Genomic DNA, 57,671 nt, shown 5'->3' on the forward strand with positions numbered 1-57,671 from the left:
CTGCGACCCCATCATTATGAGTGATGTGCTCTAACCAACTGAGCTAAGTAGCCATTTCCATATTGTTGCTCATTTCGAAACGTTGCCGCTTCGCTGTGAACGGGGCGCATTATGCGGAGTTGAGTGAAACCCGTCAACTTTTTTTTTGAATAAATCGCGAATAAACATCTGTTCGGTTTCTTTTTAGGCAAAGAGGCGTATTTGTCGACAAAAAACAGGTCTAAAAGGCGATATATATAGGAAGTTAAGTTTCTGGTGAGGGACAATTTAGAAAGGGGAAAAACAAAAAGGCCAGTGAATTCACTGGCCTTTTTTCTAGATGTTTAATCAGAATTATACATTGAAGCGGAAGTGAACAACGTCACCATCTTTAACGATGTATTCTTTACCTTCAAGGCGCCATTTACCTGCGTCTTTCGCACCGCTCTCACCGTTAAATTCGATGAAGTGATCGAATCCAACAACTTCAGCACGGATGAAACCTTTCTCGAAGTCTGTGTGGATCTTACCCGCTGCTTGTGGCGCAGTTGCACCTACAGGGATTGTCCAAGCACGAACTTCTTTAACACCAGCTGTGAAGTAAGTCTGAAGAGTCAGTAGTTCGTAACCAGAGCGGATCACTCGGTTAAGACCTGGTTCTTCGATACCCATATCCGCAAGGAACTCTTCGCGATCTTCGTCATCAAGCTCAGAAAGCTCTGATTCGATTGCTGCACAAACAGCAACAACAACGTTGTTTTCGTTTTCTGCGTATTCACGAACAGCGTCTAGGTATGGGTTATTTTCAAAACCATCTTCTGCAACGTTTGCGATGTACATTGTTGGCTTAAGCGTTAGGAAGTTTAGGTAGCCGATTGCTGCCGCTTCTTCTTTGCCAAGTTCAACAGTACGTGCCATACCACCTTCAGTTAGAACTGGAAGTAGCTTTTCTAGTACAGTGATTTCGAATTTAGCGTCTTTGTCGCCGCCTTTCGCTTTCTTCGCGTTACGTTGAATTGCACGCTCACAGCTGTCTAAGTCAGCCAGCGCAAGTTCTAGGTTGATCACTTCGATATCTTCAATTGGAGATACTTTGCCAGCAACGTGAACAATGTTTTCATTTTCAAAGCAGCGTACAACGTGACCGATAGCGTCAGTTTCACGGATGTTAGCTAGGAATTTGTTACCAAGACCTTCACCTTTAGATGCGCCAGCAACTAGGCCCGCGATATCTACGAATTCCATTGTCGTTGGAAGGATCTTCTGTGGATTAACAATTTTTGCTAATGCATCTAAGCGTAGATCTGGAACCGGAACGATACCTGTGTTTGGTTCGATCGTACAAAATGGAAAGTTTGCTGCTTCGATGCCTGCTTTAGTCAGTGCGTTAAACAGAGTTGACTTACCAACGTTTGGTAGACCAACGATGCCACATTTAAAACCCATGATATAAACCTTATTCTGCTTTGAACGTATGTAAGCGATTTTGTGCTTTTGGTAGGCCATCTTTTAATAAGATGTCTAGGCTGCGAACCGATTCGTCAACGACGGCCTCGATACACTCTTGCTCTTTTTGAGGAGCTTTGCCTAATACATAACCTGCAACTTTATCTTTGTGTCCTGGATGGCCGATGCCTAATCTAAGACGATAGAATTCTTTATTGTTACCCTGCTTGCTGATGATGTCTTTCAGACCATTATGTCCGCCATGACCACCACCTTTTTTAAACTTTCCAATACCAGGAGGCAGATCTAACTCATCGTGAGCGACCATGATCTCTTCTGGTTTAATTTGGTAGAACTTTGCTAAGGCTGCAACTGCTTTGCCTGACAAGTTCATAAAAGTCGTTGGGATCAGCAAACGAAGATCTTCACCGTGAACCATGATACGACCCGTTAGGCCAAAGAACTTTGGTTCGTTCTTTAGTGTCACGTTATGTACACGCGCTAATTCTTCAACTACCCAAGCGCCCGCGTTGTGGCGAGTTTTGGCGTATTCTGGACCTGGATTAGCCAGTCCAACGAGAAGTTTTATTTGTTGGCTCAAGGTATGGATCTCTCTTGGGATTTCAAAAAGCGCCGTATGATATCACAGTTTATGAAAAAGGTGCGAGCTAGCTGATAGCTGCGCGATTATTCCTGTTTGTGATAACTAGCAGTGCAATATTACTCAGACATAAAAAAAGCACTTCATTGACTGAAGTGCTTAATATCTTTCTCTCGCGTGTTTCTAAAACCAAGCTTTTGTAAAAAAAGCTATTGGGCTTTGATTAGTTGAACATCGCTGAGATTGATTCTTCGTTGCTGATACGACGAATCGCTTCAGCAAGCATGCGAGAAAGGCTAAGTGTTGTCACTTTACCCGTCGCAGCCATCTCTGGAGATAGAGAGATAGAATCCGTTACGATAACTTGGTCTAGAACAGAGTTCTTGATGTTGTTCGCAGCAGTACCAGAGAAAACAGCGTGAGTTGCGTAAGCGAATACACGCTTAGCACCGCGCTCTTTAAGCGCTTCAGCTGCTTTACATAGTGTGCCACCCGTATCGATCATGTCATCAACGATAACACAGTCACGACCTTCAACATCACCGATTAGGTTCATTACTTCAGAAACGTTAGCACGTGGACGACGCTTATCAACGATAGCGATGTCAACATCACCTAGCGCTTTAGCCGTTGCACGAGCACGTACAACACCACCAAGGTCTGGAGAAACCACTACTGGGTTTTCTAGGCCACGGTTAGCCATGTCTTCTAGAAGAACTGGAGTGCCGAAGATGTTATCAACAGGTACATCGAAGAAGCCTTGGATTTGCTCTGCGTGTAGGTCGATAGTAAGAACGCGGTCAACGCCAACGTTAGAAAGGAAGTCTGCAACAACTTTTGCAGTAATTGGCACACGAGCAGAACGTACACGACGATCTTGACGGGCATAACCGAAGTAAGGGATTACAGCAGTAATACGGCCAGCAGAAGCACGGCGCATTGCGTCAATCATTACCACCAATTCCATAAGGTTGTCATTGGTTGGTGCACAAGTTGATTGAATCAGGAATACATCGCTACCACGAACGTTTTCATTGATTTGAACAGCGACTTCGCCATCAGAAAAACGGTCTACAGTAGCATCGCCAAGAGAGATGTATAGACGATCAGCAATACGTTGGGCTAGTTCAGGTGTTGCGTTACCAGCAAATAGCTTCATATCAGGCACGGTGGAAACCTCGGGTTGCGTCCAGTTTTAAATAGATTGTGGGTGGGCTGAGTGGTATTCAGCCAAAGTTTCTTTTAAAGGAGAAATGTTTCGTCCTTTCGCTACAAAAGCGGAAACTGTGTCAGGCAGTTGTTCCAACACCAATTCGGCTTCTTTTTTGCTGCTAAATTCAGCAAAAACGCACGAACCAGTGCCAGTCAATCTCGACGGCGCGTATTGTAGCAGCCATGAAAGTTGCTTATCAACCTCTGGGTACAGCATTCGCACAATTTTTTCGCAATCGTTTACGTATTCTTGCTCTAGAAGCGTTGATAGCGCTCGCTTCGGCGTATTTCGAGTTAATTCTGAATGTGTGAATATGTCTACAGTTGCTATGCTCACTTGAGGCTTAACAACAAGATACCATTTTTCATCCGGATTAGCGGGCTGAAGCTGTTCTCCAACCCCTTCCGCAAAGGCTGCATGGCCTCGAACGAACACAGGAACGTCAGCGCCAAGTTTCAATCCGATCTCTGCGAGCTGATCATCAGACAGGTTGAGTTGCCATAGATAGTTAAGTGCGACCAACACGGTTGCGGCATTTGAAGAGCCTCCACCAATGCCACCTCCCATCGGAAGTACTTTCTTAAGCTCAATATCGGCACCGAAAGAAGTCGATGTATATTGTTGAAGAGCGGTCGCGGCTTTCCAAATCAGGTTGTCTTCTGTTGCAACGTCTGGTATTTCCGGTGTGATTGTGATTGTGATTGAGTTCGTTTCTTCATTAACGGCAACCGTTAGTTCATCGCCAAAATCAACAAACTGAAACAAAGTTTGAAGCTCGTGATAGCCGTTGTCACGTCGACCAGTGATATAGAGAAATAAATTCAGTTTAGCCGGAGAAGGCCAATGGGTTGGCGTTGTTATCATCTTTTCAGTGTCCACTTCGAAACTACAATGTTGATTTTGTTATTGTCTTGCTTGAATGACAATCGAGTAGGGAGTGGGATTATCTCTACCTTAGTGTTGTCTTCACCCGATAGTTGCTTATTCGGCATCTCTGTATTGCGATAGTTAGCAAAACTCAGTGTCCATAATTGGTTGCTGACTTGTTTGGTGAGAGATTCAAGCGTGTTGGTCGTGTTCAATTGGTAGCTATCGGCTTGGTCTGGAATGCCAAGGAACCATTGTGGCAGGTGATCAATAGGGATCTGTAAACCTGTCAGCTGCTCAACCAAGACTGAAGCGCTCGCATGAGTAAATACTTGATCGCCATAGGTCACGACTTTTGCACCCGATGGATCTATGGTTAGGTTCAGTGCAGTTTGACCGAGAAAAGTAGTGAGCCTTAATTGACTTTGATTTGGTGAATGTTTCCAAATGAAATTTAGGCTTTGACGTTGCTCTGGGGAAATGTAAGCGAGCTTGCCTGAGGCTTGATAGTTGTCTATCTGTAAAAGCCGATCTTGATGACTTTGCCATTCAACGCTGGTTGGTTGTTCTGGGATAGACGAGCAACCCACCATAGTTATGGCCATAAAAATAAGAGACGCGATTTTGAGAAGCTTGCTCATGTTTGCTCACAACTTGTTCAAATTTATCTAAAAAACGCTTCAACTATAGCATTGAATTCACGAACTCAGGAAAACAAATCCCGCTTGCTCTTTAAATAGAGCCATGCATCAAGTAAAATTCGCCCCTTGTTTCCATTCCCTGATCGAGAACTTCTGATACATGTCTTTGCTTGCCGTAGGTATCAATCACAATACAGCGTCGGTTGAATTGCGAGAAAAAGTCGCTTTTGGTCCAGATAAATTATCTGAGGCACTCAAGCAACTTAACGCAAATGCACACGTGAATGGAAGTGTCATACTTTCTACCTGTAATCGAACTGAAGTGTATTGCGACGTTAAAGGCGTGGCTAAAAACAAACTCATCGATTGGTTGTCGGTTTTCCATCAAGTTAGCCCAGAAGAGCTAAAGCCAAGCCTTTATATCCATGAAGAGCAGGCGGCGATTAAACACTTAATGCGCGTTGCTTGTGGTTTGGACTCTTTAGTCTTGGGTGAACCGCAGATCTTAGGTCAGGTGAAGCAAGCGTATACGGACTCGCGAGAGAACAAATCCGTTGATGCTTCAATGGAAAAACTATTCCAGAAATCATTTTCTGTTGCGAAGCGTGTTCGAACTGAAACTGAAATCGGCGGAAGCGCGGTTTCTGTAGCTTACGCAGCCTGTACCTTAGCCAAGCATATTTTTGAATCCATCGCAGATTCAACCGTGTTACTGGTTGGTGCGGGTGAAACCATTGAGCTGGTGGCTAAGCACCTTTCAGCAAATGGCTGCACCAAGATGATTGTGGCTAACCGAACTCGTGAGCGTGCCTTAGGGCTAGCTCACGAGTTTGGTGCTGAAGTGATCAGCCTTAATGAGATCCCTGATCATCTGCATCGAGCAGATATCGTGATCAGCTCAACCGCAAGTCCGTTACCTATCATTGGTAAAGGCATGGTGGAAACTGCACTGAAAACAAGAAAACATCAACCTATGTTGCTGGTTGATATTGCGGTTCCGCGTGATGTGGAATCGCAGGTTGGTGATCTAAATGATGCCTACCTTTATTCGGTTGATGATTTGCAGTCGATTGTTGATGGCAATATCGAACAACGTAAAGTTGAAGCGATTCAAGCTGAAGCGATCGTCAGTGAAGAAAGTGCCGCGTTCATGAGTTGGATGCGCTCTTTACAAGCGGTAGACAGTATTCGAGATTACCGTAAATCGGCTAACGAAATCCGCGAAGAATTATTAAGTAAAAGTTTACAATCGCTTGCCGCTGGCGGTGACCCTGAAAAAGTTTTACTCGAGCTCAGCAATAAGCTCACAAACAAATTGATCCATGCTCCAACGCGCGCACTTCAAAGTGCAGCTGAGCAAGGAGAACCTGCAAAATTAATGGTCATTAGACAGAGTTTGGGCTTAGAAAACCCTCAATAATATTAGACCTCCAACAAGATAAGACATTATGAAAGCCTCGATTCTAGTAAAGCTTGAAACACTTGTTGAACGCTATGAAGAAGTTCAACATCTACTTGGTGATCCAGATGTAATCGGGAATCAAGACAAATTCCGTGCACTTTCGAAAGAATACTCTCAACTTGAAGAAGTGACAGCTTGCTTCCAGTCATACCAGCAAGCGAAAGAAGATCTAGAAGCTGCTGAAGAGATGGCAAACGAAGACGACGCAGAAATGCGTGAAATGGCTCAAGATGAAATCAAAGATGCGAAAGCAGCAATTGAGCGTCTGACTGATGAGCTACAGATTCTTCTTATTCCAAAAGATCCAAACGATGAGCGTAACTGTTTCCTAGAAATCCGCGCAGGTGCGGGTGGTGATGAAGCAGGTATCTTCGCGGGCAACCTGTTCCGTATGTACTCTAAGTTTGCTGAGAAGAAAGGTTGGCGTGTTGAAATCATGAGCAGCAATGCTTCTGAGCAAGGCGGCTACAAAGAGATGATCGCTAAGGTTAGTGGCGACGCTGTTTACGGCACCATGAAGTTTGAGTCAGGCGGTCACCGTGTACAACGTGTACCTGAAACCGAATCTCAAGGCCGTGTTCACACGTCAGCATGTACGGTTGCGGTTATGCCTGAGATCCCAGAAGCGGATCTTCCAGAAATCAAAGCGGGCGACCTTAAAATTGATACTTTCCGTGCATCAGGCGCGGGTGGTCAGCACGTTAACACCACGGATTCAGCAATCCGTATTACTCACTTACCAACGGGTACAGTAGTAGAGTGTCAGGACGAGCGTTCTCAGCATAAAAACAAAGCGAAAGCGATGGCTGTTCTTGCTGCTCGTATTGTTCAAGCAGAAGAAGAGCGCCGCGCGGCAGCGGTTTCTGATACACGTCGTAACCTACTAGGTTCGGGTGACCGTAGTGACCGTATTCGTACGTACAACTACCCACAAGGCCGTGTTTCGGATCACCGTATCAACCTTACAATTTACCGTCTTAACGAAGTACTTGAAGGTGACATGCAAAGCTTGCTTGATCCTGTACTTCAAGAGCACCAAGCCGATCAGCTTGCTGCACTTGCAGAGAACAACTAACCAGTATGCAGTCAGCATATACGGTTGAAAGTGCTTTAAAAGCAGCAATCGTAAAGCTTCAAGAGGGTGATAACACATCACCCTCTATTGATGCCGCGGTACTGCTTTGTCACGCCTTAGATAAACCAAGATCTTACCTACTGACTTGGCCTGAGAAGCATCTCACCTCTGAGCAAGAGTCTGAATTCAATGCCCTTCTAAAACGTCGCTTAACCGGTGAGCCTGTGGCTTACATTATCGGTGAGCGTGAGTTTTGGTCACTGCCGTTAAAAGTTTCCCCTTCTACATTAATCCCACGCCCAGATACCGAGCGTTTGGTTGAAGTAGCGTTGGATAAAACCTTTGGCAAGCAAGGCGCGATTCTCGATTTAGGGACAGGTACAGGTGCTATCGCGTTAGCATTAGCGTCTGAGATGCCGAATCGACAGGTGACGGGTATTGATCTTCGCCCTGAAGCGCAGCAGCTTGCGACAGAGAATGCACAGCGTCTCAACATCACCAATGCGACTTTTTTGCATGGTAGTTGGTTTGAGCCTTTGAGCTCTGAAGGCGTTGTGAAATTCTCTCTGATTGTTTCTAACCCGCCATACATTGAGAAGAATGATCCTCATTTATCTCAAGGCGATGTGCGTTTTGAGCCGATCACAGCACTGGTTGCTGAAGAGAAAGGGCTTGCAGATATTCGATACATTTCTGAAAACGCACGTGGCTTTTTGGAAAATGAAGGTTGGTTAGCATTTGAACACGGCTATGACCAAGGTTTGGCAGTTCGTGAGATTATGCAGGCGCTCGGTTATCTCGATGTTGTCACAGAGAAAGATTACGGTGGTAATGACCGAGTGACATTGGGTCGTTACTGTTCATAGTTAGTGATTGTTAATCGTCTTGTGAGCAATGGATGATGAACTTGCTAAATTGATACCTTTAACTCGACAATACATTTAACCCGATAATGCATTTAACGCAGAAATACAGAGATTTTATGCAGAACTACAGAGCATTAACGGGTATTGTGAGGCTCGTGTTAACGAAAGCACATATAAAAATATAAAGGAATACCATGTACGAAGGTCTAAAACATTTTCACCTATTAACGATTGCTATAAGTGCGCTACTTCTCTCGATTCGTTTCGCTCTTATGATGGCTAACTCACCTAAGCTTAAGCATCCTTTCTTGCAGCGTTTCCCTCATATCAATGACTCGTTGCTATTGCTATCGGGTATTGGTTTGATTTTCATCACTGGCTTTATTCCATTTACACCAGCAGCACCATGGTTAACCGAAAAACTAACTTGTGTTATGGCTTACATCGCATTAGGTTTCTTTGCGCTTAAGCTAGGTAAAAACAAGCTACTGAGAGTATTCTCTTTCTTTGGTGCGCTTGGCTGGTTAGCGATGGCAGGCAAAATCGCAATGACCAAGACACCAACATTTTTCGGTTAATTATCTCCTTATTTCGGTTAACTATCTATGTACGAATTTTTTGATGAAGACTTTGACCAGCTAGAGTTAGCTGAAGGTGCATTGATCTTAAATAAAGCGATTAACCCAGAAACTCAAGACAGTTGGGCAGAGCAAGAGCTGGTGAGATTGTTAAAAGACGCCGAGTTTGCTTTGGTTAATGAAACCGATGAACAGCAGAAGTTTGAATCTTTTATTCGACTATTCTTTTATGAATGGGGTTTTGCTGGCGATAAAGATGCGTATTTCTCTTCGGAAAACGCGTTCATCGATAAAGTGCTTGAGAGAAAGAAAGGCATTCCAGTGAGTCTGGGGGCGATCTTTCTTTTTCTAGGTCGCAAGCTAGGCTTTCCTGTAGAGGGCGTCTCTTTCCCGACTCAATTCTTACTTAAAGTAAGTTGGTACGGGCAAGCTGCAGCCTATATTAACCCTTATAACGGTGAGTATGTTGGCGAGCAAACGCTGCGAGCATGGTTAATTGGCCATGATGGCCCATTAGCTAAGGTGAAACCTGAGCACTTAGAAGTCGCCGACCACCCAACAATTATTGGTAAGTGGTTAGCCCTGCTCAAGAGTGCACTGCTGCGAGAAGAGCGTTATACACTTGCATTGAAGTGTACTGACCTTGCTTTGACGTTTGTACCTGATGACCCATATGAAATCCGTGACCGCGGTTTTATCTATCAGCAGCTAGACTGTCACCAAGTAGCCGCAACCGATTATCAATACTTTATCGACCAATGCCCAGATGACCCGGCATCTGAGTTACTGAAATCTCAAGTGAACGTCATGAACGAAAAGACAGTGGTCGTTCACTAATTAATAATTATTTAGAGAGAATATGATGGAACAGAAAACAGTTCATATTGGCGATATGCCAATTGCTAACGACAAGCCATTTACGCTATTTGCAGGCATGAACGTTCTTGAATCTCGCGATCTTGCTATGCAGATCTGTGAGCACTATGTAAAAGTAACCGAGAAGCTGGGCATCCCTTACGTATTTAAGGCGTCTTTTGATAAAGCGAACCGCAGCTCAGTTCATTCATACCGTGGTCCAGGAATGGAAGAAGGTCTCAAAATCTTCCAAGAGCTGAAAGATACTTTCGGCGTGAAGATCATTACTGATATCCACACAGAAGCTCAAGCTCAGCCTGTTGCGGATGTGGTTGATGTAATCCAACTACCTGCATTCCTAGCTCGTCAAACTGATCTTGTTGAAGCAATGGCTAAGACTGGCGCAGTAATCAACGTGAAGAAGCCTCAGTTCATGAGCCCGAATCAAGTTGGCAACATCGTTGATAAGTTCGCTGAGTGCGGTAATGACAACATCATCCTTTGTGAGCGTGGCGCTTGCATGGGTTACGATAACCTTGTTGTGGATATGCTTGGCTTTGGCGTAATGAAGAAGTCTTCAAACGGTAGCCCAATCATCTTCGACGTGACGCACTCTCTACAAATGCGTGACCCATCAGGTGCTGCATCTGGCGGTCGTCGTGAGCAAACGGTTGAACTTGCTAAAGCGGGTCTTGCTACGGGTATTGCGGGTCTGTTCATTGAAGCTCACCCAAACCCAGACCAAGCTCGTTGTGATGGCCCATCTGCGCTACCTCTAGACAAACTAGAGCCGTTCTTGAAGCAGATGAAAGCACTTGATGACCTTATCAAAGGCTTTGAGCATATTGATATTAAATAATTGAGATGGATGTGAAGTAACGGAAACGTTATTTAACAAAGTTGATCTAAGAAAGCCCAGTTCTCTGAATTGGGCTTTTTTTAATCTCGTAAAAGCAGCCGAACATAAACCGTTCATTTAAAGAGTTGTTAACGTGGTGGGTTATTACCTAAGAAACTCTTATATGAGTGTGAGGTCAGTCCTGTTTGCAGTAAATTACTGATATTCATCACACTTTGTAAGTAAACGATTGCTTGTGATGCAGGGGAAGTTTGAGTGTAATCTCATAATTTTGTTACACTTAACTGTTGACCTATGCGTGACCAATTCGACATAAATATGAAATCGTTGTGTTACATCTAGAATGTTAATTTAAGATTAGTCATGTTGAAGTCTTATTGTTCGAACTCCAGGAAAGGGGTCGCAATAGATTATAAAAAGCAGTGGATTCCCTAAAAAGTTCAAAGGTATGACAATGAAGCAACGCCTTATTCTAAAGACAGCACTAAGTGCTGCAATTCTAGCTACTCTAGCTGGGTGTGCGTCTCAATCAGCTCATGATTGGAACCAAGACGAAACTTACAAGCTAACGATTCTTCACACAAACGATAACCATGGTCGTTTCTGGCAGAATAAATATGGCGAATACGGCATGTCTGCACGTAAAACGCTAGTTGACCAACTTCGTTCAGAAGTTGAAGCAGAAGGCGGTAGCGTGTTGCTTCTATCTGGTGGTGACATCAACACGGGTGTTCCAGAGTCAGACCTTCAGGACGCAGAACCTGATTTTAAAGGTATGAACAAAATTGGTTACGATGCCATGGCATTGGGTAACCACGAGTTTGATAACTCTTTAGACGTATTACAAAAGCAGATCGACTGGGCTAACTTCCCAATGCTATCTGCAAACATCTACGATAAAGCGACAGGTGAACGTAAGTTCCAAGCTTACGAGATGTTCGAAAAGCAAGGCATCAAGATTGCGGTTATTGGTTTAACAACTGAAGATACCCAAAAGATTGGTAACCCTGAATTTATCGCAGGCATCGACTTCCGTGATCCTAAAGAAGAAGCGAAGAAGCTAATCGCTGAACTTAAAGAAACAGAAAAACCGGATCTAATCTTTGCTGTGACTCATATGGGTCACTACGAAAATGGCCAACGTGGTGTTAATGCTCCGGGTGATGTCGCACTTGCTCGTTACCTAAACGAAGGCGATCTAGACATGATCGTTGGTGGTCACTCTCAAGAGCCTGTATGTATGGAAGGCCCTAACGTTGCGAAGAAAAACTTCAAGCCGGGTGATGAGTGTAAGCCTGACGTACAGAACGGTACTTACATCGTTCAAGCTCACGAGTGGGGCAAGTACGTAGGTCGTGCTGATTACGAATTCCGTAATGGCGAGCTAGAGATGGTGAGCTACGATCTAGTTCCTGTTAACCTTAAGAAGAAAGTTAAGATCGACGGTAAGAAGCAACGTGTTCTTATTCAAGATGAAATCGCACAAGACCCAGAGCTACTTGAATTCCTACGTCCTTTCCAAGAGCAAGGTCAGGCACAGCTAGAAGTTCAAATCGCTGAGACAAATGGCAAGCTTGAAGGCGATCGTAACGTCGTTCGCTTCCAACAAACTAACCTAGGTCGTTTGATTGCAACCTCTCACATGGAGCGCGCAAAAGCAGATTTCGCTGTAATGAACTCTGGTGGTGTTCGTGACTCAATTGAAGCGGGTGAAGTGACTTACAAAGATGTACTAACAGTACAACCTTTTGCAAACATCCTGACTTACACTGATATGACGGGTAAAGAGGTTTTAGATTACCTAAATGTCGTGGCGACGAAACCAATCGATTCTGGTGCTTATGCTCAGTTTGCTGGTATCTCTATGACAGTAGCAAACGGTGAAGTATCGAATGTATTCATCGGTGGCAAACAGCTGCGTTTAGACGAAACATACCGCTTCACAGTACCAAGCTTTAACGCTGCTGGTGGTGACGGTTACCCTAAACTGTCTGACCACCCAGGTTACGTGAATACTGGTTTTGTTGATGCTGAAGTACTGAAAGAGTACCTAGAAGCGAATAGCCCGGTTGACGTGAATAAGTACGCGCCTTCTGGCCAAATGGTTTACAAGTAATTGAATCCAAGCAATTGTATCAATAGGTGCTAAATTAGATTGACTCTAGCACCATGATAAATTTAACTAAAGCGACGCCTCGGCGTCGTTTTTTGTTTATCTACCGTTTGGATTTGTTATGACCCCTGCAATCAATCTCGCCAAGAAAAAGAAAATCGCTCATAGTGTTCATCAGTATCATCATGATGCGAATAATACGAACTATGGATTAGAAGCCGTTGAAGCGCTTGGTCAAGATCCCAAACGTGTATTCAAAACGCTGTTGTTCTGCTTGAATGGTGTGGCGAAAGATTTGGCGGTTGCCGTTATTCCTGTCGACCAGAAGCTCAATCTAAAGCTGGCAGCAAAAGCGGCGGAAGGAAAAAAAGCAGAGATGGCTGATCCAGATATTGCTCAGAAAACCACGGGTTATGTTGTTGGTGGCATCAGCCCGCTTGGTCAGAAAAAAGCGCTGCCGACTTTTGTTCATTCTAGTGCGACAGAATTTGAAACAATATGTGTGAGTGCGGGAAAGCGAGGTTTAGAAATTGAACTTGCCCCTAAAGACTTAGCTCAACTGACTCGAGCTCAGTTTACTGATTTGTGCTTGCAAGTTGATGGTTAGTCGTTAAAAGCCATGACGTACCGAACAATAAACAAAAACGCCCACTCATTAGTGGGCGTTTCTGTATAAGGAGTCATTCTACTTTTTCAGACCTAAAGTGCCACTAACACGTTTCTGTGCTGGTTTATTTGGTCTGTTTGAATCTTGACTACGGTTTGCTGGCTTACCGCTTCTACGATCGTTATTGTCGCGATCTGTACGATTGCGATCCGAACGGTTTCTATCTGAATTAGAACGCTCTGAACGAGAGTTCGATTTCCAGTTCTCGGTGTTGCCGCCGCTTTCACTATTCGACGAATTACGACCACGCTTCGAGTTTGGCGCATGGCGGAATTCATCCGCGTTATTACCACGGTAAGTGCGAGTACGGTTCTCGTTTTGATTACGGCGCGCTGTTGAGGTTTGGTTTTCTTCACGGCTGTCAAAAAGTTTTGCGTCAGTCGCTTTACGAATACGCTGACCTTTGGCGTTCATTTTTGACGCATCTTCTGTACTTACTGAGCCTTCACACATCGCTAATATTTCAGTGATCTCTTCGTCGCTCAGGTAGCGCCATTTTCCGTTAGGAATACCATCTAGTGAGATGTTCATAATACGAACACGGCGCAGTTTAAATACTTCGTAACCCAATGCTTCACACATACGGCGAATTTGGCGGTTAAGGCCTTGCGTTAATGTGATTCGGAACGAGAACTTGGTTTCTTTCTCGACCTTACATGGCAAGGTCACAGTATCGAGAATATGAACGCCAGCGCCCATTTGCTTCAAGAACTCAGTCGTAATCGGCTTGTCGACACGAACCACGTACTCTTTCTCGTGGTTGTTACCCGCACGAAGAATCTTGTTTACGATGTCGCCATCATTGGTCAGGAAGATAAGTCCATCAGAAGGCTTATCTAGACGACCAATTGGGAAAATTCGCTTGTGGTGGCCGATAAAGTCGACGATGTTGCCAGGAATATCACGCTCAGTCGTACAGGTAATGCCGGTCGGTTTATTAAGAGCAATGTAAATAGGCTTCTCTTTTGAGCGAACAGGTTTATTGTCGATCTCAACATCATCACCTGGTAATACTTTCGTTCCCATCTCAGGGATCTTGCCATTAATAGTAACTCGGCCTGCATCGATCAATTTGTCTGCTTCACGACGTGAACAAAAACCAGTTTCACTGATGTATTTATTAAGGCGTTTAGCTTGGGATTCTTGTGACATGATATTCTCTTAGCGTTTCACAACGGAAATATAGATAAACAAAAAGCAACTTTTGGGTAGTTGCTTTGAGTTGGAATTCGTTAACTGAGGCAATTTTAGCACTTGGTGTGAGTCTAGGCACGAAATATCGGTCTTGATGCAAAATCGTTATTCGCCTATTTATCTAGCTCAACCTATCAACTGGTGCGCTTTTGATGGCGCTCTCTGTTCTCTAGTTTTTTCTCATTACTCTTTCTGAGCATGACATAGACTGCGCCAGTACCACCATGAAATTGCTGAGCAGAATGAACGCATTGCACATCGTTGATTTGCGTTAGCCAATTTGCAACGTAGCTTTTCATCATTGCTGGTGGACTCGAACGTTCGCCCTTACCATGAACAATGATGACGGTACGAACATCCATTCTTAAACACTGACGCAAAAATGAAAGCACTTCGTTACGTGCGTCTTTCAGTGTTTTCCTATGAAGGTCTAGCTTGGCTTGAATCGGGTATTTGCCTAGGCGCAGCTTTTTGTATACGCCTTCTTGTACACCGTCTTTTTTATAAGCAATAACATCGTCTGGCCTTATCATTGGTGAGTAGCCTAATGATAAGTAGTCTTTCTCGTCATCAGATAGCCACATAGCAGCTTCACGCTTGGCAAGGTGAGATTCTGTGACTCGGTGTACTTTCTGGTGTTCGGCGGTGTCATGGTCGATACGTTTAACGTCGCCCATCATTTCTTGGAATAGATCTAAGTCGTCATCATGAGACATAGTGTGTATCTCAAGTTGGGGAAGGATTGGGTAAGTATACCTAAGTTGGGACGGGGTTTAAAAATGAAAAAACCGGAGGTGACAAGAGAAATCAGCTCCGGTGCAAAGCGTTTTAATATTTACCCGCAAGTAATGATGCTTGAGGTAAATGATTTAGGCTGAGCGATTCTAGTGAGGAGATTTTTCAGTCATAACTTTGTATATGAAGAAGCCTCCATAAAACATCATGAGACCCAGAGCCCCGAAGATTACTATCATTGAAGATAGTCCCACCGCATTACCAAATAGGAGATCTAGCCAAAAGTCCATGTGTATACCTCAAAGTTATATGACATGGCTTAGTGTATTAACAAGCATTATCAATTCACTGATCTGGATCAATCCTGTTTCATAAGTTAAATACTTGTTGGTAACTGTGTGTTTTTCGTCACATCATGCTCGTTGTTGTATGTCTTTTGTTCGAACGATTCAAAATCGCAATAAATATGAGAAAAAGCCCTTGCGGATAAATTCAGAACCCGTATTATACGCTCCATCGACAGGCAATGAGCCAGTTAGATATCTCGGTGAATAGCGCAGCTTGGTAGCGCATCTGGTTTGGGACCAGAGGGTCGGGGGTTCGAATCCCTCTTCACCGACCACATTAAAGAAAGCCGTAGCAGAGATGCTACGGCTTTTTTGTATTTGGGATTTCTACATTCTAACTGCATTGACTGTTTATGGTTGAGGGCAGAGAGTTAGGTCTATTGGACAAACTCATTTGTCGCAACGTTGTTCTTAACCCAGATCAAAGCTTGTAAGCGATTCTTCACCTTGATCTTTTTGAATGTATTGTGAAGGTGTGCTTTAACTGTATTCTCACTGACATAGAGTGTGTCCGCAATTTGCGTGTTAGATGCGCCATCACCGAGTAGTTTGATGATCTGCTGTTCGCGTTTAGTGAGCTTGAGGTAATAAGGACTGGTTTTCGCGCACTGCCTCTCTCTGTAGAAGCTAATGTACTGGTAAATGAGCTTTCTACTCATCCACATTTCACCCTGTAAGATGCAGTTAAATCCGGTAACTAGCTTCTCAAGTGTATCTGATGCATAAAAAATACCGACCAAAAATTGCCACTTCAGCATCTCTGAATGAGGGAAATCATGTGGGGTATTGAGCAATACTTCATGGACGTCGCTTGCCACGTCATCTCTAAGCTCTTGGTACTTTTCAGTGTATTGCTTAGTCATTGTTGGGTAATCAATAATAATGAGATCCAACTCTTGATTTTTGAGTGCTGTGGTACTCAGTCTTTCAGGCGATATGAGTTTGATACTGATGTTGATTTTTTGTTCGATAGATTCTTTGAGTAGCGTTGATTGTAGGTTGTTTTCCGCAAGTAAAATGGCTTGGTATGCCCCCATCTTAGCCATGTGCCAGCTCCTTATATTCACCCATAACATCCTTATTAGATTTTATAGTTTATATCACATATGCATATTTGGCTAACTTAAAGTCTAATTAATCAATAAGTTTTATGAATGTTACTTTAGAGAACAAGAGAAGGTAAATAAGTTAGCTGTCAGGTGGATTTTTTGTTTATTGTACAGTCTGACTCAATTGTCCAAATATAATTGTCATTTTTAAATTCTATGGTTAAAGGTAGTTGATTTTTATGCATAATTATTTTGGTTTTTCCAAGGTTTGATTTTTGTTGAAATGTAGAATTGTTGTTGGTGTGTACAGTAAATGAGGATGATATTTTGTTACTTAATAAAAGAATGACACTTTTATTACTTAAATTGCATTGAAGTGAACTAGAAGGGGAAGCGTAGCTTGGTTCGCTGGATAAAAATAAAACGGCGATCAACGCCGTTTTATATAGATTATTAATATTCATATTAGTTTTGGTAAATAAGACCGACGTTACCGTTTGCACCATTACCTAAAACAGCAGCATTGTCGTAAGACGTTTGCTCAATCATAATTTGGTTCATGTCACTGTTCGTCAAATCAATGGTTGCGTTTGAATATGAACCAGTTTGTAACGTAAATAGACGGTTATCGTTACTGTTCATTAGATCGATATCTACATCGTTTCTATCACCACCACCTACATCTGTATTGACGATGGTTTCTACATAGTTTCCATCACCCCAGATATCGATAGCAACATCGTTTCTCTCAACGCCACCGTTACTAAACTCTGTGTAAGTAGTATTTGAGTCACCGTTGATGTATACGTCAGCTTCGTTTCGTACTGAGCTACCTTTCGCTTTCACTACGGAAATGTTATAGTCGCCATCTTGAGTAACACGTAGATCGTTGTTTTTACCTGAACCTTTTACTTTCACTCTAGCTTGGTTGCTCAAGCCATCTTGGTCGATAAGCGCGTTGTTTCTTTTATAGCGTAGTTTTACATGCGCCTCGTTGAGATTACCGTCTTGTTTCACTACTACATCTGAGCGCTTACTGTTGTGAGTATCAACAAGTGCGATATGGCCGTCAGTGGTACCTGACGTGTTTTGCTCAATCAATACGTTCGCATGGTCACCATCACCCATTTGCCAAATTGCGGTGTTATCCATCGCTAAGGGCTCAATAGCTGCAACCTTGCCTGCAATGCCTAGATCAGTAGTTCCTTCTTTAACACCAGGTCCTAGTACAGGTGCTGAATCTGGAAGTGGATCAGCATGAGCTGCATTAAAACCAATAACGGCACCGACTATAATTCCAATTTGTGTAAGTTTCATAAGTTGTATCCTTATACATTTCCATGTCGACTATGTATCACTTCAAATGAAGTGACCTTGAATCAAGCTATCCATACTGCGCGCTAATTTGCTTGATTGATGTAGATTCTCATCGAGCTCGACGCATTGACTATCGCGAAGTCGTGCCCATCTTGAGAAATTCCTAAGTTGTCTCCTCCAGACCCAGCCATAAATGCCGTATTATGGTTGCCTTTTTGGTCAATACTTAATTGACTCCCTTGCCCTGAGAAGTTCGCTTGTCCTATTACCGCTAAATTGTGGTTTCCGTCTTGGGAAATCAGCGCTTCGCTATTTCCGCCAAGTTGCCCAATTGCAGCGGTATTGTTCGATCCATCTTGATTGATATACGCAACATTATTTCGTCCCACTTGTGTAATATTTGCTGAATTAGAGTGACCACTTTGTTTAATCTTCGCTCTATTATTCGCTTTAATTCCAGGACTATATTGAATAATCGTTGAGTTTGAATCAGAACTGTTTGTTATATCTATCTCTGAGTAGTTATCTAAGTCCCCAGATGAAATGTTATATAAGTCGCTATAGTCATTAATAATGTCCTGATCGACATTATGTAAAAAATCCCCCTCAATACCAGAGGCTATAGCAACATTAAAACTACCTATTGATAAATATAAGCAAGTTAAGCTGGTAAGTGCTGCTGTCCGACTTATCATTATCTTTATCCTAAAGTGTCTGATGCGTGTTTATTCAACTAAATATATATTCCGTGTTGAACGCCGTGTAACTCACTAGCATGAGAACATCTTAGGTTTCTAGGTGAATATCATCTATAAACTTAAAGGTGAAAATATTTAATTGCATATTAGAAATTTAATTAGTAATTAACTTGTACAGCCCCTCCTTAGTTCATTAATTTCTCCCGGAGATTAAACCTAAAGTTTATATATGCCACTGTGAGCATGGATTAGGCTTTGTATAGATTCAACGAACCACATTCTCATTTTGTAAATGGACTTTGAATGGGAGCCCACATGAAAATCAAGCTGCTTACAATTACTCTATTTTCTTGCGCTGTTAGTGCAGGGGATACGAGTCATGGTCTTGAAAACGGTGCTCCCTTAGAAAATGGAACAAAACTTGAGGATTCGACAAATAACCTGAAGGAAAAGTTTAACGACTTTAGCGAAGTTGACGGGATCATAGTGGATAGAACAATTACGCGCTTAGGCGATGACTTCTACTTCTTCTTCTCGCAATCGCTCAACGAGAGTTATCCCAACCTTAAGGAAAATTTGACGGTAAAAGAGAGGCCAACGGCTTTATCTGGAAGCATCATAGAGGTTCAACACTCTAGAAAACCGATCTTCCGTACGGCGTTGTCCCCTGGTCGTAGACAAGCGAAAGAACGAGCTGCCGATGCCACTCGAGTTGTAGGGAATTACATTATCAGATGGCAAGCAGAGAGACTCTTTCAGGACACTTACGATCTAGACCATGATGAATTTTAAGGAGCCAAGGATGTCGATATTTTTCAGAAAGGCCGCGCTCATTGCGCTGATAGTTTCGCCTTCGGTTTACTCAAGCGAATTAGTTTATACGCCCGTAAATCCAAGTTTTGGCGGAAACGCTTTAAACAGTTCTCACCTTTTTAATCACGCTAATGCTATCAATGATTATGAAGACCCAAGTGCAAGGGATATCTTTGATGAGCAAGAATCAGCCTTAGATCGTTTAGCGTCTAGTTTAGAGTCTCGTTTGATAAGCCAGTTGCTTGCTGATGTAGGTAACGGAAATACAGGGCAGTTAGAAACAGATGACTTTTTCCTCAATATTGTTGACGACTCCGGGACCTTACTCGTTCAAATCGTCGATAAAGCGACAGGGGAATCAACAGAAATCAGTGTTTCGGGACTAAACCCAGACCTCTAATCACAAGGATTGTGTTATGAAATCGATCATTATCGTCCTCTTGACCTTTGTGTTGGGAGGGTGCACTTACTCTATGCAAATTCCAGAGACTTCTGAAACGCCAAAACTGATGCCGAGAGGATCGACTTATACCGATCTTATCTCATTACCTCAGCCTCGCGGGAAAATATTGGTCTCAGTTTATGACTTTAGAGATCAAACAGGCCAATACAAGCCTCAGCCAAACAGTAACTTTTCCACAGCAGTGCCACAGGGTGGGACGTCTTTATTGACGACAGCACTTATCGACTCTCAGTGGTTTGTACCTCTGGAGCGTGAAGGGCTCCAAAACTTATTGACTGAACGTAAGATTATTCGAGCGGCTCAGAAAAAAGATAAGGTCGTAAATAATCATGGGGCAGACTTGTCGTCTTTGAGTTCCGCTAACATCGTCATCGAAGGCGGGATTGTGGCTTATGACTCGAATATCGTGACAGGCGGTGCGGGTGCTAAGTATCTTGGGATCGGTGGTTCTGGACAATATAGAACGGATCAAGTCACTGTGAATTTAAGAGCGGTTGACGTTAGAACCGGGCAAGTTCTATTGAGTGTCACCACCACTAAAACTATCTCTTCACACGAGATTGGGTTCGGCGCATTTCGATTTGTTGATTACAAAGAACTGTTGGAAGTTGAAATGGGCTATAGCCAAAATGAACCGGTCAATATTGCTGTGATGTCTGCTATTGATGCCGCGGTGATTCATTTGATTGTGAAAGGAATGAAGCGTGGAATGTGGTCGCCGGGCGATCCGAATGCATTAGAAAATCCGATTATCGCACGTTATTCCGAAGCGAGTACAGACATACTTTAAGCTACCGAGTAAGCAGCAAAATAGGGCTATGCGGAAAACGGACCTTTCCCTTAGCCCTGTTTTTTTCTTCAAGCAACTCAATGATCAATTCACATCGCACGTAATATCTTTTATCGGTGTTTCCGAGGTAACAAAACAAACATACGCTTCCGCTGGCTTATTCGGGCCTATTCGAATGTAACCTGCCTTTACTTCATCTTCATCAAACGTCACCGAGTGAGAACTTCCCGTTTGGTTGTCGTAAAAGTTTGCTTCAAAATTGTTGTTCATTTGGCTTGCGATACGGTTTCGTGTTGTAGATGTTGTGAACGTAATATTGGCGCAGCGCATCGGTGGTTTCTCTGTAATCAAAAACTGTCCGCTTTCTTTATCTAATACACCGCCTTTGGTATCCGGTTGTATGTCTATCGCCTGAAACTGTTCGATGGTGCATGTTTCTTTGGCTGAGGCTATTGAGGGCATCAGCATCGTGAGGGCTAAAGGGAAAGCAAAAAGTACTGGTTTCATTAGAACAACGCCATAGGTAAAAAGAGCGAAAGATAATAGCACTGCAATGGTGCTATTAAATGTAAAGATTCTGTTATTAAGGAAATGCTTTTATAACGAAAACAAAATGAGGTTGAGCATCGTTAGCTTTTTTAGCTAGTCTCAAATTGACATTGGGCTGATTGGCTTTGTGATTGCTGAATGACACTGAAGCCTTTCTTTTCTAATAACTGTATAAGGTTACCTTCTCCAATTAGGTGCAAGGTACCAACTACTATCATGTAGTTCCCTTTAGTCTTAAGCTTCCAATCATTGGAGGATAGTTTGTTTGCCCAGTCTATGTTGCGATCGGTTAAGAATGCTTTCTCAAGTTCAGGCGACATCTCTGACAGTTCTGAGAAGGCTTCCAGCTTCGCTAAATCACCCGCTTTCCAGCTTTCAATCAGGCAATGAACCACGCGATCAGTTTGGTCAAATTCTTCAAGGCTACTGACTAACCACTCTTTACCGTCGTCCTTTTGTTTTGTCATCAGGTCTATTTGGAATTGCAGAGGCTCCAAACTGATAACCGGAACATCTTGGGTAGTCGCTTTGTTCGCTAGCGTCGCATCAACGCCGCTGGCGGAGCCATAACCAAGGTTTTTTAACTGCTGCATTTGTATGGAGAGAGAAGTTGCCCAAGGCGGTGAGCGAAGCAGTTGTTGCGTCGGCATGCCCAATGATTTTGATATGTCGGTTAATAATTGCAGCTGTTCTGTATTGAGTACATCGGCAGTCGTGAGTTTGTTGCGGGGATATACAACACCATCAGACTTTCTGATATCCGTTTCGATAATTAAGCCATCACTGTTTTTTAGCGCGTCGGTGATCGCCGAAGGAAGGGGGTACATACTCTCGTCTCCAACGTGCACTGAACCTAAGATAGTGAGTGTCAGATCATCCTTTTGTGCTTGCCAATAAAGGGGCTCGGCGACCGCTTGCCTAGCTGAAAAAGCGAGAACGAATAAAACCATGTACCAGAGTGGACGCAAAGGGAGCTCCTTAAGGAAGTATTAAACTCGTTAAAATCGATTTTGACGGTGTTTTTTAACGGTTTTTTTTGAGAACAATGTCACGTTGTTTGTACGAAAAGTATAACAATACGCTGAAACTCTAAATCCTTTCTGACTACCAATGACACGATTTTATGAAATCGGTAAAAAAGATTGTGATTCATTTCTCAAATTTTACGTCAAAATTAAAATGACGGAAGTGCCGTTGCTTGTAACTTGATGATTTTATTTAAATTAAATTTATCAATATTTTTGAGATTTGAAGCCGATCACTTTATTAGCTCGATTTAATTCACGGTAAAAAATAAGCCCATATAGTTTATCTAACTTTCGAAGCGCTCCATTTTGCTTCTTACTCAATTTTTAATTTATGGGTGAATACGATGTTGAAGAGAAACTTACTATCTGTAGCGGTATTGGCTGGCCTAACAGGTTGTGCAGTAACGCAAGCACCAGAACAAAAAGTAGTGAATGCACTGGCTGATAATCTTGATGTTCAGTACGAAATTCTAACTAATCATGGTGCGAATGAAGGCTTGGCTTGTCAGGACCTAGGTGCTGAATGGGCGTCATGTAATAAAGTGAACATGACGCTAACCAATGACGGTGAAGCGATTGACTCTAAAGATTGGAGCATCTACTTCCACAGTATTCGTCTTATTTTAGATGTTGATAATGAGCAATTTAAGATCACTCGCGTTACTGGTGACCTTCACAAGCTAGAACCTACTGAAAAATTTGACGGCTTTGCGGCTGGTGAAGAAGTGGTTCTTCCGTTAACGAGTGAATACTGGCAACTGTTTGAAACTGACTTTATGCCAGGTGCATTCGTGACGGCGCCAAACGCAGAACCTAAGATGATTGCATCATTGAATACAGAAGATGTTGCATCGTTCGTAACTGGTCTAGAGGGTAATAACCTTAAGCGTACGCCTGATGATAATAACGTAATGGCGACAGCGGTGACGCGTTTTGAAAAGAATGCTGATCTAGCAACGCAAGACGTATCAACTACTTTACTACCAACGCCAATGTCGGTAGAAGCCGGTGAAGGTTCAGTTAGCATTGCTGGTGGTATTGCCCTACCTAAAGACGCATTCGACGCTGAGCAATTCGCAGCAATTGAAGAACGTGCAGATGTGGTAAACGTAGATGTGAGTGGCGACCTACCTGTGAGTGTCGCTGTTGTTCCTACTCAGTTTACGGGTGATTTAGCGAAATCTGGCGCTTATGAACTAAGCATCTCGGAAGAGGGGATTGCAATTAAAGCGTTTGATAAAACGGGTGCTTTCTACGCAGTTCAGTCTATTTTTGGCCTAATAGATAGTCAGAACGCTGAATCATTACCACAACTGTCAATTAAAGATGCGCCGCGCTTTGATTATCGTGGTGTGATGGTGGACGTTGCTCGAAACTTCCACTCAAAAGATGCCATCCTAGCAACGCTAGATCAAATGGCGGCATACAAGATGAATAAACTGCACCTTCACCTAACGGATGATGAAGGTTGGCGTTTAGAAATTCCAGGTTTACCAGAGCTAACGGATGTAGGGTCTAATCGTTGTTTTGATTTGGATGAACAAAGCTGCTTACTGCCTCAGCTAGGTTCTGGTCCAACAACAGACAACTTTGGCTCTGGTTTCTTTAGTAAAGCGGATTACGTCGAGATCCTAAGCTACGCTAAAGCGCGCAGCATCGAAGTTATCCCTGAAATTGATATGCCAGCACACGCTCGTTCAGCTGTGGTATCAATGGAAGCGCGTTACACTCGTCTCATGGCGGAAGGCAAAGAAGCAGAAGCGAACGAATACCGCTTGATGGATCCGCAAGATACATCGAATGTAACCACGGTTCAGTTCTACGATAAGCAAAGCTTCATTAACCCATGTATGGAGTCATCAACTCACTTCGTCGATAAAGTAATCTCTGAAGTGGCGGCAATGCACCAAGAAGCGGGCGTACCGCTAACGACTTGGCACTTCGGCGGCGATGAAGCGAAAAACATCAAGTTAGGCGCAGGCTTACAAGATATTAATGCAGAAGATAAAGTGGCTTGGAAAGGCAACATCGATTTGTCTAAGCAAGATAAGCCGTTCCAACAATCACCACAATGTCAGTCATTGATCGCTGATGGTACTGTAAGCGATTTCGGTCATCTACCAAGCCACTTCGCAGAACAGGTTTCTAAGATTGTTGCTGAGAAGGGTATTCCCCACTTCCAAGCATGGCAAGATGGTCTGAAATACAGCGAAGGCGAGGAAGCATTTGCGACCGAAAGTACACGCGTGAACTTCTGGGACGTTCTTTACTGGGGCGGAACTTCATCAGTATACGATTGGTCAGCAAAAGGGTATGACGTGATTGTCTCTAACCCAGACTACGTATACATGGATATGCCATACGAAGTTGATGCAGCTGAGCGTGGTTACTACTGGGCAACACGTGCAACCGATACTCGTAAGATGTTTGGCTTCGCACCAGAAAACATGCCACAAAACGCAGAAACATCATTAGACCGTGATGGCAATGGTTTTACTGGTAAAGGTGAGGTTGAAGCGAAACCTTTCTACGGTCTGTCAGCTCAACTTTGGTCAGAAACAGTACGTACTGACGAGCAATATGAATACATGGTGTTCCCTCGCGTATTGGCAGCAGCAGAGCGCGCATGGCACCGAGCAGATTGGGAAAACGACTACAAGGTTGGTGTTGAATACTCTCAAGAAACTAACTTAGTGAATAAGCAAGCGTTGAACAGCGACTTTAATCGCTTCGCGAATATTCTTGGTCAACGTGAGCTAGCTAAGCTAGAAAAAGCGGGTATTGATTACCGACTACCAGTTCCAGGTGCGAAGGTTGTTGACGGTAAGCTAGCGATGAACGTTCAATTCCCAGGTGTAGAGCTGCAATACTCTGCTGATGGCGAAAACTGGCTAACATACGATGAGCAACAACGTCCATCAGTTTCTGGTGAGACTTACATCCGCTCTATTTCAGAAAGTGGTGAGAAAGTAAGTCGAGTGACCTCAGTTAAATAATCGATAAGCACTATTAGTAGAAGAGCTCCTGACCTTTATCTTATTCAAGATAAAACGGGAGCTCTTTTTGTTTACTGCGAATTAGGTGCATATCCAAAACTGAAACATATAGAAATCGCCTTTGGTCATATCATCAACAATGCACATAAGGTGACTTTAATCCCAAAAGTGACGCGCTTCTCATTATTCTCTTCAAAAAATAAGCCCCCTGTAAAAAACTCTAAATCAGATGTGATTCAACTATCTAGATCTAATTTTTCTTCGTGAAATAACGTGATCCCGATCTGTATATTTTTCCATCTTAAGTTTTTTATCAATTTTTATGTTTTTAAGTTGTTGATTTTAAAGTTTTAAATAACTTGTCTTTTTTTGATAGTGAGAGGGATCACTCTGCTGTCCCTTTTATTTTTAAACGCGAATTAATTCGAGCAACATAGATTTCATGCCAGGGAGGCTACCAACAACTCAAGCGGTGAAGGTGAATGATGTACCGAAGATGTGCCGCTGAAAAAATTAAACTAAGGCAGTTTACTATGAAAAAAATTATCGCTCTAAGTGCTCTTTCTCTTGCTTTCGCTTCTAGTGCTTTTGCTGGTTCTTCTTACGTAACGGGTAACATCCAAATTCATGACGATGGCCGTATCCACGGTTCTGACATGACTTCTACGCTAGAAGCTGGTCACACGTTTGACAACTCTCTAGGCGGCTTCACGGTTTATTCTGAGTTTGATGGTATCCAACTGGGCAAACTTGAATCTGAAAATGGCGGTGCAGGTAATACTACTCCAGGCATCACTGTAGGTGGTGAGCAATCTTTCAACATCACTGACAACCTATGGGTTGCTGCGGGTTACCAACACCTATTCTCTGCAGGCGAAAGCATTCAGTTCCGTCCACTAGTTAAGATCGGTTACAACTTCGACAACGGCATCTCTATTAGTAACCGTACTCGTGCACACATCGATGATACTTCAGCTAATGCTGACACAGACTACCGCATGGATAACCGCATTGCTTACACAGTGAATGCTGACCTAGCGCTTAGCTACAACAACGTATACATGATTGATGCTGAAGCGATGGACCACGAGTTACGTGCAACATGGACTCGTCAAGGTGTTCAACCTTACTTTGAATTCCGTAGCCAAGCTAACGGTGTAGATTTCGCAAACGGCGATTCTAAGCAGAACAACGCATTCGTATTCGGTGCTTCTTACGGCTTCTAAGCTGATTCGCTTGGTTGCTTAGTCTATTAGATTATTAGCCGAGTGAGCTTCTTCGCTAAATAGCTTGCTAGCTAATTAGCGAGGGGAACATAGCGGTACTAACAGCCCGGTTGGTGCCGCGACAAGATTTGCTTTACTGTCCAAAAGCAAAGAGCCTAGCAAGTAAACCACAGTCTTGGGTTTACTGAATGCTAGGCTCTATTTTTATGACTTCTTTTTATTGCTGTGTGTAGGTCTGTTTAGGTTCTATTTTCCGTTGTAGTGACGGTATTCAAACACCTGACCTTTTTCATTAAACGCATACACAGAATACTCGTTCTTCTTATCGCCATACTCCATGCCTGGCGAACCCATTGGCATACCCGGAACCGCTAAACCAATCGCATTACGTGGTGGGTTTTCTAGAAAGGCTTTAATGTCATCTGCTGGAATGTGTCCTTCAAATACGTAACCGTCGCTCTCTGCAGTGTGGCAAGAGGCTAACTCCTGTGTTACCCCTAGCTTCTGCTTGATTGGGTTCATATCATCGTGGAGCTTCTCAGTAACATCGAACCCAGCATCTCGCATATGTTCTGTCCATTCTGTGCAGCAGCCGCAGTATGGAGATTTGTGGTTTAGAACATCAGTAGCTAAAGCTTGTCCTGAGATTGCAGCGAGTGCAGTAAGAGTCATAATTTTACGAATCATGGTTAACCTCATGAATATGGTTTTTGTTGATATTAGAATGAGTGGGTTTGAACAGTCTTAATCTGTTGGCATTGCTGACTACGGTGATTGATGACATCGCCATCGCAGCGCCTGCAACGACAGGGCTAAGTAAAAATCCAAAGAATGGGTAGAGCACACCAGCCGCAATTGGAATACCAAGTGAATTATAGATAAAGGCACCAAACAGGTTTTGCTTCATGTTTCTCACGGTCGCTTGGGAAAGCTCAATCGCGTTACTGACAGATAATGGCGACGAGTTGAGTAGTGTCATTTGCGCACTTTCAATCGCCACATCGCTGCCGCTACCCATTGCTATGCCTATATCTGCTTGAGCAAGTGCAGGCGCGTCGTTAATACCGTCTCCGACCATGGCAACACTCTTATATTGCTGTTGCAGCTGAACAATGTGTTGAGCTTTCTGCTCTGGAAGCACTTCTGAAATCACTTCGTCGATACCGACGTTTTTACCTATCGCTTGAGCTACAGAGTCGTTGTCGCCCGTTAATAGCACAGTGTGAATTCCGGCGGATTTTAGTTGAGCTATCGCCTGTTTGCTATCTATTTTTAACGCGTCTGAAATGCCCAATATGCCTTCCAGTTTTTGGTCAATCGCAATGAAAATAGGCGTCCACGCTTGCGAGCGGCAAAGCTCGATGAAATCCGCGCCAACCTCTGTATTGATACCTAATTGGGTGAGGTACTTAAGCGAGCCAACTTGCACTTTCTTGCCGTTAATTGTTGCTTGAACCCCAAGCCCTCGTTGGTTTTCAAATTCGCTGTGTGGGAGTACTGAAACTTCCAAGCTCTCTGCATATTGGCAAACGGCTTTGGCAAGTGGGTGCTCAGATCCTACTTCTACTGAATAAGCACAAGCCAGTAATTCTTGTTCTGATAAATCGCCATAAAAGGCTTGCTGAACGGTTGGCTTACCTTGGGTTAGGGTGCCTGTTTTATCAAACACGACAGCATCAATTTTGCTTGCAGATTGCAACACATCGGCATCTTTGATCAGAACGCCAAACTCAGCGGCTTTGCCAACGCCGACAGTAATTGAAAGTGGTGTCGCAAGGCCTAAGGCACATGGACAAGCGATGATCAGCACTGTGGTTGATACCACTAACATGTAACTGGCGCTTGGTTGTGGGCCAACAAAAAACCAAACTAAGGCGGCAGCAACTGCGATTGCGACCACAACCGGAACAAAAACGGCTGAGATAGAGTCGGCAAGCTTGGCGATTGCTGGTTTACTGCTTTGCGCTTGGCGAACCATTTGAATGATCCTAGCCAGCATGGTGCTTGAGCCAATCCCAGTCGCTTCAATAATTAAACTACCATCCCCATTAATAGTGCCCGCAGAAACGCCATCATTTATTGTTTTGACGTTGGGCAGTGGTTCACCGGTCAGCATCGACTCATCGATATAAGATTCACCTGAGACTACGACACCATCAACCGGTACTTTTTCTCCGGGTTTTACTCGTACCTGCATGCCTACCTGAATCGCTTCTACTGCGATGGTTTGTTCTTTGCCATCGACAATAACCACCGCTTTTTGAGGCCGTAAGTTAATCAATGCCTGTAAAGACTTAGTGGTGCGTGCTTTGGCTTTGGCTTCAATGTAGTGACCTAAAGAAATAAGGCCAACAATCATCGCACTTGCTTCAAAATAGACATGACGAGAAGCTTCAGGGAACCACGATGGAATGAGCACAACCAACATTGAGTAGAACCATGCTGCGCCTGTACCCAAAGCTACTAGCGTGTCCATGGTCGCGCGTTTATGCATCAAGGATTGCCAAGCATTGGTGAAGAAGCTGCGTCCAGAAGTGGCTAACAACACTAAACAAACCACACCAATGAAGCCCCAAGCCAGTTGATCGTTAAATGTGGCAATGGTCATGCTGCCGCCGAACACGCCCCATGCCATTAGCGGTGCCCCAAGCAGTAGCGCACTCACTGAATTTTTTAGGAAGGCCTGTTGAGTGCGAAGTTGTTGCTCTTGCTGTTTTTGTTGTTGTGTTGCCGCATCATCAACAAACTCGGCGCCATACCCCGCAGCTTTGACTGATTCGATGAGCTTGTTTTCAATGAGATCACGTGTTTTGGAGGTGAAAACCAAGGCAGTTTGTTCGGCAAGGTTGATCTGAGCTTGGTCGACAAACTCATTCTTTTTCAGTGCTTTCTCTACCGAAGAGACACAACTCGCACAAGTCATCCCCTCAAGAACAAGGTGATAGGTATATTGGCTAGCTGCGGTTTTATCTTCACTCTTTTTATCTGCTTGTTCGTCTTCTAAATCTGAACTCGATGAAAGGTCATTCGTTTCTGAGTAGGGAGCTGCGTGGTAACCCAGGCTTTCGACCAGCTTAATCACCTCAGACTCAGAAAGCAGAGTAACCAGTGATAATTCCTGTTTGCTGACTTCTAGGTTTAAGGCTTGCTCAGTTTGTTCAAGCGCTTTAGTCAGTTTGCTCACACACTTGCCGCAACTCAGACCGGATAGCGAAAGGTGCAGCTGATTACCCATAGAATAGCCAAGCGTTGCTAACTGTTCGTTGAGCTGAATGTAACTAAATGGAGTCGAAATATCGATGTAGGTCGGCGATATGTCATTAATCATCGTGCTGTCGAGATCGCTAAACAGTGTGCGAACTTTCTTCGCGCAACCCATGCAATTTAGGCCGTTGAGCGCCGTTGTGTAGTAGTTCATATCGATACTCCAATTCTCATCTACGCCTAACATAAACCTTCCCGTAAGGGTAAGGTCAAACATAAATTCAAGAATTTGATCTTGGTGGAGTGCTAGCTGGTGGTTTCAGTTTGGAATGGAAGAGGGAAATTAAGAATGTGCGGCTATAATCTACTTGCTAAGACTATCTATTTACGACTTTAAGGGCGTAATTGGCCTTTCAATAACGGCTTTCGTACAACAACAGCGCATTAATCATTCACTACTGATTGTAGATTTAAGCGGTGGTGATAAAATAGCGCCCAAAATTTAGTGATATTTTTCTGTTACAGGCTTTGTAATGGCGAGCACTAAAAGAATCACCTACATAATCAAGGTATTTAAATGACGGTTAAAACTCGTTTTGCTCCTAGCCCAACTGGCTATCTTCACGTTGGTGGTGCACGTACTGCACTTTACTCTTGGCTATTCGCTAAAAACCAAGGCGGTGAATTCGTTCTACGTATCGAAGACACAGACCTTGAGCGTAACTCTCAAGAAGCGGTTGATGCAATTCTAGAAGGCATGCAATGGATGGGTATGGAATGGGATGAAGGTCCTTACTACCAATCTAAGCGTTTTGACCGTTACAACGAAATGGTTGATAAGCTACTTGCTGAAGACAAAGCATTCAAATGCTACGCGTCTAAAGAGCTGCTTGATGAAATTCGTGCAGAGCAAGAAGAAAACAAAGAAATGGCTCGCTACGATGCTAACCACCCTAAAATTGTTGCAGCAAACGAAGCAGCAAAAGAAGGCGATGCGTGCGTTATCCGTTTCCGTAACCCTAAAGAAGGCAGCGTAGTATTTGATGACCAAATCCGTGGTCGCATTGAAATCGCAAACAGCCAACTTGATGACCTGATCATTCGTCGTACAGACGGTGCACCAACTTACAACTTCGTAGTAGTAGTGGATGACTGGGACATGGGTATCACACACGTTGTTCGTGGTGAAGACCACATCAACAACACACCTCGTCAAATCAACATCTATGAAGCACTAGGCGCGCCAGTTCCAACGTTCGCTCACTGTGCAATGATTCTTGGTGATGACGGTGCGAAACTTTCTAAGCGTCACGGTGCTGTTTCTGTAATGCAATACCGCGATGAAGGTTACCTACCAAATGCATTAAACAACTATCTAGTTCGTTTAGGCTGGTCTCACGGTGACCAAGAGATCTTCTCTCAAGAAGAGATGATTGAATTCTTCAGCCTGAACGCTATCAGCAAGTCTGCTTCTGCATTCAACACTGATAAGCTACTTTGGTTGAACAACCACTACATCAAGACATCTGAGCCTGAGTACGTTGCAAAATACCTGCAATGGCACCTAGACGCACAGAAGATCGATACAACAAACGGTCCAGCTATCACTGAAGTGATCAAGCTAGTTGGCGAGCGTTGTAACACGCTTATCGAACTTGCTGAGCAATCTCGTTACTTCTACGAAGATTTCTCTGAGTTTGAAGCTGGCGCAGCGAAGAAGCACCTACGTGGTGTTGCTAAAGGCCCACTAGAGCTTGCGCTTGCTAAGGTTGAAGCGCTTGAAGATTTCACGACTGCAAACATCAAAGACGGTGTTATCGCAGCAGTATGTGAAGAGCTAGAGATCGGCATGGGTAAAATCGGTATGCCACTTCGCGTAGCAGTAACAGGCGGCGGTCAGTCTCCTTCTGTTGATGCAGTGATGGAGCTTGTTGGTAAAGAGCGCGTAATCGCTCGCATCAAGATGGCTCTTGAGTTCATTGCTGAGCGTGAAGCTAACGCTTAATCCTATTTCTCTTGTTTGAGATAGAATGTACTTGAGATAGAACGATCATCAGCCGACAGCTTAATTCGCTGTCGGCTTTTTATTGTTTAATGAAAATACGGTCAACGTATTTTAGGACGAGACAGTTATAGCAAGTCTTGAGCTTTTGTTAAAACACTGAGTTTTGGGAATATATTTTGGCAGCTGTGCTGGTGGTTCATCGGGTTCATATCTGCAATCGCATCTTCGACAATCACCACGTTATAACCCAGTTCAAATGCTTGTCTAGCCGTTGATTCGACCCCAATACTTGTTGCTACCCCGGTCAGATAAATATCCGTAATACCTTGCTCACAAAGCTGCTTCTGCAAATCTGTGTTGGTAAATGCACCCCAGGAATATTTGGTTAGATAGCGATAATTAGGGTTTAGGCGCAGGCTTTCGATGACCTCTCCCCATACGATCTTTGATGCGTCAGGCTGAGCCGCTTTATTTTGCAGTTCCGTTCGGCCTTGTGGACGACCGGCTACATTAACAATAATTACGGGTAAATCAGCATCATCAAATGCATCGCAGAGAGCAAGGCTGTTCTCTATGATCGGTCGGGACACGGTTTCCGGTAATTGATCAACGATACCTTGTTGCAGGTCGATAACGACAAGCGCAGAGCATTTACTCATTTTCATTACTTTATGCCTTAGTGGTCTTTGTGTGAGGTTATAGTGGTTAACTTTTACGGTGTATTAAGCGGGTGTAAAAGCGGATGAAAGCCAGTGCAACCATCATATAAATGAGTAGGTTCAAAGGGGTAGTGACGTCATAAACAGGCACAAGTTGCGTTGCGCTCATGGTAATCATTACTAATAGGTTGCCCCCGAGAACTCGATAGACCATCCACTGATTACCAGCGAACAGGCGATACACCGTAAAGACATTAACAAAGTAAAATGCCATTAATTGCCATACTTCGGTCATCGAAGGTAACAGCAGAACATACTGAATGAGGAACAGTGACCCAAAGGCTAAGTAGCCAATGGTCCAGTGCTTTATCATTTGCCTAGGCATGTTGCTTAATATCAAGGCGCAAATGGCACTGTTAATGATGAACAGACTTCCCGATGATATTGGTAGATATATCCAGACTAGAATTGCTGAGATGAAGCTCATTGTGCCGACTAACGTATTGCTTAATCGTTGCTGGCTGTTGTCAAGTAATCGGGCAAATAAGCGCTTTTTCTTAAAGTTACCCTGGTAGAATTGTTTGACTGTCTCTGGAAAAGGGGGCTTGTAATCGACATTAACCGATGATGCTTCAATAAAAGCCATAGCCTGGTTAAGTATCGAAAAATCATTGTGATCAACCCCTTGATCATGGGCGTTTTGCAGTAACTGTTTGGCAACCCAGATTGCTTGAGTTTGCTGTTGATGCTTCCACTGCTTTCTGGCAGGCATACGGCCATGCAAATCGGGTAGGCGCATCAGATCGTTCAGCGCTTTGAAGGTCGGGCTTTCAATATTTAACTCGCAGCTCGTGTGTAACTGGAAACGCTGCGCTGAGTCATTGTAAGCGAGTGAATGAATGAGGGGAGACATCGCCTCTAAAACAACACTGACTTCGTTGTTAAAGCGTGTGTCATCATCCTCAGGCCAAACCACGCTATAGATGGTCGTATAGACCACGAAGCCAAGCAGGGTTTCTTGCAGCCTTAGTACCGCAATATTAAATGTAGCTACACCATCAAAGCTGCCAGATATCGCCAGCAGGATGCAGACAATAAATGCCGTAATGTAAGCATAGCCGATGACCGGATCGGAACCCATGTATATACAAATTGCGAGTAACAGTGCGATGTTTGCTAAAAAATAATATCGATCTTGCCCAAAAACAGCGATTAACCAAAGCCCGACAAACGCGCCACAAAGCGTCCCCAACAATCTGAGAATGCCTTTTTTCTTGCCAGCAGTAATAGTATCAGTGATGGCCAATATATTGACCACGATAGCCGCCCAGTAAGGCTTCTCAAGGTTAAAATACAACGCAAGGTAGATAGCTAAACAAAATGCTAGGGCAACCTTTATGGCATTCTTGGCTGGAGTGCTCAGTGACTTTATAATGAGTAGCATAGTGGGGTTTAGCGGCAGAGGGATCGAATACGAGGATATTGCCTGATCTTTTGGTCAGCCTAAACTCTAGTTTGAAGGCCTTGATCCATCAAATATAGCAACTCTATTGCATCGTTTAACATTCAGGGGGAGGGGGGCGATCAGTCACTCTACTTATACGATATTGTTCGATGCTGATAATGATCGATAGATCTTCTAATAGTTAATAGCGATAGAACATCAGGTTTATCGTTCTTCTAAGCTGGCTAGTTGTTCCGATTATTTTAGCGCTGTTGAGAGTATGATTACTTCAGATCGATACTGTTTAGTCGACCCATAAAGATCAGCAGATCAATCACATCTTTGTGGGCATCCAGTAGCGCCCTTTTGGTTTGGCTATAAGCGGCAAGTCTGCCGTGCTTTCTAATGGAGCACACCTTAGTTTTGTATTTGTAGTCGCCGTTTTCTGAGAATACACGCCACTTAGCGATGTAGCATTCGTCGCGGTGTTCAGGATCACTCTGAGTTGGATTTGGTTTGAATACAATTTTGGGTTCTAGACTATGAGGCAGGCGCGTCATCAGGTAGGGCTCTTTGAGGACTTTGGGCCAAAATTTGCCCCATAGCTGTCTGCCCAGTTCATCTCTTAATTTAATGGTTTTCTTCAGTGCTTTGTCTTCACCCATACGAACAAAACCGACCGACCGATGCAACACCGTATCTTCGGGAGTATGAATGTGGATCTTAAAAGCGGTTTTACCTTTCGAGATAAAGCGGTAACCGGTAGCACCAATTAGATTATTCTGACTCATAGTTTGCTAAGTGATGATTATGTTATTAATAAGATTACGCCAAATACTGCAAAACCGAAACTAATACCCATGAAAAAAATAAAGCCTTAACAAAAGTGCTAAGGCTTTATTAGAAACTGTGAGGCGGGCGTGTCGCTAACTACATGATTTTCTGCATCACATCACCAATTTGAATGCTTCCAGCAAGGCTTGGTTGGTCGATCGTCAGTTCTGCTTCGTTTTCATAAACGCGAGAAACGGTCAGTGTGATATCGCTTTGAGATACCTTATTACGTGGCAAGCCGCGTTGGTCGATAAACGAACCTGTGTGCCACAGTTGCAGTTTGTCACCTTGTTGTACGCCATGCATTCGACCTAAATCAATGGTCACAGTGTTACCAAATACCGCTGCAACCTCTGGAAGGGTGATCTTACATGACACTTCCGATTCTAAGTCCAACATAATATTACGGCTAACACGCAGCATCATGCTGCCGTAGGTTGATGCCCAGAAACGGGCACTGCGGGTGTCGACTTCACTGGTCTTAGCAAATGGCCACTTTGCCACTTCACGATAGCTACGGTTGTAAACCTGATGTCCTGTTTTACCATCGAAGACTTGCATCTCTAACGCAAACTGGCGATTGATGATGTCGTCTTTCAACAGTTTGGACTCGATGGTCGCGGTTAAATCGGTAATGTCGCCACCAATGATGTATTGTGCGCCAGTGTCTTGGGCGATCATCTTGATCACTTCAGGTCGACGTTTGTCGATGTCGTAATTGGTCGTGCCAACGGAAACAAAGCTGCGAGACTCTTGCGCCAGCTGTCGATCTACGACATGACCAAAATCATCACCGATGTTATAGATTCTGCCCATTACAGCTTGCTGTGGGAAAGTCACATCGATGTTGCCGACCAAAAATGTCTTCTTATATTGGCTCTCATGGCAAGCATTTGCCGAAGGATAGATATCGATCCTTGCGGTGATCATTATATTGCCACTGCGTTTTTTCTCTTTTTCTACCAAGATGTAGCGCACTTCATGATTGGTAAATTGAAACTCTTTTTTGTTTGCGTCGAGGTAGGGCGTGAGGTTGGCAATGCTACCAATGTCGGCTCCTGAGAACTGGATCGCTTTATATACCGCGTCTTCCAGAGCATGGACCCTTGCCGTTTCCTCTGACGATACGATGGCTGCGGTACCGGTAACCTCATACCAAGAGGCATGAGCACTGAAGCTTATGGTTATCAGTGAACTTATTGAAAATAAGTAAGAAATTATTTTTTTCATCTATTCGTTACCAGTTGGGTATAAATATTGCTTAACAAATAACTATAAGCTTGAAGCTGACTTAAGTGCGTTTTTCTTAATCTGAACCATTAATGAAAAGCAAAGACTGTTCCAACATTGTAATCCATTGAAAAGAATAATGGTGAGAACATATTGGAACAGGGAGCACTAAACCTATCTGGAGATAAGAGAATGAAAAAATGGCTCGTAGTAATGAGTGTCATGTTGTTGACCTCATGCGCTTATTCGCCAATCTATAACGGCAAGTCTGAATATTCAGGCAGTCAGTTTATGTTGATGGATAGCCCTCGTCATACCATGGATTTCTTCGTGGAAAGTATGACCGAAGATCTGATCATTTCGAATACGAGTATCTCAGCAAGAACTCCGATAGCGATTACGTCGTTTGTTGACCTGCAACACATGGACACAACGAACTGGCTAGGAAACTCGGTATCAGAAGGTTTCATTCATCAGTTTCAGCGTCGTGGCTTCAAGGTTGTTGATTTCAAAACAACAGGTTCTATTCAAGTGACTCATCAAGGTGACTTTGCGTTAAGCCGCGATTGGAAAGACTTAGCTCAAGAACAAGACGTACAGTACGTACTGACAGGCACTATGCTTCGCCAAGAAGGTGGTGTGTTAGTCAATGCTCGTGTTGTTGGCATGCAAACTCGCATTGTCGTGGCGACGGCACAAGGCTTCTTACCTGCAGACCGTATTGGCCGTGACCTAGATACTCTCAACAGTATTCGAACTCAAGATGGCGTGATCATTCGTTCCGATCCAACGATCAGTCAGCCTTATACTGTTATTCTTCGCCCTTAGGAGTTCGAGATGAAGAAGTTAATGTTTGTTGTTGCCGCTTTATTGCTTGTTGGCTGTCAGCCATTGCAGAGCATGAGACCTGATGATTTCTTAGTGGCTGTTGGCTATGCGAGTATCAGTGAGCAGAAAGGTCGTAACGACGAAGAGAGACGTATCCGCGCGATGAGAGCCTCTAAGATCGATGCTTATCGTGAGCTTGCTGAACAGGTTTACGGCATGCGAGTAAGCGGTCGAGCAGAACTTGAAGATCAACGCCTTGGTACGGAACGTACTTCTGGTGCGGTTGATGGCGTAATCCGCGGCGCAGAAGTGGTACGCAGCTACCCTGTGGGCGATAGCTATGTTACTGAGCTTCAGCTTGATATCCGTAAGATGGAACAGCTACGTAATTACGGTGAAGTTCAACCTGTACCTGAAAAGAGACAACAAACGCTGTTCTAGCCCAAGGGGCGTCTAGCGATAGGACTATCCAGTTATATTGGCTGCTTTCGTTTTCCAGATGGCGTATCGGCAACCAATAACTAATATGAATGTAAAAGCGGCAAGTATGAAAATACTTGCCGCTTTTTTGTTTATCGATTTTGTCAGGGCGTTCAAAGGCTGATTAGGTGTTTTAATAAAAGATAACGACAGGAATAGTCTGAGATACAGATAAACGGTTAACAAGGGGTATTACTGAAGAGGAAGAGTTAACTTAACTAGGCTTTTACGTTGGTTCCCAGCGTAGAGATAGTATGCGTTTGACCACCGGCATTGTAGGTCATGCCAATTTTTCCGTGACTTTGCTGCATCATATTGCTGAGTTTTTTGAAGCTAAGGTGCGCTCGATTTAAGGCTTCGCCATTCACAAGGTTCGCTTGCTGGCAATCGTGCACTATGGACTGGATCTTAGTGACTAACTGAGCAAGTTCAGGGTTCTCGGTCAGTTCTGAGATATTGGTATGGGCTGCGATTCGCTGATCGGTTGATCTTAGTTGTTCAACTAGGACCACTTTTTCTTTGGCGATTCGCTCAATATCGTTTGATTGTCGGCTCGTAATAGCGGTTTTCTCTGAACTTAGTAATTCAGATAAGGCTTTGGCATTTTGAAGTTGAAAATTAACTAAATCTGCTAGTGCCTCCATAACGTAAACCTATTCATAACCTCGTGTACTTTAAGACAATAACTTCAATGAAAAGTTAGTGTTTTCTTAAAGGCCTTTTAATTCATCTTCGAACTTGATCATGTTGTCAGCCAGTTTCTCTGGATCGACAGTGTATGAACCATTCGCAATTGCTTCTTTGATCGCTGCTACTTTCACAGAATCAAAGCTTGGCTGTGCTGCCATATCTTGGTGGAGCTGACCAATCGCTTTGCCTTGTTGGCTCAGTGAAACCGCATCTTTGCTTGCTGGTGATTTAGTTGATACATCAGAGCGTGATGCCTCAGAACTAGAATCAGAGCGTACTGCTGATCGGTTAGTGGTCGTTAGGGTTTGCCCTGAACGAATATTATCAATGCCTGCCATAGTTAAGCCTTTTTCTTCAAAAATGGGAACCTGTACAGTCAATATCGACCAAGGGTTCGAATACTTTAGCAATTTTTAGCTCAATAGTCGAAAAGGGACAAAACACCGCAGCCGTTATATTTGGCGTTAGAGTTGAGGGTGAAATCGCTAACGATACCGTCAATTTAGAAGTAAAGAGTTAAAAGTAAACCGTGACTTCAGACATGCTGGTAACAATCCCTTCAATTATACGCTGTGATTTATCATTTTTCACTCTTACTTGATCACCCATAGAGCCATCGGTAAGCGCAGTTCCTTTGGTGGTAATGGTCATGCCACCTTTTACTGCCTGTATGATAACCTTCTCGTTTCGGCACACGACACAGATATCACCTCTTTCTACAACATCGCCCGGTCTTAGGTTCTTTTTTACCTTAGCGCCGATGACCTGGTGGGGAGCTGTGAAACCTTGGCGACGAAACTTGTTAAGAGAAATCATAGCGGTGGTGACATCGTATTGACCGACGATTTCGCCTCTCGCGAGTGAGCGAGTGGTGGTGACAAGAGGCACCGACATCGAAAGGCGCACCGGTACATAAACTCGCCACTCATCAGGAACACATTGCACTAAAACCGTAATACTGCTGCGGGTATTGGTGGTCGTTGAAGCGCTGGTCTCTAAAGGCACTGGGCAGTCTGTCGCTTTGATTCTTGAGTCAACATTTGCTGAATTAACAAAGAGTTCGCCACCTTGTGGCTGCTCAACTGTATCAAGGATATGTTGCTCCGCTGCAGACTGAATCATCTCAATTTGTTCTGGGGTCGCAGCTTGTACAAAAAAACTAAACAATATTGATAAAATGCCGATAAACTTAGCGACAGTTTTAAAAGTAGCTCTACACATTGCTATGGAAAGAGGTGGCAAATTTGTTTTATAATACGTCATTCCGTTTCTCTGGTGGTTCGTAGCCTGCAGTAGACTAACACTTTTTATACAAAAAAGTTTGATATGGAGATGAGCTCATGACGGGTATTCTTGATTCGGTGAATCAGCGTACGCAACTCGTCGGTCAAAACCGATTAGAATTACTAACCTTTCGCCTAATGGGGCGTCAGCGTTACGGCATTAATGTCTTTAAAGTAAAAGAAGTGCTGCAATGCCCTAAGCTGACAAAGATGCCAAACTTGAACCCACTGGTTAAAGGTGTAGCACACATTCGTGGCCAAACGATCTCTGTGATCGACTTGAGCTTAGCGATTGGTGGCCGTCCTACAACGGATATTGAAAAGTGTTTTGTGGTTATCTCTGAGTTTAACCGAACCATTCAAGGTTTCTTGGTAAGTTCAGTTGAGCGCATTATTAACATGCACTGGGAATCGATTCTTCCGCCGCCAGATGGCGCAGGTAGAGCTAACTACCTGACAGCGGTAACCAACATTGATAATGAATTGGTAGAAATTCTTGATGTTGAGAAGATCCTTGCAGAAATTTCTCCTGTTGATGAAACAATGGACAGCAAGATTGCTGAAGATATTGCGAAAGTAGAACAAGAGAAAGAACTGGTTCGCCGCATCTTGATTGCTGATGACTCGACCGTTGCTCGTAAGCAGGTTCAACGTGCTATTGAGTCGATTGGTTTTGAAGTTATCTCGGTGAAGGATGGTAAAGAAGCCTACGAGAAGCTGATACAGATGTCATCAGAAGGCAGTATTTACGATCAGATTTCATTGGTGATTTCTGATATCGAAATGCCAGAAATGGATGGATATACGCTGACTGCTGAGATTCGTCGTCACGCCGAACTTAAAGATTTATACGTAATTTTACACTCATCGTTGAGTGGTGTATTTAACCAAGCGATGGTTGAGCGTGTTGGAGCTAACTCCTTCATCGCTAAATTCAACCCAGATGAGCTTGGTGCAGCTGTAAAAGCTGCGTTAACTAACTAAAAGAGACATTAATGACTGCTATAACAATAAGTGATCAAGAGTATCGCGATTTCAGCCGTTTCTTAGAATCTCAATGTGGCATTGTATTAGGTGACAGCAAGCAGTATTTAGTGCGCAGTCGTCTAAGCCCATTAGTAACGAAGTTTAAGTTAGCTTCTTTGTCTGATTTGTTGAGAGATGTAGTAACAGGTCGAAACCGTGAGCTGCGTGTGGCTGCTGTCGATGCCATGACGACGAACGAGACACTTTGGTTCCGTGATACTTACCCGTTTGCTGTACTTGCGGATAAGCTTCTACCGGAAATAGCGGCAAATAAACGTCCTATTAAGATTTGGTCTGCGGCAAGCTCTTCAGGCCAAGAAGCATACTCAATGGCAATGACGATTCTTGAAACTCAAGCTCGTAAGCCAGGTATGCTGCCAAATGTATCGATTACCGCAACTGACATCTCAGCAAGTATGTTGGATATGTGCCGCACTGGCGCTTACGACAACCTTGCATTGGGACGTGGACTTTCTCCAGAGCGCCGTCGTACTTTCTTTGAAGATGCGGGCGATGGCCGTATGAAAGTGAAAGATAACGTCAAGCGCATGGTGAACTTCCGCCCTCAGAACCTGATGGACAGCTATGCATTGTTAGGCAAGTTCGACATTATTTTCTGTCGTAACGTGCTGATTTACTTCTCGCCTGATATGAAGTCAAAGGTACTTAACCAGATGGCAAATAGCCTGAACCCTGGTGGGTACTTACTATTGGGCGCGTCTGAATCGTTAACAGGCTTAACCGATCGTTTTGAAATGGTTCGCTGTAATCCAGGCATCATCTACAAATTAAAGTAACGAGCGGCACCGATATTAGGTGTAAGGTTACCGTCTAAATTTAAAACCCAGCCAAGTGCTGGGTTTTCTTTTTCCTGCTTAAGCTATATCTTTAAGTCAGAGTGACATTCCAATTTACTCTATTTTTTGGCTTGTTTATTGCAAGTTTACCCACGAGTAACCTGTAAAAGCATTGATAGACCGCCTTGTTTCAAAAGTTGGTATATATATTGCTTTGGTTATTTCATAACAGTCAGTTCTTGAGTTGAGGTTTACATGGCTATTTCTTTTGACAATGCTTTGGGCATTCACCAGCACACAGTTGGTGTACGTGAGCGTAACGCTGAGGTGCTTTCCACCAATATCGCGCAAGCAAACACGCCTGGGTATAAAGCAAAGGGATTAGACTTTAAGAAATCACTGCAAGCGGCAAGTTCTGGGGCAAGCATTGGTCTTAGCCGTACAGATGGTCGGCACATTTCTGCCTCAACAACGGTGAACGGGGAAACGAAGTATCGCATTCCTACCCAACCTGATACAGGAGATGGCAACACGGTTGATTTGGATTTGGAAAGAAACCTTTTCATGCAAAACCAAATTAGGCATCAAGCCTCTCTCGACTTCTTAGGAAGTAAGTTCAAGAATTTAACTAAAGCGATTAAAGGGGAATAATTAGATGAGTTTATTCAATGTATTCAATGTGACTGGTTCTGCGATGAGTGCTGAATCTGTTCGTCTAAATACGACCTCGAGCAACCTTGCGAACGCGGACAGTGTAAGTAGTTCTGCTGAAGAAACTTACAAGGCTCGTCACGCAGTGTTCGGCGCTGAGTTAAATAAAGCACGCAACAGTGGTCACACTGTGCCTGTGAAAGTATTAGGTATTGTGGAAAGCGATAAGCCGCTAAGCGCGGAGTACAACCCGGATCACCCATTAGCGAACAACGAAGGCTATATCTACAAGCCTAATGTCAACGTTATGGAAGAAATGGCAAACATGATTTCGGCATCACGTGCGTACCAAACAAACGTACAGGTTGCTGACTCGAGTAAACAAATGCTGCTGCGTACGCTGCAGATGGGTCAATAAGGATAAGGAGGTAGCACATGGCTGGAATCAACAACAATGTTGGTCAAAGCGGCTTGTCCTATGTTGACCAGCTGAAGAGTCTTCAAGATGGCGCTAAAAAGCCCGACGAAACAACAGGTAAGCAGGATCTTAAACAAGAAGACTTCTTATCTTTGTTGACTAAGCAACTAGCACAACAAGACCCTTTCAAGCCGGTTAGCAATGACCAGATGATTGCGCAAATGGCTTCATTTGCGACCGTAGATGGCATTGGCAAAATGAATACACAGTTTGAAAGCTTGAATTCATCAATGACCTCTAACCAAGCTCTTCAGGCCTCCTCTTTAGTTGGGCGTGATGTATTGGTTCCTGGTGCGGCAGGTGTAAAACCCGGTGATGGCGGTATGGCGGCAATGGTTAAGCTTCCTCAGGCAATGGACAATGTAATGGTCCGTGTTGAGAACGAAGTTGGCCAATTGGTTCGCACATTTGATATCGGCTCTAAACCATCTGGTGATACACGTGTTGAATGGGACGGAAAAGACGAAGACGGTAACCCATTGCCGGCCGGTAAATACAACGTGAAAGCGTCGGGTTTGCTGGATGGCGAGAACACAGAGTTCCAAGTTTCCAGTTATGCGAACGTGAACAGTGTGCTTCTTGGTAAGGGCGATGGCAACGTACTACTCAATCTGGCTGGTTTCACATCGCCAGTACGACTTGCTGAAGTACTAGAAGTTGGTAAAGCGTAGCTCTTTATTGAGTGACTATGCTAGCTAGATAGATTAGGAGAATAATGGAATGTCATATGTAGCTTTAAGCGGTCTATCCGCTGCACAATTAGACCTGAATACAACCAGTAACAACATTGCGAACGCGAACACATTTGGCTTTAAAGAGTCTCGTGCCGAGTTTGGTGATGTTTACTCAAGCTCGTTGTTCACTAACGCAAAAACGACGGCAGGTGGCGGTGCGCAAGCTAGCCAAGTGGCGCAACAGTTCCACGAAGGTTCAAGTATTTATACGAACAACCCAATGGACTTACGTGTAAGTGGTACAGGTTTCTTTGCAGTATCGAAAGACCGCATGGTGCCAGAGATTAACGAATTAACGCGTAATGGTGCATTTCACCTAAACAAAGACAACTACATGGTTACCGCTAATGATGAGTTTCTTTTAGGTTACGATGTTGATCCAAACTCGGGGGAAGTTCTTTCTTATGCGCCAAAGCCTCTCGACATTCCTGCTGAGTTTGGTAAACCAAAACAGACAGAAAACATTGAAGTAGGGGTTAACCTTCCTGCAAACGGTGATCTTAAAGACCCGGCTGCATTTAACTTCAAAGATGCTGATACTTATAACCGTGCAACGTCTTCGACGGTATACGATTCTATGGGTCAGTCTTACAAGTTAACGACTTACTACCTCAAAGATCAGACTCAACCAAACACTTGGCAAACGTACTACACCATGTCAGATGAGAACGGTGAAAAGCCGGTCAACATTACTGGTGGTGATGCGACGAATGCACAAGGTCATGTTGGTCACACAATGAAGTTCAACAATGACGGTACGTTAGCAAGCCTAAACAATGGTCAGCCGATTAACTCGGAACCACTGGGTGCTGGCGCGAACCCAATTGACTTGAACGGTGCTGATCCAACTCAAGTGCTTAAGTTTGGTCTAGATTCGTCAACTCAGTTTGCCGCTCCGTTTGAATTGACTAAGTTTGATGAAGATGGCGCGACAACAGGTTTCTTAACAAAAATCGATTTCGATGAGTACGGCAGTGTTCTAGGTACTTATTCAAATGGTGAAAACGTGATGCTTGGCCGTGTAGGCTTGGTTCGTGTACCAAATGAGCAAGGTCTGGATAAGAAAGGCGGTACTCAATGGGATTCTACCAACGACTCTGGTGACAAGATCTGGGGTGAATCGAACAAAGGTTCATTTGGTAGCATCAACAACGGCTCGCTAGAGCAGTCGAACATCGATATGACTCAAGAACTGGTTGATTTGATTTCTGCTCAACGTAACTTCCAGGCGAACTCGCGTTCTCTAGAAGTACACAACCAGCTACAACAGAATATTCTTCAGATTCGTTAATCGTTTAAAGCGTTTGAATCATCTGCGAATACCCAATTCAATGTTATTGAATTGGGTATTGTTGTTTGTCTTTTTATTTGCCGCCCCTATTGCCGCCCGGTAATGCCACTGGCAACAATTCTTCCTCAATGATCCTTTGATGATCACCCTTCTTGTTCGTTTTCTATTTAAATTATTGATAAATAACAGTTAAAAATATTGGCACAGTGTTTGCTTTATTAGCCCCAGAAGATGATTTTTGGAGCAAAATTATGGATCGCGCACTGTTTCTTGCCATGAGTGGCGCTAAGCAAAATATGCAAGCTTTGCAGCTACGTGCAAACAACCTTGCCAACGTAAGTACAACGGGTTTCCGTGCTGATTTAGCACAGGCACGTTCAATGCAAGCGTATGGCGAAGGCATGCCTACTCGTGTTTTCAGCATGACAGAGCGTCCGGGTCATAATTTCGCTCAGGGTAGTGTGGTTACTACTGGCCGAGATCTAGACGTTACCATTCAAGGTGATGGTTGGATTTCAGTGATGGACAATACTGGCCGTGAAGGTTTAACACGTAACGGTAACCTAAGGGTTGACCAAAACGGTTTACTAACCAACGCAAGCGGTCACTTAGTGCTTGGTGAAAACGATGCACCAATCACGCTGCCAATCCCAATCAGCAAAGTAGAAATTGGTACAGACGGTACGATTTCGGTGATTCCTCAAGGCGCTCCAGCTGAAGAATTGGCCGTGGTTGATCGTATTAAGCTTGTACGTCCAGACAACCAAAGTTTGTTTAAAGACACGAATGGTCTATTCCGTTCGAAAAACCCAGATCAGGCATACGAAGCAGATGCAGCGGTAACGTTGCTAAAAGGTGCTATCGAAGGCAGTAACGTAAATGCCGTAGGTGAAATGACCAGCCTAATTGACTTACAACGTCAGTTTGAAATGCAGGTCAAAATGATGAGCACAGCAGAGGAAATGGACAAGTCGTCTGATTCACTGCTTCGTATGAGCTAATAGAATTTAAAGGACATTGCTATGCATCCAGCATTATGGGTAAGTAAAACGGGTTTAGACGCCCAACAAACCAATATCTCAACGATTTCGAACAACCTTGCCAACGCCTCAACCATTGGTTTTAAAAAGAGCCGCGCGGTATTTGAAGATCTGTTCTACCAGAATATTAATCAACCGGGTGGTCAATCGTCTCAGAATACTGAGCTGCCAAGTGGTTTGATGCTGGGTGCCGGTTCTAAGGTCGTCGCGACTCAAAAAGTGCACACTCACGGTAACGCACAAACGACATCTAACAGCCTAGACATGATGATTGAAGGCGACGGTTTCTTCCAAGTTGAAATGCCAGACGGTGAAACAGGTTACAGCCGCAATGGTCAGTTCACACTGAACGGTGAAGGCGCGATCGTAACGTCGGGCCAAGGTTATCCTCTACAACCAGAAATTGTGATTCCTGAAGACGCGATCTCGGTAACGGTTGGTAACGACGGTGAAGTATCGGTTCGTCTACGTGGCGAGCAAAACAACGTCGTGGTTGGTCAAATTACCATTACTGACTTTGTAAACCCAGGTGGTCTAGAGCCAGTAGGTCAAAACCTTTATTTGCCAACTGGCGCGAGTGGCGACCCACAAGAGGGTGTACCGGGTTTTGATGGCCTGGGTAACATCCGCCAATCGATGCTAGAAACATCGAACGTAAACGTAACCGAAGAGCTGGTAAACATGATTGAAGCTCAGCGTGTATACGAAATGAATTCGAAAGTTATCTCGTCAGTAGACAAGATGATGAGCTTTGTTAACCAACAGCTGTAATTGGTTTATTCGCCGTTTACTTTTTTAATTAATCTATCTGTTTTTGCTAATTGACCCATTTACCACTGCCTGCTGAGAGTATATCGCCATGAAACGTATTTTTTGTTTAGCTTTGTTTATGTCTATGTCGGGATGTGCTGTTCTGGACCCGATCGAGACTCCGGCAGAAGAAAATGCAACCACAGTGGTTGATGCTGTGGAAGGTGATAAGTCGGCGCAAGAGAGCTCTGGCATTATTGACACGCTTCGTGGGCGAACCGATCCAATTGCTGGTGACCCTGCATGGGCGCCAATCAACCCCAAGCAGAAACCAGAGCATTACGCAGCGGCAACGGGCTCACTGTTTAATGTGAACCACATTGGCAGCATGTATGACGACTCAAAGCCTCGTGGTATTGGTGACATCATCACTGTAGCGCTAGATGAGAATACTCGAGCGACCAAAAAAGCCAACGCAGACATGTCTAAGTCGAATGATGCATCAATGGAGCCGCTGGCTGTTGGTGGTCAAGAGCTGACGATCGATAAGTACAACTTCTCTTATGATCTGAGTAACACCAATACTTTTGCTGGTGATGCGTCAGCCAACCAAAGTAACAGCATCAGCGGCTACATTACCGTTGAAGTCATCGAAGTATTAGCTAATGGCAACCTAGTGGTTCGTGGTGAGAAGTGGATGACACTGAACACCGGCGATGAGTACATCCGCCTAAGCGGTACCATCCGTCCAGACGATATTGACTTCGAAAATACCATTGCTTCAAACCGTGTTTCTAACGCACGAATTCAGTACTCAGGGACTGGCGTACAGAAAGATATGCAAGAGCCTGGATTCTTGGCACGATTCTTTAATGTATCTCTGTAGAGCTTGATAGGACGACGACATACTGACAGCCTCTATCACTGAGCCACATTTAGCTAAGCTATTATAAATTAAAGCAATACAGACAGGTTACTCAATGAAAAAACTGACACTCGTACTATTCGGCATGCTATTTCTTGCCACCAGTGCCCATGCTGCGCGAATCAAAGACGTGGCAAAAGTGGCGGGTGTTCGTAGTAACCAACTTGTCGGTTATGGTTTGGTCACGGGCTTGCCGGGTACTGGTGAGACAACTCCCTTTACCGATCAAACATTTAACGCAATGCTGCAAAATTTTGGCATCCAATTGCCGCCCGGCACTAAGCCAAAAACCAAAAACGTCGCGGCTGTTATTGTGACTGCTGAACTGCCAGCATTCTCTAAGCAAGGCCAAGAAGTTGACGTAACCGTTTCTTCTATCGGTTCAGCAAAAAGCCTTCGTGGTGGTACCTTGCTACAGACCTTCTTGAAAGGTCTAGACGGTCAAGTGTATGCGGTCGCGCAGGGTAACTTGGTGGTAAGTGGCTTTAGTGCACAAGGTAACGACGGTTCTAAGATTGTCGGTAACAACCCTAACGTTGGTATCATCTCTAGCGGTGCGACGGTTGAACAAGAGATCCCAACGCCATTCGGTCGTGGTGACTACATCACCTTCAACCTAATCCAATCAGATTTCACAACGGCTCAGCGTATGGCTGATGCGGTTAATAATTTCCTAGGCCCACAAATGGCTTCAGCGGTAGACGCAACTTCAGTAAAAGTTCGTGCACCGCGTGAAATCAGCCAGCGTGTAGCATTCTTGTCGGCTATCGAAAACATCGAGTTCGACCCTGCTGAAGGCTCTGCAAAAATCATCGTCAACTCTCGTACAGGTACGATTGTGGTTGGTAAGCACGTTCGCCTAAAAGCGGCGGCGGTCACCCACGGTGGTATGACGGTTGCAATTAAAGAAAATCTAAACGTAAGCCAACCGAATGCATTCTCTGGTGGCCAAACGGTAGTGGTCCCTGATTCTGATATCGAAATCACGGAAGGCGATGGTAAGATGTTCAAATTTGAACCTGGCCTAACGCTGGACGATTTGGTACGCGCAGTCAATGAAGTGGGCGCTGCACCTTCTGATTTAATGGCAATCCTTCAAGCACTGAAACAAGCGGGTGCGATTGAAGGCCAATTGATCATTATCTAAGGAATAAAGCATGATTAAGAATAACAATGACATCGGCTTTATTCACGACATCGGTAGTTTAGACCGTCTTCGTCAACAAGCGGTAAACGGTGAAGAAGGTAGCGAGAAAGAAGCATTAACCGCGGCGGCAAAACAGTTTGAATCGATTTTCACCTCGATGTTGTTTAAGTCAATGCGCGATGCTAACTCGAGCTTTAAGTCGGATATGTTGAACAGCCAGAACGAGCAGTTCTATCGTCAGATGCAAGATGACCAAATGGCGAGTGAGTTAAGCGCTTCAGGTTCATTAGGTCTTGCAGATATGATCGTGGCTCAACTAAGCGCTGGCCAAGCAAGCGATACGTCTGAAGAGAAGGTTCGCAGTGAAGGCTTTGATGCTTCATTGCAAAGACCGCAATATTCAGGCCGTTCGGAAGAGCGAGCGTCAGACGTTCAACCTGCGCAAGCAGCAAAACAGCCAGTATCCTTTGATTCTCCAGAATCGTTTGTGACCTCAATGAAGCCTTACGCGGAAAAAGCGGCAAGTGCGCTTGGTGTGGACTCGTCTCTTCTATTGGCACAAGCTGCCCTTGAAACGGGTTGGGGTTCTAAAATGGTTAAGAACTCTTTGGGCAACAGCAATAACTTATTTAACATCAAAGCAGATAGAAGTTGGAAGGGCGATAAGGTCGCGACTCAAACTCTTGAGTTCCATGGCAAAACCGCCGTTAAAGAGTCAGCTTCCTTCCGTTCTTACTCTAATTTCGAAGATAGCTTTAATGATTACGTGAAGTTCTTGAACGAAAATCCAAGATACGAAACGGCGCTACAGCATCAAGGCAATTCAGAGAATTTCATCAAAGGTATTCATCAGGCTGGTTACGCAACTGACCCTAACTATGCAGACAAGGTTTTACGAGTTAAAGCCAAGATTGATGAGATGAACTAGCGTCATAAATCAACATAGAGAGCTTGCTACTGGCAGGCTCTTTTCTTCTCCGCCCCTTCAGTTCTTACGCGTAATCCATAGTTATCTCCTTACACTTCAATAAATTATCGTCTTTTAATTTCCTATTGTTTTTGTTGGCGCATATATTGCATTTATCTTAGTAATATACGGTTGTAGTTAATCAGTTCATTCTGGTTTTGTTAAGTTTTTTGGGGGCATTATGGCGTCGGATCTTCTGAATGTAGGGGCACAAAGTGTTCTTACGGCTCAGAGACAGCTCAACACCACAGGTCATAACATTTCTAACGCTAACACAGAGGGCTATAGCCGCCAGTCTGTGATTCAAGGTGTGAATGACCCGCGCCAGTACGGTGGGCAATCCTACGGTATGGGGGTACATGTGGAAAATGTTCGCCGCTCTTGGGATCAGTTTGCCGTCAAAGAACTTAACTTATCGACAACCAATGCCGCCAACAAAGGCGATACCGAAGCCAACCTCGATATGTTGTCGAGCATGTTGTCGTCGGTCGCTTCAAAGAAGATTCCAGAAAACCTCAACGAATGGTTTGATTCCGTTAAGACTCTCGCCGATACCCCAAATGATGTGGGTGCGCGTAAGGTCGTGTTAGAGAAAGCAGGGCTTGTAACTAAAACCTTGAATGAATTTCATGAAACAGTTCGTCAACAGTCTGATTCTACGAATAAAAAATTAGATATGGGTATCGAGCGAGTTAACCAACTTGCGTACGAGATCCGTGATGTTCAGCGTTTAATGATGCGAACTCCTGGGCCTCATAATGACCTACGAGATCAGCATGAAAAGTTGATTAATGAGCTTTCTGGTTACACCAAAGTTACGGTGACACCACGCTCAAATGCCGAAGGGTTTAATGTCCATATTGGTAATGGCCATACCTTGGTCTCTGGTAGTGAAGCGAGTCAGCTGAAGATGGTTGATGGCTTACCCGATGTACATCAGCGCCGCCTAGCGATTGTTGAAGGTAAGTCTTTAAAACCGATCACCAGCAGTGATATCGACGGAAAAATCGGCGCCATGCTAGACATGCGTGACGAACATATCCCAGCAATCATGGATGAGCTTGGTCGTTTGGCGACCGCGTTTTCATATGAGGTCAATAGTCTTCAAGAACAAGGTTTGGATCTTAACGGCAACGTAGGTAAGGACTTGTTTACCGACGTGAACTCAGAGCTGGTGGCAAAATCTCGTGTCACGGCTAGCGGGCAATCGAAAGCCGATGTTGCGGTATACATTGATGATACTTCTGCCTTAAAAGGCGGTGAGTATGGACTGAAATACGATGGCAGTGATTATGTCGTGACTAAGCCGAACGGTGAGACCGTTAAGATGGCGACCGACTCTAGCGGTAGTGCTTTTTATCTTGATGGCATGCGAGTGGAAGTACGTAACCCTCCTGAACTAGGAGAGAAACTGTTACTGCGTCCAACGCGTAATTTTGCTGCGCAGATTCATATGGAAACCAAAGACCCGAAAGACATTGCTGCGCAAAGTTATGAGGCATCGACCACGTTTGCCAAGGGTACAGCGGGATTTAAAATCCTAGAAGCAGGTCAACTGCGTGAGTTTGAAGTGATTGTCTCACCAAAAGGTGAGCAGTTTGCTGTGACGGATCCGAAGGGTAACATTTTAATGCAGCCTCAACCGTATCCGCCACAAGGGCCAGTGACCATCAACGGTACAACGTTTGAGCTCACACCCGGTGCGGTGGCAAATGATAAGTTTACGGCAAACCTTGTCCCATCAGAAGGTGACAACGGTAACCTGCGTAAGCTACAAGATCTTCAAACAGGAAAGCTGTTGAATGATGGTGAGTCTACGATTTTAGACCTTTACCACAACTTGAATACTAATACAGGCTTGAAGTCTTCAACGGCAAATCGCCTGAGTGATATTGCGACATTAGAAAAACAGTCGGCTCAAGAACGTATTGCTTCTATCTCGGGAGTAAACCTCGATGAAGAAGCGGCAAACATGATGAAATTTCAGCAAGCGTATATGGCTTCTTCACGTATCATGCAAGCAGCCAACGATACGTTTAACACTATTTTGGCTCTGAGATAGGAAGGTATAAATGTTGAATCGTATCTCTAGCTTCCATAATTATCAGTCAGTACAAAACGACTTGCGCCGTCAAGAGAACAAGGTGCATCACAACCAAGCACAACTTGCTTCGGGTAAGAAGTTACAGTCGCCAAGTGATGACCCATTAGCGACGCACTATTTACAGAACATTGGTCAGCAGTCAGAACAGCTTAAACAGTATGTCGATGCGATTACTCTAGTCAGAAACCGTCTTGAGCATCATGAAGTATTGGTTTCTAACACTGAAGGCTTTGCTGATGAAGCAAAACGAACCGTGATGGAAATGATCAACGGTGCGCTTTCTCCGGAAGACCGTTTAGCTAAGAAGCGTGAAATTCAAGAACTGGCGAATAACTTCCTGCATTTAGCCAACTCTCAAGATGAGTCGGGTAACTACACGTTTGCAGGCACTAAGCCGAAAAATCAGCCTTTCTTTCGAGATAACGAAGGGAATGTGACATATCAAGGTGATGACTACCAACGCAAGATGCGTGTGGCAAGCAGCTTTGAAATGGCAATGAATGATCCGGGCAGCAAGATGTTTATGGAAATAGACAACCCGTTCGGTGACTACGAACCTCAGTACGAGCTTGAACCTGCGTCTGAGTTATTGCTCGGGCGTGCGACCAACAGCGATGAAGATGGGTCTACTTATAAAGTGACGTTTGTCGACATGCAGACGGGCAATTTCGCTTATCAGCTTGAAAAAGACGGCGCAGTGGTTGCGGCTGAAGATTTTGATCCTTCGACAGGCATTGTTTATGAAGGGCTGAATATTCAAATCAAAGGCCAAATCACTAAAGGTGATTCGATCACCTTAGAACCACGAGAGACTTTCTCTATCTTTGATACGTTCAAAGAGGCTGCTGAGCAGGCTGAAAACCCGGTATCGGATGCATCAGCAACAGCGAAACTGCACCAAGTAACTGAAGAGTTCCACGCTGCGTTTATCCATTTGACCAAGGCAAGAACCGATGTTGGTGCACGCTTGAGTACTTTGGATATTCAAGAGCAACAACATGAAGATTTCAAGTTGTCTTTAGCAAAAGCAAAAAGCAACTTTGAAGACTTGGATTACTCGAAAGCGATCATTGAGTTCAATGAAAACTCTCGAGCATTGCAAGCTTCTCAACAAGCGTTTGGTAAAACCAAAGACCTGACCTTGTTTAACTATATTTAATGATCAATCGGTATTTAGTGGTGAACTAACACTCACCATTGAAGTTAGATTCTTTGCCATATGTGCTAAGCCGTATGAGCGAATCACTTCAATCTTTGCCGGTTTTTCATACAAGATGTCATCTGTTTGGAAATAGCGGCAAAAAACGGCAATAAGGAAGGTGAATGTTTTTCATCTTCTAATAGTAGAAAATCATAATTGCGCAGTGTTGTTTGTAAGCTTCTGATTTTTAGATAATTAAAAAATTATTTATATGATATTAAACTTGGCATACAACTTGTATCTGTGTTGGTTATAAATGATTAATACAGATCTTAAACCTTGTATAGGGTTTATCGAGTAATACACGGTCAGTGCTTATCCATATGAGAGTAAAGCTGGCCGCTTCGCAGAAACTTTGCGAACTCATAAGGAGAGCAAAATGGCTATCAATGTAAGCACTAACGTATCTGCTATGACAGCACAGCGTTACCTGAATAAAGCATCTAATGACTTAGCGACTTCTATGGAGCGTTTGTCATCTGGTCACAAGATCAACAGCGCGAAAGATGATGCGGCAGGTCTGCAAATCTCGAACCGTCTAACCGCTCAGTCTCGTGGTCTTGATGTGGCAATGCGTAATGCCAACGACGGTATTTCGATTGCTCAAACAGCAGAAGGCGCGATGAACGAATCGACTAACGTACTACAACGTATGCGTGATCTAGCGATTCAATCATCAAACGGCACTAACTCGCCGGCAGAGCGTACTGCACTGAACGAAGAGTCAATGGCACTTCAAGATGAGCTTAACCGTATTGCGGAAACCACATCGTTTGGTGGTCGTCGTCTACTGAACGGTTCATTCGGTGAAGCTTCATTCCAGATCGGTTCTAACTCTGGTGAAGCAATGATCATGGCTCTGACAAGTATCCGTGCAGATGACTACCGTATGGGTGGTACTACGTTCGATTCAGAAAACGCGAAAGATAAGAACTGGGAAGTGCCGCCAACAGCGAGCGATCTTAAGTTCGAATTCAAAACCAAAGCGGGTGAAGACATCGTTTTAGATATCAATACCAAAGCGGGCGATGATATCGAAGAGCTTGCGACTTACATTAATGGTCAGTCTGATCTTGTGAACGCATCGGTTACTGATGATGGTCGCATTCAACTGTTCGTTGCTGAACCTGACCTTGACGGCCCAATGTTTATCTCTGGTGGTCTAGCGTCTGAGCTAGGTATTAAGAGTGAAGGCCGCGCCACCTCGGTTCAAGATGTTAGCTTAACCAGCGTTGCGGGTTCACAGAACGCGATCAGCGTGATTGATTCTGCAATGAAGTACGTGGATTCACAGCGTGCTGATTTGGGTGCAAAACAGAACCGTCTAAGCCACAGTATTAATAACTTGGCAAACGTACAAGAGAACGTAGACGCTTCAAACAGCCGAATCAAAGATACGGACTTTGCGAAAGAGACGACGCAAATGACCAAATCACAAATTCTGCAACAAGCAGGTACTTCAATACTTGCTCAAGCAAAACAGTTGCCTAACTCTGCAATGTCATTATTGCAATAGTTATTGGTTGAACTTGCTGCTCGTGTTCAGACGTGAGCCATGCAGCAAGGGAAACTGGCAAGCATACTTACTATTGAATGTTTAGCTCTCTCATCTCTCACCTGCTATCCATTTTTGCAGTAAGAATGCAACGGCAAGTCGGAAATGTGTTCATTTCTCGATGATCTCCACACAGGCTCTGACGCGCCAACTAGCCCCGGTTCTCTCAAAGGAAAAGGGGCTTTTTCCTTTCTGTATTTCTTGTTTTTGCTATTTATTTTCCTGTGAACTTTCTCGCACTACCTTTTCCAAATCTCTATTTGATGGTTCTTCTTCACGACAAATAATGTCATCTATTACACAAGATTTGCGTAAGTCAGAGATCTTTGGCGATTGATCATTTCTCGACCTTGAGCCATTTAGACAGCGGTTCGTACGCTTTCTGAACAGATTAAGATCTTTTTCCAATTGAAATCTATCGCTGTATTAGAAAATGATGAAAATTAAGTTGTTGATAAATATTAGATTAATATTTTTTTTGTGGTTTTTTGAAAGTTTTTCTAAAGCTTCTGATTTTCGCGCCGTTATTAAAAGTAACTTTGAGAGAACTACTTGGTTTTCCGAGACGTCGGAAACCGCTATACCGGAAAATCAATTGGAGAAATCACCATGGCAGTGAATGTAAATACAAACGTTTCAGCGATGACAGCGCAACGTTACCTAAACAATGCAAACAGCGCACAACAAACATCAATGGAGCGTCTAGCTTCTGGCTCAAAAATCAACAGCGCAAAAGATGACGCTGCGGGTCTACAAATCTCGAACCGTTTGAACGTTCAAAGTCGTGGTCTTGATGTTGCTGTACGTAACGCGAACGACGGTATCTCAATTGCACAAACAGCTGAAGGTGCAATGAATGAGACGACTAACATCCTGCAACGTATGCGTGATTTGTCTCTACAATCTTCAAACGGCTCAAACTCAAAATCTGAGCGTGTAGCGATTCAAGAAGAAGTAACAGCGCTGAACGACGAACTGAACCGTATCGCGGAAACGACGTCTTTTGGTGGCAACAAGTTGCTTAACGGTACTCACGGTACTAAATCATTCCAAATCGGTGCAGACAACGGTGAAGCGGTAATGCTTCAACTGAAAGACATGCGCTCTGATAACGCTCAGATGGGTGGTAAGAGCTACCAAACTGAGAACGCGAAAGATAAAGATTGGAACGTTCAAGCAGGCTCTAACGACCTAAAAATGTCGTTCACTGATAACTTCGGTCAAGCACAAGAAATCGACATCAGCGCAAAAGCGGGTGACGACATCGAAGAGCTAGCAACGTACATCAACGGTCAACAAGACTCTGTTAAAGCGTCTGTAACTGAAGACGGTAAGCTACAAATGTTTACTGGTAACAACAAGGTTGAAGGCGAAGTGGCATTCTCTGGCAGCCTGGCTGGCGAACTAGGCATGCAACCTGGCAAAGACGTAACGGTTGATACTATCGACGTAACATCAGTTGGCGGCGCACAAGAGTCTGTAGCTATTATCGATGCGGCACTTAAGTATGTAGATAGCCACCGTGCTGAGCTAGGTGCTTTCCAAAACCGTTTCGACCACGCTATCAGCAACTTAGACAACATTAACGAGAACGTTAACGCATCTAAGAGCCGTATTAAAGATACCGATTTCGCGAAAGAAACGACTCAGATGACTAAGTCTCAGATCCTTTCTCAAGCTTCAAGCTCGATTCTTGCTCAAGCGAAGCAAGCTCCGAACTCGGCACTTAGCCTACTAGGTTAATCGATTAAAAAGCCACGTTGACTATAAGCGTCAACGTTAGGCTTCCACAAATTAGCTCGTGGTGAGAGATGAGCGCTAAACAGACCCAGCTTCGGCTGGGTTTTTTATTGCCTGCAATTTGGAGAAGGGGGAGTTTTGGTGTTGGTCGTTGATTGGAAAGCGAGATTCCCTATCACGCTCGCTCCTCACTGTAGGGAGTGACGGGAATTGGGAAATGATGGTTTCCTCGCTTACTACATCGAAGCAGTCTTTCGTCACCCCAGAATCGAGTAGAACGAGATATCAGGGATCTCTTCTGACTTTATATTCAACACTACGCTCATTAACTTAAATAATGGGGCAACTTTAGCGAATGTCGCCCTATTAATTGAAGCCCGATCACACTTTCCTTTGTTGTTGAAAAGAATATGAAAAAAAGCGCATTTTTTATTAAAGCTTCTAATTAAGGCGCCGTTAAAGGGATTGAGAGAAATGATATGTACCAATGTAAGGTGAGAGAGACACTGGTGCATAAACAAAATTGACATGTATTAGTGTGAGGTGAGAGTCACATAAGTACATTAAAAAATGCCTAAAGGAGATCAACTATGGCGATTAATGTAAGCACAAATGTGTCTGCAATGACGGCTCAGCGCTACCTAAATAGCGCGGCTGAAGGTACTCAAAAATCAATGGAGCGTTTGTCTTCTGGCTATAAAATCAATAGCGCAAAAGATGATGCTGCAGGCCTACAAATCTCTAACCGCTTAACGTCGCAAAGTCGTGGCCTAGATATGGCTGTGAAAAACGCGAATGACGGTATCTCTATTGCACAGACAGCTGAAGGTGCAATGAATGAGTCAACCAACATTCTGCAACGTATGCGTGACCTTTCTCTTCAATCTTCAAACGGTTCGAACAGCAAATCTGAACGTGTTGCGATCCAAGAAGAAGTCTCTGCTCTAAACACAGAACTTAACCGTATCGCTGAAACGACCTCTTTTGGTGGTAACAAGCTTCTGAACGGTACTTACGGCAGCCAATCTTTCCAAATCGGTGCTGACTCAGGTGAAGCAGTAATGCTATCTATGAGCAACATGCGTACTGACACTCAAGACATGGGTGGTAAGAGCTACGGCGTTACAGAAGGCAAAGATGCTTCTTGGCGTGTAGGTGCGGGTGCTGATTTAACAATCAAATACAACGATAAGTTTGGTGAAGCGCAAGAGCTATCTATCTCTGCTAAAGAAGGCAACGATATCGAAGAGCTAGCAACTTACATCAATGGTCAAAGCCAAGACGTTAAAGCGTCTGTGGGTGAAGGCGGTAAACTGCAACTTTTCGCTTCAAGCCAAAAAGTTGAAGGTGATGTTGAGTTTGGCGGCAGCCTTGCGGGCGAACTAGGTATCGGTGCTGGTAAAGACGTTACCGTTAACGATATCGACGTAACTTCTGTTGCAGGTGCAAACGAAGCAGTATCTATCATTGATGGTGCTCTAAAATCTGTTGATAGCCAACGTGCTTCTCTAGGTGCTTTCCAAAACCGTTTTGACCATGCAATCAGCAACTTAGACAACATCAACGAAAACGTTAATGCGTCTAAGAGCCGTATCAAAGATACCGATTACGCGAAAGAAACAACGGCAATGACGAAGTCTCAAATCCTACAACAGGCGAGTACTTCTATCCTAGCTCAAGCAAAACAGTCACCATCAGCAGCTCTAAGCTTATTGGGCTAAACTTACCTCGGTAAGTAGCGGTAAACTCTACTCTGGGTAGAGTTTTACTGTTTGGCTCATAAAGGAGGGAGGGAGAGTGTTATGGAAATATCATCCAACGCATCGAACATCCAGCCTTATGGCTCACCTAATGGCATTAAAATTGCAAGCGATGAAGGTAGTAGTGCGTCGAGTCTTTCGCGACTAAAAGAAGCAACATCTTATGACAAGGTAGAGAAATCGAAAGAGGAAGCTACCGAAGCGGCGATTCAATTAGCTCAACATAGACAAGAGTTAAATGATGAAGAGCGAGTCAAAATGGTGGAGAAGGTAAACGAGTTTATCTCCTCTCTCAATAAAGGTGTGGCTTTTAAGGTCGATGAAGAATCTGGGAGAGATGTGGTTACCATTTATGAGACCACAACCGGTGATATTATTCGCCAGATCCCTGATGAAGAAATGCTTGAAATTCTAAGACGCC

At 44.0% G+C, this 57,671-nt stretch carries 55 protein-coding genes and 1 tRNA gene (1 of these 56 running past the window's edge); 34 read left to right on the plus strand and 22 right to left on the minus strand.

Annotated elements, in window-relative coordinates; translation table 11 throughout:
• Positions 1-333 precede the first annotated feature (333 nt).
• From ychF to lolB, 5 genes are all read right to left on the minus strand, one after another.
• Positions 334-1,425 (minus strand): redox-regulated ATPase YchF, encoded by a 1,092-nt coding sequence (ychF, locus tag ACED46_RS04505; protein WP_010439159.1) that lies wholly within the window; start codon positions 1,423-1,425, stop codon positions 334-336.
• A gap of 10 nt (positions 1,426-1,435) precedes the next feature.
• Positions 1,436-2,026: an aminoacyl-tRNA hydrolase gene (gene pth, locus ACED46_RS04510; protein ID WP_004739815.1), complete on the minus strand. Its 591-nt coding sequence runs from the start codon at positions 2,024-2,026 to the stop codon at positions 1,436-1,438.
• A gap of 223 nt (positions 2,027-2,249) precedes the next feature.
• On the minus strand, positions 2,250-3,194 hold the full coding sequence (locus tag ACED46_RS04515; RefSeq protein WP_004739814.1) for a ribose-phosphate pyrophosphokinase: 945 nt from the start codon (positions 3,192-3,194) through the stop codon (positions 2,250-2,252).
• 27 nt (positions 3,195-3,221) lie between these two features.
• Positions 3,222-4,103, minus strand: coding sequence for a 4-(cytidine 5'-diphospho)-2-C-methyl-D-erythritol kinase (gene ispE, locus ACED46_RS04520; RefSeq protein ID WP_371720980.1), 882 nt, complete (start codon positions 4,101-4,103; stop codon positions 3,222-3,224).
• Positions 4,100-4,747, minus strand: a complete 648-nt coding sequence (lolB, locus tag ACED46_RS04525; protein WP_017067135.1) for a lipoprotein insertase outer membrane protein LolB — start codon at positions 4,745-4,747, stop codon at positions 4,100-4,102. The genes ispE and lolB overlap by 4 nt, the downstream gene beginning before the upstream one ends.
• 160 nt (positions 4,748-4,907) lie before the next feature.
• Here lolB and hemA point away from each other — a divergent pair, with 160 nt between their 5' ends.
• The 8 genes from hemA to ybaK all read left to right on the plus strand — a co-directional run bounded on the left by hemA (position 4,908) and on the right by ybaK (position 13,162).
• The gene (gene hemA / locus ACED46_RS04530) at positions 4,908-6,167 is read left to right on the plus strand and encodes a glutamyl-tRNA reductase (protein WP_371720981.1); all 1,260 of its coding nucleotides are present in this window, start codon (positions 4,908-4,910) and stop codon (positions 6,165-6,167) included.
• Between the two features lie 28 nt (positions 6,168-6,195).
• A complete protein-coding gene (prfA, locus tag ACED46_RS04535) occupies positions 6,196-7,284 on the plus strand; it encodes a peptide chain release factor 1 (RefSeq protein ID WP_017062313.1) in 1,089 nt (362 codons plus the stop codon).
• 5 nt (positions 7,285-7,289) lie between these two features.
• Entirely contained in the window at positions 7,290-8,150 is an 861-nt protein-coding gene (gene prmC / locus ACED46_RS04540) for a peptide chain release factor N(5)-glutamine methyltransferase (RefSeq protein ID WP_017062314.1), read from the plus strand.
• A gap of 194 nt (positions 8,151-8,344) precedes the next feature.
• Entirely contained in the window at positions 8,345-8,728 is a 384-nt protein-coding gene (locus ACED46_RS04545) for a SirB2 family protein (protein WP_009848726.1), read from the plus strand.
• A gap of 27 nt (positions 8,729-8,755) precedes the next feature.
• Complete coding sequence (locus ACED46_RS04550) at positions 8,756-9,565, plus strand: SirB1 family protein (RefSeq protein WP_371720982.1); 810 nt, start codon at positions 8,756-8,758, stop codon at positions 9,563-9,565.
• A gap of 22 nt (positions 9,566-9,587) precedes the next feature.
• Positions 9,588-10,442 carry a 3-deoxy-8-phosphooctulonate synthase gene (gene kdsA / locus ACED46_RS04555; protein ID WP_017069619.1) on the plus strand — a complete coding sequence of 285 codons (855 nt, stop codon included), beginning with the start codon at positions 9,588-9,590 and terminating at the stop codon, positions 10,440-10,442.
• Between the two features lie 454 nt (positions 10,443-10,896).
• Positions 10,897-12,558, plus strand: coding sequence for a bifunctional UDP-sugar hydrolase/5'-nucleotidase UshA (gene ushA, locus ACED46_RS04560; RefSeq protein ID WP_371720983.1), 1,662 nt, complete (start codon positions 10,897-10,899; stop codon positions 12,556-12,558).
• 118 nt (positions 12,559-12,676) lie between these two features.
• Positions 12,677-13,162 carry a Cys-tRNA(Pro) deacylase gene (gene ybaK, locus ACED46_RS04565; RefSeq protein ID WP_146492349.1) on the plus strand — a complete coding sequence of 162 codons (486 nt, stop codon included), beginning with the start codon at positions 12,677-12,679 and terminating at the stop codon, positions 13,160-13,162.
• 78 nt (positions 13,163-13,240) lie between these two features.
• On the opposite strand, the gene rluF is transcribed toward ybaK, so the two are convergent.
• From rluF to ACED46_RS04580, 3 genes are all read right to left on the minus strand, one after another.
• Positions 13,241-14,374 carry a 23S rRNA pseudouridine(2604) synthase RluF gene (rluF, locus tag ACED46_RS04570; RefSeq protein WP_371720984.1) on the minus strand — a complete coding sequence of 378 codons (1,134 nt, stop codon included), beginning with the start codon at positions 14,372-14,374 and terminating at the stop codon, positions 13,241-13,243.
• 176 nt (positions 14,375-14,550) lie between these two features.
• Positions 14,551-15,132: a DNA endonuclease SmrA gene (gene smrA, locus ACED46_RS04575; RefSeq protein WP_371720985.1), complete on the minus strand. Its 582-nt coding sequence runs from the start codon at positions 15,130-15,132 to the stop codon at positions 14,551-14,553.
• A 168-nt stretch (positions 15,133-15,300) separates the two neighbouring features.
• Positions 15,301-15,441 (minus strand): DUF3149 domain-containing protein, encoded by a 141-nt coding sequence (locus tag ACED46_RS04580; protein ID WP_017062321.1) that lies wholly within the window; start codon positions 15,439-15,441, stop codon positions 15,301-15,303.
• Between the two features lie 255 nt (positions 15,442-15,696).
• On the opposite strand from ACED46_RS04580, the gene ACED46_RS04585 reads away from it, so the two are divergent.
• Positions 15,697-15,773 (plus strand) — tRNA-Pro (locus ACED46_RS04585).
• A gap of 102 nt (positions 15,774-15,875) precedes the next feature.
• Here ACED46_RS04585 and ACED46_RS04590 read toward each other — a convergent pair.
• The 3 genes from ACED46_RS04590 to ACED46_RS04600 form a co-directional block, all read right to left on the minus strand.
• Entirely contained in the window at positions 15,876-16,544 is a 669-nt protein-coding gene (locus ACED46_RS04590; protein WP_137002129.1) for a LuxR C-terminal-related transcriptional regulator, read from the minus strand.
• Between the two features lie 468 nt (positions 16,545-17,012).
• The gene (locus ACED46_RS04595; RefSeq protein ID WP_371720986.1) at positions 17,013-17,864 is read right to left on the minus strand and encodes a curlin; all 852 of its coding nucleotides are present in this window, start codon (positions 17,862-17,864) and stop codon (positions 17,013-17,015) included.
• Between the two features lie 83 nt (positions 17,865-17,947).
• The gene (locus tag ACED46_RS04600) at positions 17,948-18,559 is read right to left on the minus strand and encodes a curlin subunit CsgB (protein ID WP_137002131.1); all 612 of its coding nucleotides are present in this window, start codon (positions 18,557-18,559) and stop codon (positions 17,948-17,950) included.
• A 318-nt stretch (positions 18,560-18,877) separates the two neighbouring features.
• Here ACED46_RS04600 and ACED46_RS04605 point away from each other — a divergent pair, with 318 nt between their 5' ends.
• From ACED46_RS04605 to ACED46_RS04615, 3 genes are read left to right on the plus strand one after another with little or no spacing between them, the layout of a single operon-like run.
• On the plus strand, positions 18,878-19,354 hold the full coding sequence (locus ACED46_RS04605) for a curli production assembly/transport protein CsgE (RefSeq protein WP_032548983.1): 477 nt from the start codon (positions 18,878-18,880) through the stop codon (positions 19,352-19,354).
• Positions 19,355-19,364: 10 nt separating this feature from the next.
• Entirely contained in the window at positions 19,365-19,775 is a 411-nt protein-coding gene (locus ACED46_RS04610; RefSeq protein WP_017064154.1) for a curli assembly protein CsgF, read from the plus strand.
• Between the two features lie 16 nt (positions 19,776-19,791).
• Positions 19,792-20,628, plus strand: a complete 837-nt coding sequence (locus ACED46_RS04615; protein ID WP_371720987.1) for a CsgG/HfaB family protein — start codon at positions 19,792-19,794, stop codon at positions 20,626-20,628.
• 84 nt (positions 20,629-20,712) lie between these two features.
• On the opposite strand, the gene ACED46_RS04620 is transcribed toward ACED46_RS04615, so the two are convergent.
• Complete coding sequence (locus ACED46_RS04620; protein WP_136974802.1) at positions 20,713-21,135, minus strand: hypothetical protein; 423 nt, start codon at positions 21,133-21,135, stop codon at positions 20,713-20,715.
• 131 nt (positions 21,136-21,266) lie between these two features.
• On the minus strand, positions 21,267-22,145 hold the full coding sequence (locus ACED46_RS04625) for a TraB/GumN family protein (RefSeq protein WP_029235194.1): 879 nt from the start codon (positions 22,143-22,145) through the stop codon (positions 21,267-21,269).
• A gap of 404 nt (positions 22,146-22,549) precedes the next feature.
• On the opposite strand from ACED46_RS04625, the gene ACED46_RS04630 reads away from it, so the two are divergent.
• Positions 22,550-25,201 carry a beta-N-acetylhexosaminidase gene (locus ACED46_RS04630; RefSeq protein WP_017071188.1) on the plus strand — a complete coding sequence of 884 codons (2,652 nt, stop codon included), beginning with the start codon at positions 22,550-22,552 and terminating at the stop codon, positions 25,199-25,201.
• Positions 25,202-25,734: 533 nt separating this feature from the next.
• A complete protein-coding gene (locus ACED46_RS04635; protein WP_017064150.1) occupies positions 25,735-26,427 on the plus strand; it encodes an oligogalacturonate-specific porin KdgM family protein in 693 nt (230 codons plus the stop codon).
• A gap of 246 nt (positions 26,428-26,673) precedes the next feature.
• Here the strand turns inward: ACED46_RS04635 and ACED46_RS04640 are convergent, their stop codons facing one another.
• Entirely contained in the window at positions 26,674-27,114 is a 441-nt protein-coding gene (locus ACED46_RS04640) for a DUF411 domain-containing protein (protein ID WP_371720988.1), read from the minus strand.
• Positions 27,104-29,908 carry a copper-translocating P-type ATPase gene (locus ACED46_RS04645; RefSeq protein WP_371720989.1) on the minus strand — a complete coding sequence of 935 codons (2,805 nt, stop codon included), beginning with the start codon at positions 29,906-29,908 and terminating at the stop codon, positions 27,104-27,106. The genes ACED46_RS04640 and ACED46_RS04645 overlap by 11 nt, the downstream gene beginning before the upstream one ends.
• A 300-nt stretch (positions 29,909-30,208) precedes the next feature.
• On the opposite strand from ACED46_RS04645, the gene gltX reads away from it, so the two are divergent.
• Entirely contained in the window at positions 30,209-31,636 is a 1,428-nt protein-coding gene (gene gltX / locus ACED46_RS04650) for a glutamate--tRNA ligase (protein ID WP_017069020.1), read from the plus strand.
• Positions 31,637-31,761: 125 nt separating this feature from the next.
• On the opposite strand, the gene ACED46_RS04655 is transcribed toward gltX, so the two are convergent.
• From ACED46_RS04655 to ACED46_RS04670, 4 genes are all read right to left on the minus strand, one after another.
• Positions 31,762-32,295: an isochorismatase family cysteine hydrolase gene (locus tag ACED46_RS04655; protein ID WP_371720990.1), complete on the minus strand. Its 534-nt coding sequence runs from the start codon at positions 32,293-32,295 to the stop codon at positions 31,762-31,764.
• A 46-nt stretch (positions 32,296-32,341) separates the two neighbouring features.
• Positions 32,342-33,739, minus strand: a complete 1,398-nt coding sequence (locus tag ACED46_RS04660) for an FUSC family protein (protein ID WP_017060532.1) — start codon at positions 33,737-33,739, stop codon at positions 32,342-32,344.
• A gap of 284 nt (positions 33,740-34,023) precedes the next feature.
• Complete coding sequence (locus ACED46_RS04665) at positions 34,024-34,530, minus strand: hypothetical protein (RefSeq protein WP_017062268.1); 507 nt, start codon at positions 34,528-34,530, stop codon at positions 34,024-34,026.
• A gap of 139 nt (positions 34,531-34,669) precedes the next feature.
• A complete protein-coding gene (locus ACED46_RS04670) occupies positions 34,670-35,803 on the minus strand; it encodes a flagellar assembly protein FlgT (protein WP_371720991.1) in 1,134 nt (377 codons plus the stop codon).
• A gap of 192 nt (positions 35,804-35,995) precedes the next feature.
• Between ACED46_RS04670 and ACED46_RS04675 the strand changes: the two genes are divergently transcribed.
• Both ACED46_RS04675 and flgP read left to right on the plus strand, forming a co-directional pair.
• Positions 35,996-36,631 carry a FlgO family outer membrane protein gene (locus ACED46_RS04675; RefSeq protein ID WP_017064137.1) on the plus strand — a complete coding sequence of 212 codons (636 nt, stop codon included), beginning with the start codon at positions 35,996-35,998 and terminating at the stop codon, positions 36,629-36,631.
• 9 nt (positions 36,632-36,640) lie between these two features.
• On the plus strand, positions 36,641-37,072 hold the full coding sequence (gene flgP / locus ACED46_RS04680; protein ID WP_102428633.1) for a flagellar assembly lipoprotein FlgP: 432 nt from the start codon (positions 36,641-36,643) through the stop codon (positions 37,070-37,072).
• A 257-nt stretch (positions 37,073-37,329) separates the two neighbouring features.
• On the opposite strand, the gene ACED46_RS04685 is transcribed toward flgP, so the two are convergent.
• From ACED46_RS04685 to flgA, 3 genes are all read right to left on the minus strand, one after another.
• Positions 37,330-37,755 carry a flagella synthesis protein FlgN gene (locus ACED46_RS04685; protein ID WP_371720992.1) on the minus strand — a complete coding sequence of 142 codons (426 nt, stop codon included), beginning with the start codon at positions 37,753-37,755 and terminating at the stop codon, positions 37,330-37,332.
• A gap of 66 nt (positions 37,756-37,821) precedes the next feature.
• Complete coding sequence (flgM, locus tag ACED46_RS04690) at positions 37,822-38,139, minus strand: flagellar biosynthesis anti-sigma factor FlgM (RefSeq protein ID WP_017062263.1); 318 nt, start codon at positions 38,137-38,139, stop codon at positions 37,822-37,824.
• 178 nt (positions 38,140-38,317) lie between these two features.
• The gene (gene flgA / locus ACED46_RS04695; RefSeq protein WP_017064135.1) at positions 38,318-39,064 is read right to left on the minus strand and encodes a flagellar basal body P-ring formation chaperone FlgA; all 747 of its coding nucleotides are present in this window, start codon (positions 39,062-39,064) and stop codon (positions 38,318-38,320) included.
• Positions 39,065-39,141: 77 nt separating this feature from the next.
• Between flgA and ACED46_RS04700 the strand changes: the two genes are divergently transcribed.
• The 17 genes from ACED46_RS04700 to flaG all read left to right on the plus strand — a co-directional run.
• Positions 39,142-40,068 (plus strand): chemotaxis protein CheV, encoded by a 927-nt coding sequence (locus ACED46_RS04700; protein WP_017066180.1) that lies wholly within the window; start codon positions 39,142-39,144, stop codon positions 40,066-40,068.
• 11 nt (positions 40,069-40,079) lie between these two features.
• Positions 40,080-40,907: a protein-glutamate O-methyltransferase gene (locus ACED46_RS04705; RefSeq protein WP_004736174.1), complete on the plus strand. Its 828-nt coding sequence runs from the start codon at positions 40,080-40,082 to the stop codon at positions 40,905-40,907.
• Positions 40,908-41,162: 255 nt separating this feature from the next.
• Positions 41,163-41,558, plus strand: a complete 396-nt coding sequence (gene flgB, locus ACED46_RS04710) for a flagellar basal body rod protein FlgB (RefSeq protein WP_004736175.1) — start codon at positions 41,163-41,165, stop codon at positions 41,556-41,558.
• A gap of 4 nt (positions 41,559-41,562) precedes the next feature.
• A complete protein-coding gene (gene flgC, locus ACED46_RS04715) occupies positions 41,563-41,976 on the plus strand; it encodes a flagellar basal body rod protein FlgC (RefSeq protein WP_004736176.1) in 414 nt (137 codons plus the stop codon).
• 17 nt (positions 41,977-41,993) lie between these two features.
• Positions 41,994-42,707 carry a flagellar hook assembly protein FlgD gene (gene flgD / locus ACED46_RS04720; RefSeq protein WP_010439286.1) on the plus strand — a complete coding sequence of 238 codons (714 nt, stop codon included), beginning with the start codon at positions 41,994-41,996 and terminating at the stop codon, positions 42,705-42,707.
• Between the two features lie 49 nt (positions 42,708-42,756).
• Positions 42,757-44,061, plus strand: a complete 1,305-nt coding sequence (gene flgE / locus ACED46_RS04725) for a flagellar hook protein FlgE (protein WP_017062260.1) — start codon at positions 42,757-42,759, stop codon at positions 44,059-44,061.
• A 251-nt stretch (positions 44,062-44,312) separates the two neighbouring features.
• Positions 44,313-45,062: a flagellar basal-body rod protein FlgF gene (gene flgF / locus ACED46_RS04730; protein ID WP_017056855.1), complete on the plus strand. Its 750-nt coding sequence runs from the start codon at positions 44,313-44,315 to the stop codon at positions 45,060-45,062.
• A 21-nt stretch (positions 45,063-45,083) separates the two neighbouring features.
• Positions 45,084-45,872: a flagellar basal-body rod protein FlgG gene (gene flgG, locus ACED46_RS04735; RefSeq protein WP_017062259.1), complete on the plus strand. Its 789-nt coding sequence runs from the start codon at positions 45,084-45,086 to the stop codon at positions 45,870-45,872.
• A gap of 88 nt (positions 45,873-45,960) precedes the next feature.
• A complete protein-coding gene (flgH, locus tag ACED46_RS04740; RefSeq protein ID WP_017064132.1) occupies positions 45,961-46,737 on the plus strand; it encodes a flagellar basal body L-ring protein FlgH in 777 nt (258 codons plus the stop codon).
• 94 nt (positions 46,738-46,831) lie between these two features.
• Complete coding sequence (locus tag ACED46_RS04745; RefSeq protein WP_017062257.1) at positions 46,832-47,923, plus strand: flagellar basal body P-ring protein FlgI; 1,092 nt, start codon at positions 46,832-46,834, stop codon at positions 47,921-47,923.
• Positions 47,924-47,933: 10 nt separating this feature from the next.
• The gene (gene flgJ, locus ACED46_RS04750; RefSeq protein WP_017064131.1) at positions 47,934-48,851 is read left to right on the plus strand and encodes a flagellar assembly peptidoglycan hydrolase FlgJ; all 918 of its coding nucleotides are present in this window, start codon (positions 47,934-47,936) and stop codon (positions 48,849-48,851) included.
• Between the two features lie 220 nt (positions 48,852-49,071).
• Complete coding sequence (flgK, locus tag ACED46_RS04755; protein WP_371720993.1) at positions 49,072-50,952, plus strand: flagellar hook-associated protein FlgK; 1,881 nt, start codon at positions 49,072-49,074, stop codon at positions 50,950-50,952.
• Positions 50,953-50,962: 10 nt separating this feature from the next.
• Positions 50,963-52,153 carry a flagellar hook-associated protein FlgL gene (flgL, locus tag ACED46_RS04760; protein WP_017064129.1) on the plus strand — a complete coding sequence of 397 codons (1,191 nt, stop codon included), beginning with the start codon at positions 50,963-50,965 and terminating at the stop codon, positions 52,151-52,153.
• Positions 52,154-52,574: 421 nt separating this feature from the next.
• On the plus strand, positions 52,575-53,711 hold the full coding sequence (locus tag ACED46_RS04765) for a flagellin (RefSeq protein ID WP_371720994.1): 1,137 nt from the start codon (positions 52,575-52,577) through the stop codon (positions 53,709-53,711).
• A gap of 648 nt (positions 53,712-54,359) precedes the next feature.
• Positions 54,360-55,493 (plus strand): flagellin, encoded by a 1,134-nt coding sequence (locus ACED46_RS04770; protein ID WP_048616124.1) that lies wholly within the window; start codon positions 54,360-54,362, stop codon positions 55,491-55,493.
• Between the two features lie 587 nt (positions 55,494-56,080).
• A complete protein-coding gene (locus tag ACED46_RS04775; RefSeq protein WP_017066381.1) occupies positions 56,081-57,211 on the plus strand; it encodes a flagellin in 1,131 nt (376 codons plus the stop codon).
• Positions 57,212-57,292: 81 nt separating this feature from the next.
• A protein-coding gene (gene flaG, locus ACED46_RS04780; RefSeq protein WP_017066380.1) for a flagellar protein FlaG crosses the window boundary here: on the plus strand, positions 57,293-57,671 show its 5' portion. Its footprint extends 47 nt past the window's final position; the window shows 379 of its 426 coding nt (coding positions 1-379); it begins with the start codon at positions 57,293-57,295; the stop codon falls past the right edge of the window.

The organism is Vibrio sp. 1S139 (assembly GCF_041439475.1).
In the GTDB taxonomy this organism is placed as follows: Bacteria; Pseudomonadota; Gammaproteobacteria; order Enterobacterales; family Vibrionaceae; genus Vibrio; species Vibrio crassostreae_C.

What these genes read in the sequence shown, in the direction of transcription:
- ACED46_RS04595 (WP_371720986.1), bottom strand. Translation starts at nt 17,864, where the DNA reads ATGAAACTTACACAAATTGGAATTATAGTCGGTGCCGTTATTGGTTTT.
- ACED46_RS04590 (WP_137002129.1), bottom strand. Translation starts at nt 16,544, where the DNA reads ATGGCTAAGATGGGGGCATACCAAGCCATTTTACTTGCGGAAAACAAC.
- flgA (WP_017064135.1), bottom strand. Translation starts at nt 39,064, where the DNA reads ATGACGTATTATAAAACAAATTTGCCACCTCTTTCCATAGCAATGTGT.
- ACED46_RS04620 (WP_136974802.1), bottom strand. Translation starts at nt 21,135, where the DNA reads ATGAAACCAGTACTTTTTGCTTTCCCTTTAGCCCTCACGATGCTGATG.
- ACED46_RS04765 (WP_371720994.1), top strand. Translation starts at nt 52,575, where the DNA reads ATGGCTATCAATGTAAGCACTAACGTATCTGCTATGACAGCACAGCGT.
- flgE (WP_017062260.1), top strand. Translation starts at nt 42,757, where the DNA reads ATGTCATATGTAGCTTTAAGCGGTCTATCCGCTGCACAATTAGACCTG.
- flgG (WP_017062259.1), top strand. Translation starts at nt 45,084, where the DNA reads ATGCATCCAGCATTATGGGTAAGTAAAACGGGTTTAGACGCCCAACAA.
- ACED46_RS04615 (WP_371720987.1), top strand. Translation starts at nt 19,792, where the DNA reads ATGAAATCGATCATTATCGTCCTCTTGACCTTTGTGTTGGGAGGGTGC.
- ACED46_RS04550 (WP_371720982.1), top strand. Translation starts at nt 8,756, where the DNA reads ATGTACGAATTTTTTGATGAAGACTTTGACCAGCTAGAGTTAGCTGAA.
- ACED46_RS04645 (WP_371720989.1), bottom strand. Translation starts at nt 29,908, where the DNA reads ATGTTTGACCTTACCCTTACGGGAAGGTTTATGTTAGGCGTAGATGAG.
- ybaK (WP_146492349.1), top strand. Translation starts at nt 12,677, where the DNA reads ATGACCCCTGCAATCAATCTCGCCAAGAAAAAGAAAATCGCTCATAGT.
- ushA (WP_371720983.1), top strand. Translation starts at nt 10,897, where the DNA reads ATGAAGCAACGCCTTATTCTAAAGACAGCACTAAGTGCTGCAATTCTA.
- ACED46_RS04655 (WP_371720990.1), bottom strand. Translation starts at nt 32,295, where the DNA reads ATGAGTAAATGCTCTGCGCTTGTCGTTATCGACCTGCAACAAGGTATC.
- ACED46_RS04635 (WP_017064150.1), top strand. Translation starts at nt 25,735, where the DNA reads ATGAAAAAAATTATCGCTCTAAGTGCTCTTTCTCTTGCTTTCGCTTCT.
- flgH (WP_017064132.1), top strand. Translation starts at nt 45,961, where the DNA reads ATGAAACGTATTTTTTGTTTAGCTTTGTTTATGTCTATGTCGGGATGT.
- flgM (WP_017062263.1), bottom strand. Translation starts at nt 38,139, where the DNA reads ATGGCAGGCATTGATAATATTCGTTCAGGGCAAACCCTAACGACCACT.
- flgF (WP_017056855.1), top strand. Translation starts at nt 44,313, where the DNA reads ATGGATCGCGCACTGTTTCTTGCCATGAGTGGCGCTAAGCAAAATATG.
- kdsA (WP_017069619.1), top strand. Translation starts at nt 9,588, where the DNA reads ATGATGGAACAGAAAACAGTTCATATTGGCGATATGCCAATTGCTAAC.
- ychF (WP_010439159.1), bottom strand. Translation starts at nt 1,425, where the DNA reads ATGGGTTTTAAATGTGGCATCGTTGGTCTACCAAACGTTGGTAAGTCA.
- flgD (WP_010439286.1), top strand. Translation starts at nt 41,994, where the DNA reads ATGGCTGGAATCAACAACAATGTTGGTCAAAGCGGCTTGTCCTATGTT.
- prmC (WP_017062314.1), top strand. Translation starts at nt 7,290, where the DNA reads ATGCAGTCAGCATATACGGTTGAAAGTGCTTTAAAAGCAGCAATCGTA.
- ACED46_RS04705 (WP_004736174.1), top strand. Translation starts at nt 40,080, where the DNA reads ATGACTGCTATAACAATAAGTGATCAAGAGTATCGCGATTTCAGCCGT.
- ACED46_RS04580 (WP_017062321.1), bottom strand. Translation starts at nt 15,441, where the DNA reads ATGGACTTTTGGCTAGATCTCCTATTTGGTAATGCGGTGGGACTATCT.
- flgB (WP_004736175.1), top strand. Translation starts at nt 41,163, where the DNA reads ATGGCTATTTCTTTTGACAATGCTTTGGGCATTCACCAGCACACAGTT.
- ACED46_RS04685 (WP_371720992.1), bottom strand. Translation starts at nt 37,755, where the DNA reads ATGGAGGCACTAGCAGATTTAGTTAATTTTCAACTTCAAAATGCCAAA.
- ACED46_RS04700 (WP_017066180.1), top strand. Translation starts at nt 39,142, where the DNA reads ATGACGGGTATTCTTGATTCGGTGAATCAGCGTACGCAACTCGTCGGT.
- flgL (WP_017064129.1), top strand. Translation starts at nt 50,963, where the DNA reads ATGTTGAATCGTATCTCTAGCTTCCATAATTATCAGTCAGTACAAAAC.
- smrA (WP_371720985.1), bottom strand. Translation starts at nt 15,132, where the DNA reads ATGTCTCATGATGACGACTTAGATCTATTCCAAGAAATGATGGGCGAC.
- hemA (WP_371720981.1), top strand. Translation starts at nt 4,908, where the DNA reads ATGTCTTTGCTTGCCGTAGGTATCAATCACAATACAGCGTCGGTTGAA.
- ACED46_RS04670 (WP_371720991.1), bottom strand. Translation starts at nt 35,803, where the DNA reads ATGAAAAAAATAATTTCTTACTTATTTTCAATAAGTTCACTGATAACC.
- flgJ (WP_017064131.1), top strand. Translation starts at nt 47,934, where the DNA reads ATGATTAAGAATAACAATGACATCGGCTTTATTCACGACATCGGTAGT.
- ACED46_RS04745 (WP_017062257.1), top strand. Translation starts at nt 46,832, where the DNA reads ATGAAAAAACTGACACTCGTACTATTCGGCATGCTATTTCTTGCCACC.
- ACED46_RS04640 (WP_371720988.1), bottom strand. Translation starts at nt 27,114, where the DNA reads ATGATTCGTAAAATTATGACTCTTACTGCACTCGCTGCAATCTCAGGA.
- ACED46_RS04770 (WP_048616124.1), top strand. Translation starts at nt 54,360, where the DNA reads ATGGCAGTGAATGTAAATACAAACGTTTCAGCGATGACAGCGCAACGT.
- ACED46_RS04545 (WP_009848726.1), top strand. Translation starts at nt 8,345, where the DNA reads ATGTACGAAGGTCTAAAACATTTTCACCTATTAACGATTGCTATAAGT.
- ACED46_RS04665 (WP_017062268.1), bottom strand. Translation starts at nt 34,530, where the DNA reads ATGAGTCAGAATAATCTAATTGGTGCTACCGGTTACCGCTTTATCTCG.
- prfA (WP_017062313.1), top strand. Translation starts at nt 6,196, where the DNA reads ATGAAAGCCTCGATTCTAGTAAAGCTTGAAACACTTGTTGAACGCTAT.
- ACED46_RS04675 (WP_017064137.1), top strand. Translation starts at nt 35,996, where the DNA reads ATGAAAAAATGGCTCGTAGTAATGAGTGTCATGTTGTTGACCTCATGC.
- flgK (WP_371720993.1), top strand. Translation starts at nt 49,072, where the DNA reads ATGGCGTCGGATCTTCTGAATGTAGGGGCACAAAGTGTTCTTACGGCT.
- ispE (WP_371720980.1), bottom strand. Translation starts at nt 4,103, where the DNA reads ATGATAACAACGCCAACCCATTGGCCTTCTCCGGCTAAACTGAATTTA.
- lolB (WP_017067135.1), bottom strand. Translation starts at nt 4,747, where the DNA reads ATGAGCAAGCTTCTCAAAATCGCGTCTCTTATTTTTATGGCCATAACT.
- flgP (WP_102428633.1), top strand. Translation starts at nt 36,641, where the DNA reads ATGAAGAAGTTAATGTTTGTTGTTGCCGCTTTATTGCTTGTTGGCTGT.
- ACED46_RS04660 (WP_017060532.1), bottom strand. Translation starts at nt 33,739, where the DNA reads ATGCTACTCATTATAAAGTCACTGAGCACTCCAGCCAAGAATGCCATA.
- flgC (WP_004736176.1), top strand. Translation starts at nt 41,563, where the DNA reads ATGAGTTTATTCAATGTATTCAATGTGACTGGTTCTGCGATGAGTGCT.
- gltX (WP_017069020.1), top strand. Translation starts at nt 30,209, where the DNA reads ATGACGGTTAAAACTCGTTTTGCTCCTAGCCCAACTGGCTATCTTCAC.
- ACED46_RS04630 (WP_017071188.1), top strand. Translation starts at nt 22,550, where the DNA reads ATGTTGAAGAGAAACTTACTATCTGTAGCGGTATTGGCTGGCCTAACA.
- ACED46_RS04600 (WP_137002131.1), bottom strand. Translation starts at nt 18,559, where the DNA reads ATGATAAGTCGGACAGCAGCACTTACCAGCTTAACTTGCTTATATTTA.
- ACED46_RS04605 (WP_032548983.1), top strand. Translation starts at nt 18,878, where the DNA reads ATGAAAATCAAGCTGCTTACAATTACTCTATTTTCTTGCGCTGTTAGT.
- ACED46_RS04610 (WP_017064154.1), top strand. Translation starts at nt 19,365, where the DNA reads ATGTCGATATTTTTCAGAAAGGCCGCGCTCATTGCGCTGATAGTTTCG.
- rluF (WP_371720984.1), bottom strand. Translation starts at nt 14,374, where the DNA reads ATGTCACAAGAATCCCAAGCTAAACGCCTTAATAAATACATCAGTGAA.
- ACED46_RS04775 (WP_017066381.1), top strand. Translation starts at nt 56,081, where the DNA reads ATGGCGATTAATGTAAGCACAAATGTGTCTGCAATGACGGCTCAGCGC.